Origin of the sequence: Paraburkholderia kirstenboschensis, assembly GCF_032806925.1 — a bacterium.
Lineage (GTDB): Bacteria > Pseudomonadota > Gammaproteobacteria > Burkholderiales > Burkholderiaceae > Paraburkholderia > Paraburkholderia kirstenboschensis.
Genome location: NZ_CP136513.1, coordinates 1 through 57,671 on the forward strand (window position 1 = coordinate 1; position 57,671 = coordinate 57,671).

Annotated in this window: 49 protein-coding genes, 2 tRNA genes, 3 rRNA genes and 4 pseudogenes (1 of these 58 running past the window's edge); 30 read left to right on the forward strand and 28 right to left on the reverse strand. The window is 59.7% G+C overall.

What is annotated here, in order from left to right:
- The first annotated feature begins 313 nt into the window (after positions 1-313).
- The 5 genes from RW095_RS22600 to rrf all read left to right on the forward strand — a co-directional run bounded on the left by RW095_RS22600 (position 314) and on the right by rrf (position 5,730).
- Positions 314-1,848 (forward strand): 16S ribosomal RNA (locus RW095_RS22600).
- Positions 1,849-1,924: 76 nt separating this feature from the next.
- Positions 1,925-2,001: transfer RNA gene (locus RW095_RS22605), tRNA-Ile, on the forward strand.
- Between the two features lie 54 nt (positions 2,002-2,055).
- Positions 2,056-2,131: transfer RNA gene (locus RW095_RS22610), tRNA-Ala, on the forward strand.
- A gap of 380 nt (positions 2,132-2,511) precedes the next feature.
- Positions 2,512-5,392: ribosomal RNA gene (locus RW095_RS22615) — 23S ribosomal RNA — on the forward strand.
- A gap of 224 nt (positions 5,393-5,616) precedes the next feature.
- Positions 5,617-5,730, forward strand: a 5S ribosomal RNA gene (gene rrf / locus RW095_RS22620).
- The 16S, 23S and 5S rRNA genes sit together here with 2 tRNA genes alongside, the layout of an rRNA operon.
- Positions 5,731-5,868: 138 nt before the next feature.
- On the opposite strand, the pseudogene RW095_RS22625 reads toward rrf, so the two are convergent.
- Positions 5,869-6,102, reverse strand: a pseudogene (locus RW095_RS22625) (lipocalin family protein); the annotation flags it as partial.
- A 368-nt stretch (positions 6,103-6,470) separates the two neighbouring features.
- Entirely contained in the window at positions 6,471-7,370 is a 900-nt protein-coding gene (locus RW095_RS22630; protein WP_317021237.1) for a LysR family transcriptional regulator, read from the reverse strand.
- Between the two features lie 110 nt (positions 7,371-7,480).
- On the opposite strand from RW095_RS22630, the gene RW095_RS22635 reads away from it, so the two are divergent.
- From RW095_RS22635 to RW095_RS22655, 5 genes are all read left to right on the forward strand, one after another.
- Entirely contained in the window at positions 7,481-8,899 is a 1,419-nt protein-coding gene (locus RW095_RS22635; RefSeq protein ID WP_317021238.1) for an aldehyde dehydrogenase family protein, read from the forward strand.
- A 375-nt stretch (positions 8,900-9,274) separates the two neighbouring features.
- Positions 9,275-10,321: a sensor histidine kinase gene (locus tag RW095_RS22640; protein WP_317021239.1), complete on the forward strand. Its 1,047-nt coding sequence runs from the start codon at positions 9,275-9,277 to the stop codon at positions 10,319-10,321.
- Between the two features lie 338 nt (positions 10,322-10,659).
- Positions 10,660-11,043, forward strand: a complete 384-nt coding sequence (locus tag RW095_RS22645) for a BON domain-containing protein (RefSeq protein WP_317021240.1) — start codon at positions 10,660-10,662, stop codon at positions 11,041-11,043.
- Between the two features lie 117 nt (positions 11,044-11,160).
- Complete coding sequence (locus RW095_RS22650; RefSeq protein ID WP_317021241.1) at positions 11,161-11,604, forward strand: DUF3331 domain-containing protein; 444 nt, start codon at positions 11,161-11,163, stop codon at positions 11,602-11,604.
- Positions 11,605-11,691: 87 nt separating this feature from the next.
- Positions 11,692-12,870, forward strand: a complete 1,179-nt coding sequence (locus RW095_RS22655) for an MFS transporter (RefSeq protein ID WP_317021242.1) — start codon at positions 11,692-11,694, stop codon at positions 12,868-12,870.
- 27 nt (positions 12,871-12,897) lie between these two features.
- Here RW095_RS22655 and RW095_RS22660 read toward each other — a convergent pair whose 3' ends face one another.
- Entirely contained in the window at positions 12,898-14,286 is a 1,389-nt protein-coding gene (locus RW095_RS22660; protein WP_317021243.1) for an aminotransferase-like domain-containing protein, read from the reverse strand.
- Positions 14,287-14,446: 160 nt separating this feature from the next.
- Here RW095_RS22660 and RW095_RS22665 point away from each other — a divergent pair.
- A pseudogene (locus RW095_RS22665) lies at positions 14,447-15,157 on the forward strand (sensor histidine kinase); the annotation flags it as partial.
- Positions 15,158-15,429: 272 nt separating this feature from the next.
- Positions 15,430-16,830 (forward strand): amidase family protein, encoded by a 1,401-nt coding sequence (locus RW095_RS22670; RefSeq protein ID WP_317021244.1) that lies wholly within the window; start codon positions 15,430-15,432, stop codon positions 16,828-16,830.
- A gap of 116 nt (positions 16,831-16,946) precedes the next feature.
- Here the strand turns inward: RW095_RS22670 and RW095_RS22675 are convergent, their stop codons facing one another.
- The 11 genes and pseudogenes from RW095_RS22675 to RW095_RS22725 all read right to left on the reverse strand — a co-directional run bounded on the left by RW095_RS22675 (position 16,947) and on the right by RW095_RS22725 (position 25,242).
- Positions 16,947-17,117 (reverse strand): hypothetical protein, encoded by a 171-nt coding sequence (locus RW095_RS22675; RefSeq protein ID WP_317021245.1) that lies wholly within the window; start codon positions 17,115-17,117, stop codon positions 16,947-16,949.
- An 18-nt stretch (positions 17,118-17,135) separates the two neighbouring features.
- Positions 17,136-17,396, reverse strand: coding sequence for a universal stress protein (locus RW095_RS22680; protein ID WP_317021246.1), 261 nt, complete (start codon positions 17,394-17,396; stop codon positions 17,136-17,138).
- Between the two features lie 90 nt (positions 17,397-17,486).
- Positions 17,487-17,612: pseudogene (locus tag RW095_RS22685) on the reverse strand (RNA polymerase sigma factor); the annotation flags it as partial.
- Positions 17,613-17,695: 83 nt separating this feature from the next.
- Positions 17,696-18,718 carry a zf-HC2 domain-containing protein gene (locus RW095_RS22690; RefSeq protein ID WP_317021247.1) on the reverse strand — a complete coding sequence of 341 codons (1,023 nt, stop codon included), beginning with the start codon at positions 18,716-18,718 and terminating at the stop codon, positions 17,696-17,698.
- Positions 18,715-19,263 (reverse strand): RNA polymerase sigma factor, encoded by a 549-nt coding sequence (locus tag RW095_RS22695; RefSeq protein ID WP_317021248.1) that lies wholly within the window; start codon positions 19,261-19,263, stop codon positions 18,715-18,717. The genes RW095_RS22690 and RW095_RS22695 overlap by 4 nt, the downstream gene beginning before the upstream one ends.
- Positions 19,264-19,557: 294 nt before the next feature.
- Positions 19,558-20,403, reverse strand: coding sequence for a CPBP family intramembrane glutamic endopeptidase (locus RW095_RS22700; RefSeq protein WP_317021249.1), 846 nt, complete (start codon positions 20,401-20,403; stop codon positions 19,558-19,560).
- Between the two features lie 98 nt (positions 20,404-20,501).
- Complete coding sequence (locus RW095_RS41555) at positions 20,502-20,840, reverse strand: hypothetical protein (RefSeq protein ID WP_394365212.1); 339 nt, start codon at positions 20,838-20,840, stop codon at positions 20,502-20,504.
- 712 nt (positions 20,841-21,552) lie between these two features.
- Positions 21,553-22,825: pseudogene (locus RW095_RS22710) on the reverse strand (epoxide hydrolase family protein).
- A 208-nt stretch (positions 22,826-23,033) separates the two neighbouring features.
- Positions 23,034-23,321 (reverse strand): hypothetical protein, encoded by a 288-nt coding sequence (locus RW095_RS22715; RefSeq protein WP_317021251.1) that lies wholly within the window; start codon positions 23,319-23,321, stop codon positions 23,034-23,036.
- Positions 23,322-23,385: 64 nt separating this feature from the next.
- Positions 23,386-23,655 (reverse strand): DUF4148 domain-containing protein, encoded by a 270-nt coding sequence (locus RW095_RS22720; protein WP_317021252.1) that lies wholly within the window; start codon positions 23,653-23,655, stop codon positions 23,386-23,388.
- Positions 23,656-24,042: 387 nt separating this feature from the next.
- Positions 24,043-25,242, reverse strand: coding sequence for a cytochrome P450 (locus RW095_RS22725; protein ID WP_317021253.1), 1,200 nt, complete (start codon positions 25,240-25,242; stop codon positions 24,043-24,045).
- 318 nt (positions 25,243-25,560) lie between these two features.
- Between RW095_RS22725 and RW095_RS22730 the strand changes: the two genes are divergently transcribed.
- The 4 genes from RW095_RS22730 to RW095_RS22745 all read left to right on the forward strand — a co-directional run bounded on the left by RW095_RS22730 (position 25,561) and on the right by RW095_RS22745 (position 28,477).
- Complete coding sequence (locus tag RW095_RS22730; RefSeq protein WP_317021254.1) at positions 25,561-25,890, forward strand: DUF4148 domain-containing protein; 330 nt, start codon at positions 25,561-25,563, stop codon at positions 25,888-25,890.
- A 151-nt stretch (positions 25,891-26,041) separates the two neighbouring features.
- Entirely contained in the window at positions 26,042-27,055 is a 1,014-nt protein-coding gene (locus RW095_RS22735; RefSeq protein ID WP_317021255.1) for an alpha/beta fold hydrolase, read from the forward strand.
- 42 nt (positions 27,056-27,097) lie between these two features.
- On the forward strand, positions 27,098-27,649 hold the full coding sequence (locus RW095_RS22740) for a hypothetical protein (RefSeq protein ID WP_317021256.1): 552 nt from the start codon (positions 27,098-27,100) through the stop codon (positions 27,647-27,649).
- Between the two features lie 297 nt (positions 27,650-27,946).
- Positions 27,947-28,477 (forward strand): LysR substrate-binding domain-containing protein, encoded by a 531-nt coding sequence (locus RW095_RS22745; protein ID WP_317021257.1) that lies wholly within the window; start codon positions 27,947-27,949, stop codon positions 28,475-28,477.
- Positions 28,478-28,806: 329 nt separating this feature from the next.
- On the opposite strand, the gene RW095_RS22750 is transcribed toward RW095_RS22745, so the two are convergent.
- A complete protein-coding gene (locus RW095_RS22750; protein WP_317021258.1) occupies positions 28,807-29,568 on the reverse strand; it encodes an IclR family transcriptional regulator domain-containing protein in 762 nt (253 codons plus the stop codon).
- 127 nt (positions 29,569-29,695) lie between these two features.
- Here RW095_RS22750 and RW095_RS22755 point away from each other — a divergent pair, with 127 nt between their 5' ends.
- From RW095_RS22755 to RW095_RS22805, 11 genes are all read left to right on the forward strand, one after another.
- Positions 29,696-30,169, forward strand: a complete 474-nt coding sequence (locus RW095_RS22755) for a MaoC family dehydratase (RefSeq protein ID WP_317021259.1) — start codon at positions 29,696-29,698, stop codon at positions 30,167-30,169.
- A 29-nt stretch (positions 30,170-30,198) separates the two neighbouring features.
- Complete coding sequence (locus RW095_RS22760) at positions 30,199-30,618, forward strand: MaoC family dehydratase (RefSeq protein ID WP_317021260.1); 420 nt, start codon at positions 30,199-30,201, stop codon at positions 30,616-30,618.
- Positions 30,619-30,682: 64 nt separating this feature from the next.
- On the forward strand, positions 30,683-31,939 hold the full coding sequence (locus tag RW095_RS22765) for a CaiB/BaiF CoA transferase family protein (protein ID WP_317021261.1): 1,257 nt from the start codon (positions 30,683-30,685) through the stop codon (positions 31,937-31,939).
- Positions 31,940-31,952: 13 nt separating this feature from the next.
- Complete coding sequence (locus RW095_RS22770; RefSeq protein WP_317021262.1) at positions 31,953-32,354, forward strand: Zn-ribbon domain-containing OB-fold protein; 402 nt, start codon at positions 31,953-31,955, stop codon at positions 32,352-32,354.
- Positions 32,351-33,514, forward strand: coding sequence for a thiolase (locus RW095_RS22775; RefSeq protein ID WP_317021263.1), 1,164 nt, complete (start codon positions 32,351-32,353; stop codon positions 33,512-33,514). The genes RW095_RS22770 and RW095_RS22775 overlap by 4 nt, the downstream gene beginning before the upstream one ends.
- Before the next feature lie 116 nt (positions 33,515-33,630).
- Positions 33,631-34,890 carry an MFS transporter gene (locus RW095_RS22780; protein ID WP_317021264.1) on the forward strand — a complete coding sequence of 420 codons (1,260 nt, stop codon included), beginning with the start codon at positions 33,631-33,633 and terminating at the stop codon, positions 34,888-34,890.
- Between the two features lie 894 nt (positions 34,891-35,784).
- The gene (locus RW095_RS22785) at positions 35,785-37,407 is read left to right on the forward strand and encodes a methyl-accepting chemotaxis protein (protein ID WP_317021265.1); all 1,623 of its coding nucleotides are present in this window, start codon (positions 35,785-35,787) and stop codon (positions 37,405-37,407) included.
- 164 nt (positions 37,408-37,571) lie between these two features.
- A complete protein-coding gene (locus RW095_RS22790; protein ID WP_317021266.1) occupies positions 37,572-37,955 on the forward strand; it encodes a hypothetical protein in 384 nt (127 codons plus the stop codon).
- Positions 37,952-38,335, forward strand: a complete 384-nt coding sequence (locus RW095_RS22795; protein WP_317021267.1) for a hypothetical protein — start codon at positions 37,952-37,954, stop codon at positions 38,333-38,335. The genes RW095_RS22790 and RW095_RS22795 overlap by 4 nt, the downstream gene beginning before the upstream one ends.
- Positions 38,336-38,435: 100 nt before the next feature.
- The gene (gene fliG / locus RW095_RS22800; RefSeq protein ID WP_317021268.1) at positions 38,436-39,431 is read left to right on the forward strand and encodes a flagellar motor switch protein FliG; all 996 of its coding nucleotides are present in this window, start codon (positions 38,436-38,438) and stop codon (positions 39,429-39,431) included.
- Positions 39,432-39,791: 360 nt separating this feature from the next.
- Entirely contained in the window at positions 39,792-41,351 is a 1,560-nt protein-coding gene (locus tag RW095_RS22805) for an EAL domain-containing protein (protein WP_317021269.1), read from the forward strand.
- 740 nt (positions 41,352-42,091) lie between these two features.
- Here the strand turns inward: RW095_RS22805 and RW095_RS22810 are convergent.
- The 3 genes from RW095_RS22810 to RW095_RS22820 all read right to left on the reverse strand — a co-directional run bounded on the left by RW095_RS22810 (position 42,092) and on the right by RW095_RS22820 (position 43,435).
- The gene (locus RW095_RS22810) at positions 42,092-42,322 is read right to left on the reverse strand and encodes a hypothetical protein (RefSeq protein WP_317021270.1); all 231 of its coding nucleotides are present in this window, start codon (positions 42,320-42,322) and stop codon (positions 42,092-42,094) included.
- Positions 42,323-42,375: 53 nt separating this feature from the next.
- Complete coding sequence (locus RW095_RS22815) at positions 42,376-42,564, reverse strand: rubredoxin (RefSeq protein WP_372342518.1); 189 nt, start codon at positions 42,562-42,564, stop codon at positions 42,376-42,378.
- Positions 42,565-42,625: 61 nt separating this feature from the next.
- Positions 42,626-43,435, reverse strand: coding sequence for an MOSC domain-containing protein (locus RW095_RS22820; protein ID WP_317021271.1), 810 nt, complete (start codon positions 43,433-43,435; stop codon positions 42,626-42,628).
- Between the two features lie 945 nt (positions 43,436-44,380).
- On the opposite strand from RW095_RS22820, the gene RW095_RS41560 reads away from it, so the two are divergent.
- Complete coding sequence (locus RW095_RS41560; protein ID WP_394365213.1) at positions 44,381-44,956, forward strand: chemotaxis protein CheB; 576 nt, start codon at positions 44,381-44,383, stop codon at positions 44,954-44,956.
- Between the two features lie 298 nt (positions 44,957-45,254).
- Here RW095_RS41560 and RW095_RS22825 read toward each other — a convergent pair whose 3' ends face one another.
- The 9 genes from RW095_RS22825 to RW095_RS22865 form a co-directional block, all read right to left on the reverse strand.
- Positions 45,255-46,208 carry a tyrosine-type recombinase/integrase gene (locus RW095_RS22825; RefSeq protein WP_317021272.1) on the reverse strand — a complete coding sequence of 318 codons (954 nt, stop codon included), beginning with the start codon at positions 46,206-46,208 and terminating at the stop codon, positions 45,255-45,257.
- Between the two features lie 167 nt (positions 46,209-46,375).
- Entirely contained in the window at positions 46,376-47,692 is a 1,317-nt protein-coding gene (locus RW095_RS22830) for an IS5 family transposase (RefSeq protein WP_317021273.1), read from the reverse strand.
- A 188-nt stretch (positions 47,693-47,880) separates the two neighbouring features.
- Complete coding sequence (locus RW095_RS22835) at positions 47,881-48,873, reverse strand: DUF6602 domain-containing protein (RefSeq protein ID WP_317021274.1); 993 nt, start codon at positions 48,871-48,873, stop codon at positions 47,881-47,883.
- Positions 48,874-49,779: 906 nt separating this feature from the next.
- Positions 49,780-50,025, reverse strand: a complete 246-nt coding sequence (locus tag RW095_RS22840) for a hypothetical protein (RefSeq protein ID WP_317021275.1) — start codon at positions 50,023-50,025, stop codon at positions 49,780-49,782.
- 204 nt (positions 50,026-50,229) lie between these two features.
- On the reverse strand, positions 50,230-50,421 hold the full coding sequence (locus RW095_RS22845) for a hypothetical protein (RefSeq protein ID WP_317021276.1): 192 nt from the start codon (positions 50,419-50,421) through the stop codon (positions 50,230-50,232).
- A gap of 322 nt (positions 50,422-50,743) precedes the next feature.
- Positions 50,744-51,379 (reverse strand): riboflavin synthase, encoded by a 636-nt coding sequence (locus tag RW095_RS22850; RefSeq protein ID WP_317021277.1) that lies wholly within the window; start codon positions 51,377-51,379, stop codon positions 50,744-50,746.
- A 15-nt stretch (positions 51,380-51,394) separates the two neighbouring features.
- Complete coding sequence (ribD, locus tag RW095_RS22855) at positions 51,395-52,552, reverse strand: bifunctional diaminohydroxyphosphoribosylaminopyrimidine deaminase/5-amino-6-(5-phosphoribosylamino)uracil reductase RibD (protein WP_317021278.1); 1,158 nt, start codon at positions 52,550-52,552, stop codon at positions 51,395-51,397.
- 59 nt (positions 52,553-52,611) lie between these two features.
- On the reverse strand, positions 52,612-53,895 hold the full coding sequence (gene hemL / locus RW095_RS22860) for a glutamate-1-semialdehyde 2,1-aminomutase (protein ID WP_317021279.1): 1,284 nt from the start codon (positions 53,893-53,895) through the stop codon (positions 52,612-52,614).
- A gap of 139 nt (positions 53,896-54,034) precedes the next feature.
- Positions 54,035-54,613, reverse strand: coding sequence for a hypothetical protein (locus RW095_RS22865; RefSeq protein ID WP_317021280.1), 579 nt, complete (start codon positions 54,611-54,613; stop codon positions 54,035-54,037).
- Positions 54,614-54,877: 264 nt separating this feature from the next.
- Between RW095_RS22865 and RW095_RS22870 the strand changes: the two genes are divergently transcribed.
- Both RW095_RS22870 and RW095_RS22875 read left to right on the forward strand, forming a co-directional pair.
- A complete protein-coding gene (locus tag RW095_RS22870; RefSeq protein WP_317021281.1) occupies positions 54,878-56,098 on the forward strand; it encodes a Bcr/CflA family multidrug efflux MFS transporter in 1,221 nt (406 codons plus the stop codon).
- 317 nt (positions 56,099-56,415) lie between these two features.
- Positions 56,416-56,646, forward strand: a complete 231-nt coding sequence (locus RW095_RS22875) for a hypothetical protein (protein WP_020069058.1) — start codon at positions 56,416-56,418, stop codon at positions 56,644-56,646.
- 487 nt (positions 56,647-57,133) lie between these two features.
- Here RW095_RS22875 and RW095_RS22880 read toward each other — a convergent pair whose 3' ends face one another.
- Positions 57,134-57,671, reverse strand: partial view of a T6SS effector amidase Tae4 family protein gene (locus RW095_RS22880; protein ID WP_317021282.1) — the 3' portion only. It continues 74 nt past the right edge of the window; 538 of the gene's 612 nt are visible here — the last part of the coding sequence; its start codon lies beyond the right edge, outside the window; its stop codon occupies positions 57,134-57,136.

Consider the following 57,671-nt stretch of genomic DNA (forward strand, 5'->3'; position numbering starts at 1 on the left):
TCTTCATAATCTCGTTTCTCTGCTGCTGATGCAGCGACGCAGAACGAAGCGGTGCCGGGTGGTGGTGGTAAGGGCAGCGCAGCGTGAAGCGTACCGATCTTTAAAAACTAACAGCCGATAAGTGTGGGCGCTTGATGCGCGACGCGAGTCCTGCCTTTGCGGAGTATTGCGTGGGGTGGGGCGTTAAAGCGAAAGTATCAAGTCTCACACAGTAATGAAAGGAAGGTTTGGCCGTTGAAAGATGGTTGAACACTTCGTCAGTACGTTGAGTGAGCGACCGGTTGGTAAAACAACCGAAAACAGTAACAGGTTTGAACTGAAGAGTTTGATCCTGGCTCAGATTGAACGCTGGCGGCATGCCTTACACATGCAAGTCGAACGGCAGCACGGGAGCAATCCTGGTGGCGAGTGGCGAACGGGTGAGTAATACATCGGAACGTGTCCTGTAGTGGGGGATAGCCCGGCGAAAGCCGGATTAATACCGCATACGCTCTGCGGAGGAAAGCGGGGGATCCTTCGGGACCTCGCGCTACAGGGGCGGCCGATGGCAGATTAGCTAGTTGGTGGGGTAAAGGCCTACCAAGGCGACGATCTGTAGCTGGTCTGAGAGGACGACCAGCCACACTGGGACTGAGACACGGCCCAGACTCCTACGGGAGGCAGCAGTGGGGAATTTTGGACAATGGGCGCAAGCCTGATCCAGCAATGCCGCGTGTGTGAAGAAGGCCTTCGGGTTGTAAAGCACTTTTGTCCGGAAAGAAAACTTCTGGGTTAATACCCTGGGAGGATGACGGTACCGGAAGAATAAGCACCGGCTAACTACGTGCCAGCAGCCGCGGTAATACGTAGGGTGCAAGCGTTAATCGGAATTACTGGGCGTAAAGCGTGCGCAGGCGGTTCGCTAAGACAGATGTGAAATCCCCGGGCTTAACCTGGGAACTGCATTTGTGACTGGCGGGCTAGAGTATGGCAGAGGGGGGTAGAATTCCACGTGTAGCAGTGAAATGCGTAGAGATGTGGAGGAATACCGATGGCGAAGGCAGCCCCCTGGGCCAATACTGACGCTCATGCACGAAAGCGTGGGGAGCAAACAGGATTAGATACCCTGGTAGTCCACGCCCTAAACGATGTCAACTAGTTGTCGGGTCTTCATTGACTTGGTAACGTAGCTAACGCGTGAAGTTGACCGCCTGGGGAGTACGGTCGCAAGATTAAAACTCAAAGGAATTGACGGGGACCCGCACAAGCGGTGGATGATGTGGATTAATTCGATGCAACGCGAAAAACCTTACCTACCCTTGACATGTATGGAATCCTGCTGAGAGGTGGGAGTGCCCGAAAGGGAGCCATAACACAGGTGCTGCATGGCTGTCGTCAGCTCGTGTCGTGAGATGTTGGGTTAAGTCCCGCAACGAGCGCAACCCTTGTCCCTAGTTGCTACGCAAGAGCACTCCAGGGAGACTGCCGGTGACAAACCGGAGGAAGGTGGGGATGACGTCAAGTCCTCATGGCCCTTATGGGTAGGGCTTCACACGTCATACAATGGTCGGAACAGAGGGTCGCCAACCCGCGAGGGGGAGCCAATCCCAGAAAACCGATCGTAGTCCGGATCGCACTCTGCAACTCGAGTGCGTGAAGCTGGAATCGCTAGTAATCGCGGATCAGCATGCCGCGGTGAATACGTTCCCGGGTCTTGTACACACCGCCCGTCACACCATGGGAGTGGGTTTCACCAGAAGTAGGTAGCCTAACCTGCGAAGGAGGGCGCTTACCACGGTGGGATTCATGACTGGGGTGAAGTCGTAACAAGGTAGCCGTATCGGAAGGTGCGGCTGGATCACCTCCTTTCTCGAGCTAGACGCGTCAAGGTGTTGAGCGCTCACGCTTATCGGCTGTAGTAGTGAAGAAACGCAGACAGACTCAGGGGTCTGTAGCTCAGTCGGTTAGAGCACCGTCTTGATAAGGCGGGGGTCGATGGTTCGAATCCATCCAGACCCACCACTGTCTTGTCTGGTGAGCTGACCGTCTAAAAACCTCTGGGATATCTGTATGACTGGGGGATTAGCTCAGCTGGGAGAGCACCTGCTTTGCAAGCAGGGGGTCGTCGGTTCGATCCCGTCATCCTCCACCAATCCTCAATGCGTAGCGTTCTGTGTGAAAGACCCAGAGCGTTGTGCATTGGCGATTGAGCCAGTCAGAAAGATGCATGGTTATAGCAACCGTGCGATCGGCTGAACGTTCTTTAACAATCAGGAAGAAGTAGTAAAGAGATTCACGAAAGTGTACCTGGAGATGGGTACATGAGTAGGTGAATCAGGGTTGTGATTGTATCAATGTATTTTTTAAGTGATCGAAAGATTGCTTTGGAATACGGCGCAACACGAATACTCAACCTGTAACGGTTGTGCAAGCTGCCCGGCCTTCCCAGTGAAGGTTCCATCCCCTGCGGGGATCGGATGGGAGTAGGCGCTAAAGCGCCAACTCGCATCGGGAGAGACACACCCGTTATAGGGTCAAGCGAACAAGTGCATGTGGTGGATGCCTTGGCGATCACAGGCGATGAAGGACGCGGTAGCCTGCGAAAAGCTTCGGGGAGCTGGCAAACGAGCTTTGATCCGAAGATGTCCGAATGGGGAAACCCACCTCTTTTGAGGTATCCGTAGCTGAATACATAGGCTACGTGAAGCGAACGCGGTGAACTGAAACATCTAAGTAACCGCAGGAAAAGAAATCAACCGAGATTCCCAGAGTAGTGGCGAGCGAAATGGGACCAGCCTGTACTCTTTATTCTTGCTGTTAGTCGAAGGCTCTGGAAAGTGCCGCCATAGCAGGTGATAGCCCTGTAGACGAAAACAGCTGGAAAGAACTAGGTGTACGACAAGTAGGGCGGGACACGTGAAATCCTGTCTGAAGATGGGGGGACCATCCTCCAAGGCTAAATACTCGTGATCGACCGATAGTGAACCAGTACCGTGAGGGAAAGGCGAAAAGAACCCCGGGAGGGGAGTGAAACAGATCCTGAAACCGCATGCATACAAACAGTCGGAGCCTTCGCAAGGGGGTGACGGCGTACCTTTTGTATAATGGGTCAGCGACTTACATTCAGTGGCAAGCTTAACCGATTAGGGCAGGCGTAGCGAAAGCGAGTCCGAACAGGGCGTTCAGTCGCTGGGTGTAGACCCGAAACCAGGTGATCTATCCATGGCCAGGATGAAGGTGCGGTAACACGTACTGGAGGTCCGAACCCACTAACGTTGAAAAGTTAGGGGATGAGCTGTGGATAGGGGTGAAAGGCTAAACAAACCTGGAAATAGCTGGTTCTCTCCGAAAACTATTTAGGTAGTGCCTCGTGTATCACCTTCGGGGGTAGAGCACTGTCATGGTTGTGGGGTCCATTGCGGATTACTACGCCATAGCAAACTCCGAATACCGAAGAGTGCAATCACGGGAGACAGACATCGGGTGCTAACGTCCGGTGTCAAGAGGGAAACAACCCAGACCGCCAGCTAAGGTCCCCAAATATGGCTAAGTGGGAAACGAAGTGGGAAGGCTAAAACAGTCAGGAGGTTGGCTTAGAAGCAGCCATCCTTTAAAGAAAGCGTAATAGCTCACTGATCGAGTCGTCCTGCGCGGAAGATGTAACGGGGCTAAGCCATATACCGAAGCTGCGGATGCACATTTATGTGCATGGTAGGAGAGCGTTCCGTAAGCCTGCGAAGGTGCACTGGAAAGTGTGCTGGAGGTATCGGAAGTGCGAATGCTGACATGAGTAGCGATAAAGGGGGTGAAAGGCCCCCTCGCCGTAAGCCCAAGGTTTCCTACGCAACGTTCATCGGCGTAGGGTGAGTCGGCCCCTAAGGCGAGGCAGAAATGCGTAGCTGATGGGAAGCAGGTTAATATTCCTGCACCATTGTTAAATGCGATGGGGGGACGGATCGCGGAAGGTTGTCCGGGTGTTGGAAGTCCCGGTCCTTGCATTGGAGAAGGCGCTCAGGCAAATCCGGGCGCGGAATTCAAGGGTGCGAGGCCATTCACTTCGGTGAAGAAGCAATCGGAAGTGGTTCCAAGAAAAGCCTCTAAGCTTCAGTTTAACAGGACCGTACCGCAAACCGACACAGGTGGGCGAGATGAGTATTCTAAGGCGCTTGAGAGAACTCGGGAGAAGGAACTCGGCAAATTGGTACCGTAACTTCGGGATAAGGTACGCCCCTGTAGCTTGACGCCCCTGCGGGCGAAGGGTGAAGGGGTTGCAATAAACTGGTGGCTGCGACTGTTTAATAAAAACACAGCACTCTGCAAACACGAAAGTGGACGTATAGGGTGTGACGCCTGCCCGGTGCCGGAAGATTAAATGATGGGGTGCAAGCTCCTGATTGAAGTCCCGGTAAACGGCGGCCGTAACTATAACGGTCCTAAGGTAGCGAAATTCCTTGTCGGGTAAGTTCCGACCTGCACGAATGGCGTAACGATGGCCACACTGTCTCCTCCCGAGACTCAGCGAAGTTGAAGTGTTTGTGATGATGCAATCTCCCCGCGGCTAGACGGAAAGACCCCATGAACCTTTACTGTAGCTTTGCATTGGACTTTGAACCGGTCTGTGTAGGATAGGTGGGAGGCTGTGAAGCGTGAACGCCAGTTTGCGTGGAGCCATCCTTGAAATACCACCCTGATCTGTTTGAGGTTCTAACCTTGGTCCGTAATCCGGATCGGGGACAGTGCATGGTAGGCAGTTTGACTGGGGCGGTCTCCTCCCAAAGTGTAACGGAGGAGTACGAAGGTACGCTAGGTACGGTCGGAAATCGTGCTGATAGTGCAATGGCATAAGCGTGCTTAACTGCGAGACCGACAAGTCGAGCAGGTGCGAAAGCAGGTCATAGTGATCCGGTGGTTCTGTATGGAAGGGCCATCGCTCAACGGATAAAAGGTACTCTGGGGATAACAGGCTGATACCGCCCAAGAGTTCATATCGACGGCGGTGTTTGGCACCTCGATGTCGGCTCATCTCATCCTGGGGCTGTAGCCGGTCCCAAGGGTATGGCTGTTCGCCATTTAAAGAGGTACGTGAGCTGGGTTTAAAACGTCGTGAGACAGTTTGGTCCCTATCTGCCGTGGGCGCTGGATATTTGAAGGGGGCTGCTCCTAGTACGAGAGGACCGGAGTGGACGAACCTCTGGTGTACCGGTTGTCACGCCAGTGGCATCGCCGGGTAGCTATGTTCGGAAGAGATAACCGCTGAAAGCATCTAAGCGGGAAACTCGCCTTAAGATGAGATATCCCCGGGGCTTCGAGCCCCTTGAAGGGTCGTTCAAGACCAGGACGTTGATAGGTCAGGTGTGTAAGCGCAGTAATGTGCTCAGCTAACTGATACTAATTGCCCGTAAGGCTTGATCCTATAACAGGTGTGTCTCGACCCACGTTAGCGCCTTGAGCGCTTACGCGGGTCCGATCCCCGAAGGGGATGCGCTGAACCTCCCCAGGAGGTCGCAGCACACACGGTTGGGATTCAGTGTTGTGCCTGAAACAACACAACCCGCCTCACCTGAGGTTGACTCATCAGACACTACTTCTTCCCCGATTGGCTGTACTGCCCCACCGGCAGTACGGCAACCCGTCATGCCTGATGACCATAGCGAGTCGGTACCACCCCTTCCCATCCCGAACAGGACCGTGAAACGACTCCACGCCGATGATAGTGCGGATTGCCCGTGTGAAAGTAGGTAATCGTCAGGCTCCCCAGCAGCATCAGAAACCCCACCCCTAAAAGGGTGGGGTTTCTGCGTTTACGCGCCGACAAAACCCCGGCACACCGGCGGCCGGAACAGGCCGGGTTCAGCCCGGGTCCAGCCCGGGTCCAGGCCATATCGCCCGTCACTGCCTGCCGGTCCGCAGCGCGTTCACGTACCCCGTCAGCTCCAGATAAGCTCGCCCGAGATCAGCGCCATCGCGGCTCACCCGCGCCGCGCCTTCCCAGTACACTGCGCCGGTAGACTGCCGCGAGTCCAGTTCCTGGTCGTCCATCAGCGGATCCAACTGCCATGTCAGTGCGCCGGTTCGCACCGTCATCGACACAGGGTACGACGCGTTCGTGCGCGGCGAGCGCCATGTGTCCATCTGCGGCTCGGCGTCAATCAATGCCAACTGCTGCTATCAGGCGACGCGCAGTGGCGACGGAAAAAAGCGAGCGGCAAGCAACCTAACCAATTCAAATACCGTTGCCGCCCATAGTGGCAAAACGCTCGCGGGGAAGCTTGGAACCCGTCATCGGCTCAGACAACGGACCACCTCTCATAGCATATCGGGATCGACGCTCCGAACCTTCATTCCACCAATGGTTGTATCGCGCGTCCACTACGGCACATTGGTCCCGTTGGATTGCTAGCGGGGTTCCCTTAGACATCCAAAGAGAAGCGATGTCATTCCATCGAGACCATAAATGCCACACACATCATCCCGAACCACCCGTTCCAAACCTATTTGAAATCGCTAACCTCGTGGATAAAGTCAATAAGCGCACGCAGCGCCGGCGGCAAATGCCGGTGACCGGAATAGTAGAGGCATAAACCCGGCACCGGTCTCACCCAATCGTCCAGAACGCGCTCAAGACGGCCTTCGGCCAGGTCGTTTGTCACGTACCACTCGGCAAGTTGCACCAGCCCCACGCCTCGTCGTACCGCCTCGCGCATCAGAATGGGCGCATCGAGTACCAATCTGCCCGGCACGTCCATGTTGAATCTCTCGGTGCCCCGATCGAATTCCCGAGGCGACGGCACTCCGCTCGGGAGCCGAGCACGAATGCACGAATGCTCCAGGAGATCAGCCGGTGTCATAGGCTTAGGATGCCTGACGAAATATTCTGCCGATCCCACAATGGCCACAGGTGTATCGGCCGTTATAGGCACACGGATCATGTCGCCCGGAACACGCGAACTCGAGCGCAGCCCGGCGTCGAAGCCTTCCGCAATGATGTCCACCATCCGTCCTTCGGTAACGAGGTCGATGGTGATGCCTGGGTAGCGTTGCAGAAACCCGATCATAACGGGCTGAAATGTCATGAGCGCCGCGCCAAGAGAGCTGTTGATCCGAAGAGTGCCCGTCAGCTTGTCCTCGCGCTCGCTCACCGCTGCCATTGCATCCTGGATATGCGCCACCGCAGGTCTGATCTGATCGACGAATTGCCGACCGGCCTCTGTCAGGGAGACACTGCGGGTAGTACGGTGAAACAGGCGGACGCCGAGCCTTGCCTCAAGACCCGCCACGGCGTTACTCACAGCCGAGGTGGACATGTCCAGATCCACCGCAGCCGACCGAAAGCCTCGCCGTCTCGCCACCGCCAGCACAACCTCGAGTTCGGTCAAGCCGCTTTTGTTCATTGTTCTGGTTTCCGCGATAAGTCGTCGCTGACTCCCCATATTATCAAATCAATGCGCCACCCCCAGACTATCCCTATTCCGGCAACCGCCGGTGCTTTTAGGGAAAGAATATGTGGAACATCGACAAGGCGTACATAGACGGGACGTTCGTCCCCGTGCAAGGGAGCGAAGTTGTCGAGACGACCAATCCATCGACGGAGCAGGTCATCGGCACCGCGACGTTGGCTAGTCGTGACGACGCCAGGCGCGCGATTGCAGCCGCCCAACGCGCTCAGCAGACACTCGCGCGCACCAGCAAGGCCGAGCGCATCGACATGCTTATGCGACTCGAGACGGCTGTTCTGGCAAGTACCGAGCGCATCCGTGACGCCACGATCGACGAATACGGCGGTCCTGTCGCGCGTGCTCAATGGGTTAGTGAATATGCATCGCAGTGCTTCGCGAATGCGGCAAAGGTGCTCGACGGTTACCCGCTGACCCGGCGCGTAGGAGACGCGACCGTGTTCATGACGCCGGTCGGCGTGGCTGGGCTGATCGCTCCCTGGAACAGCACGGCAGGCACGATTTGCAGCAAGCTGGCGTCGGCGATCGCGGCCGGCTGCGCCTCGGTCATCAAGCCTAGTGAATTGAGTCCCATCCAGACTATGGTGGTCGCCGAAGCACTGCACAGCGCGGGCTTGCCCCCGGGTGTGTTCAATATTCTCCTTGGACGAGGCGCGGACGTCGGCGACGAAATCAGCACCAATCCCGGCGTGGCGAAGATTTCGTTTACCGGCTCGACGCCCACCGGCAAACTCATCGCCAGTGTCGGGATCGAAACTATGAAGCGGGTCAGTCTGTCGCTAACCGGCAAATCCGCCTCCGTCTTACTGGACGACGCGGACCTTAGCAGTGCAATTCCGCTCGCGCTGAACGCCGCCTTCATGAACAACGGCCAGGCGTGCGTTGCCGGTACGCGGTTTCTGGTTCCGCGCTCGCGCGTCGACGAGGTGATCGAACAGGTGAAGGCCGCGGTCGCAACCATGCACGTGGGCGACCCGCGCGACCCATCCACCGTCGTGGGGCCGCTCGTCAACCGGGCCCAGCACGATCGCGTGCAGCATTTCATCCGCCGAGGGGTGGAGCAGGGCGCTTTGCTGGTGGCAGGAGGCGAAGGCCGGCCGGCAGGACTGGACAAGGGCTATTTCGTGAACCCGACGGTGTTCGCGGGCGTACGCAACGACATGGACATCGCGCGTGAAGAAATCTTCGGCCCGGTGTTGTCGATTCTGGCGTACGACAACGAGGACGACGCTATCCGGATCGCCAACGACTCGATCTACGGTCTTCAAGCCTACGTGTTCTCATCGCAGGCCGAGAGAGCGGAGCGCGTCGCCTCGCAACTGGAAGCAGGCACGGTGTTGATCAACCGCATCAGGCCCGAGCTTCTCGCGCCGTTCGGTGGGCTGAAGCAGTCCGGAATGGGCCGGGAGTTTGGCGTGCACGGCCTGGAAGCATTTCTGGAGCCGAAGGCCGTCGTCTCGGCCTAGTCGGGCAGAGCGGCTGCGCTAATGCATCATGCCCCCGCGGCGCCTCGATCAATTGGGTTTTGCGAGTCGCCGCTCTTCAAACACTTGCGCGCCGTCCCACAAACCTTTCTGGAACGCAGTGCAAAAAACCAGCAGGCAAAAGCCCTGCATCGGCACAAGACATTCACTTCACGCTTGTTCGCAATCACTGTCCGTGCCTCGCGGACAGTCGTTTTCCCAGCATCAAGGTGCATCTCTGCTGCATAGCAAACTTTCAAACTGTCGTAGGTACGGTTCGCTGTCTGTAGTTGTCAACTGTACCTTTTAAAAGGGTACAAAACACCTATCATTCGCGCATCCGCTTCCAAACAGAATGAGAGCAACAGGAGAACGAAGATGATTGCGTATCCCACCCATTCAGGTAACGCGCTGCTGGAACGGCCGACGGGGGATCGCACGCATTCGGCTCGACATCTGCGGCATTTGCCGGGCCCGGCACGGCGCGCGGGTGCGGTGCTCCTGTTGGCCAGCCTTAGCGTCTATTGCGCGCACCTCGGGGAAGAATCCGCGTGGCCCCCGCTGACAGGCGTCGGCTTGACGCTCGTCGCATTGGCCGCCGTCGCAATGAGCCTTGCCGCCGCGGCGACTCTTAAGGCGACCGCACTTTTGAGCGGACTGAAACTGCTCACCGCCGCGATCGAAGCAGACACCGGTGAAGGTACAGAAGCCGTGTTATTCGAGGACGGAACGCCGGCGATCGCGCGACTGGCTCGCGCGATCAACGCGGCCGCGCGCTATCGCGCCGGACGTCAGGCCGAGCTGCTGCAAGTGCTCGCCGCCTATGCGCACGATCAGCGCACGCCGTTGACACGCATGGGCATGCGCTGTGAACTGCTCGAAGACCCCGCGGTACGCGATGCATTGCAACGCGATCTCGCGGAGATGGCCGAACTGGTCGAAGCCAGCTTGTCTTGCGCGAAGATGCAGTGCAGCGCGGGCGAGCAGACACAGCGCGTCGATGCGGACAATCTGCTGGGCACACTGATCGGCGATTACCGGGACGCCGGGCGCACTGTGGCGTTGGAGGGAAGCGTGGGGTGTTCGCTCGTCACATGCCCGCATGCGCTGCGCCGCGTGCTGATGAACCTCATCGACAACGCGCTCCGATACGGCGGCGACGCGCGCCTGTGCGTCCGAGTCGAAGCGCGTCGGCTCGTCCTGGCCGTGGCGGACTCGGGGCCCGGCATTCTGCCCGCGCAAATGGACGCGGTGTTTGCGCCGTGGTACAGGTCTCCGGAGACGTCCGCGCGTGCGCCGGGTTCGGGACTGGGGCTCGCGATCGCGCGGCGTCTAACGCTCGCCATGCGCGGCGAACTGCAACTGGAAAACCGTCGCACCGGTGGTCTCGAAGCGCGGCTCACCTTGCCGCTGGCGACCGCCTGAATACCTTGGCGTTGAAACGCCGTTCATTTCTGCAGGCGGGGCTTGCATGTTCGATCGACACTCGAAACGGGTACATCACGAACACCAGCTCGCACGCGCACATCCCACCTTCTTCGGAGACGAGTTCCACCGATGTGTCGCGCGATACTTTCGGATACCTGGCCGACACATCCGGGATACATTCCGCGCTTCTAATGGATGCGTGGCGCGAGGTTAGCAACGTCGAGATAACACTCGACGCAATACGTGACCAGGCGCATCGTAGTTGCAGTGATGGTTCTTGCAGTGACAGTTTTATAACTCAAACGATTTTCTCTCATACTTGAAAGGATCAAATCATGAAACTTCGACAACTCGTTGTGAGCAGCGGCCTCGCGATCGCCGTCGCCGCATTCGCGTACACACCGGCCTTCGCGGCGGACACGGCGGCTGCTGCGTCGGACAGCACCGCGGCGACCAGCAAGCCGGCGCCGACGAAGAAGTCGGTTCGGGCAGCTAATCGTGCGTTCTCCAAGACGGTCCATAAGGCGATCTTCAAGACCAAGGGTCTCGAACAGTCTTCGATCGCCGTTTTCGGCGATGCCAAGACGGGGCATGTGACGCTGTCTGGACAGATCGCAAGCCAGGACCAGGAACGCATCGCGGTCGACGCCGCGAAGAAGGTGCAAGGCGTGACCTCGGTCAGCAGCAAGCTGACGCTGCGCGAGCAAGGCGGAAGCTAAGCAGACAAAGCGGCACACGGCGCGGCGCCTGATCGGGCAACTGCGCCGCACGTTTCGTCACCGTCAAGCCTCGGGCCGTTTCGCACTATGTCCACGCATGCTACTGGAGATGGATCGATGACCGTACCTTCCAAAGACCATATCGTGGTTCGCGCGCTACTGAACGTGCTCGATCCGTCCGCCGAGCAGCTCGACGCGTGCGCGAAAAAGCCGTTCGTGAAGCTCAAGAAGCGCGGCGTCAACGCATGTGCGCCCGCGGCCGACGACCATCGCCGCATGGTGGGACGGCCCGCTAACATCGTAGTCGTCGAGCGCCTGTCGGCATGCACGATCAGCGTCTCGTGGAGCGACGCGTGTTCCGGCCGCTACACCGAGCAGATCTGGTGCAGCGGTCTCGCTCACGTCGCCGCCGTCTGCGCGCTGACGGGCCGCGCGATCCATCGCGGCGACCAGGTGTTTCGTCCGCGCACACGCGAAGTGCGTGTGCCGCCGAACCGCCATCAGATGATTCTTGCCGCGACTATCGGTCATCGCGCCGACCTGGCAATCGCGGGAACGTGACACTACTGGTTGGCGACGCTCGCGGTTCGCGTTTTTGCGAGCGGAGCAGAGCGAGCTTCGGTTCAACCAGTCATGCGGATTCTCCCAATGCGCCCATTCAGCGCTTTCTTCGTGCTTATCGGCACCTTGCTCGCAGCGGGCGGGTACGGAGCGACGTTTTTCCTCTCGATGCATTTCCGCTCGATGGGAGGGAACGATCTCGATACCGGGCTGGCGCTTGCGGAAGCAACAGTTGGCACGCTCGTCGGCGTGCCGCTGGTGGGCTGGTTCGCGCAGCGCATCGGCGCCGCTCGCACGACCGCGCTCGCGGCGTTGTGCATCGGCGCGGGCGTGGCTGGGTTCGCGTTGATCGACCGCATGAGCGGTCTGAGCGTATTTCCTGGCTTTCTCGTGGGATTCGGCTGGGGCGCGTTCTGTCTTGCCGCGCCGATGGCGCTCGCGGAACGCACGAGCGATACGGACCGCGGCTTCTGGTTCATGCGTTTCGGCACGATCCAGATGGCGGGCATCGGCGGATGTCCTGCCGCGGCCGCGTTCGCCATTCGTTCATGGCATTGGCCGCTTACCAGCGTGCTCTACATCGTCGGCGGTCTGTGCGCGCTCGCCGCGCTGATGCTCGAAGTATTCGGCCGGATATCGCCGCATTCGTCGGCATCGCCCGTGCAGGAGCGCTGGCTGCGCCAGATCGGCGCCATTAGCCGAACGCGTGCGGCTTACCCGATCGTGATGATTTCGCTGTGCGCCTGCGTTTTCTCAGGCTTGATGACGTTCCAGATGTCTTTCGTGCAAGGCACGCATGCGCAGGCGGGCACCTTTTTCAGCCTGTATGCGGTGACCGTCGTGGTCGCCCGCTGGCTGCTTACTCGCGTCGTGATCCGGCTACATCGCGAGGTCGCGACGAAACTGCTGCTTGGCATCATGGTGCTCGGCATTGCGGCGATGTTCGCGGTGCCGTACTACACAGGGTTCCATTCCGCGAGCGCTGTGCTGCTCGGGACCGGTTACGGTCTCGTCTATCCGACCATTCAGGCGCAGGCGGTCAACGATTCCGCCGCGATGCACCGCCCGGCCGTGTTGACCTGGTTCGTGGTCGCGTACTTTCTCGGCACGTTCGGCTTTCCGGCGATCGGCGGCTGGGTGCTGGTTCATCTGGGCAAGATCGCTTTGATTGCGCTGATCGCGACATGCGGCCTTGCGGCGCTCATGCTTGCCATCATGCGTGACAGGCACGATAGGCCCAGAATCGGGCCGTTCGCGAAGGCTTGAATAGCCGCGCGTGGCGCTTGCGCCGGGTTACGGCGCAATCGCACGCAATGCATTGACGAAACGTTCGTCGGCGAGATAAGCGACGTTGAACCGGGAATACGCCGAGACGCGCTCCGACGCGGGCGAGAAAACGGCGCCCGGCGCGAGAATCACACCGCGATCCAGCATTGCCTTCGCGAGTTTCATCGAGTCGGTCCATTCTGGCAATGACGCCCACAAGTACATGCTTTGCTCGCTTTCCTTGAAGATCTCCGCGCCCAGTTTTTTGAGCGCGGTTTTTGCCGTCGCGGTTGCGCGTCTCAATTTTTCCTGAAGTTGATTCGTATGCCGAAGGAAATGGCCGTCGCTGACAATGGCCGCGAGCGTGCGCTCGCTGTATTCTGAACTGCTCACGTGGATCAGCATTTTCACATCGGCGAGATCGCTCGCGAGCGCCGCGTTGCACGCGAGAAAGCCGACTCGCAATGCCGCCGAGACGGACTTCGAAAAGCTGCCCACATAAATGGTGCGGCGCAGTTGATCGAGGGTGGCGATACGTGTCAATGATCGCGGCCGCAGGTCGGCGAAGGCGTCGTCTTCCACGATGACCGTGTCGTGCGTTTCGGCAAGTTGCAGAATGCGATACGCCTTGGCAGCGCTCGTATCCGTAGCCGTGGGATTATGTCCGACCGATTGCGTGAAGAACAGCTTCGGCCGGTGCTCGATCATGCAGCGTTCGAGTTCGGCGAGATTCGGTCCGTCTACTTCGCGCGGCACGCCGATGATATTCGCGCCGCTCAGTTTCAGTTTGCCGAACAGCGGATAGTAGCCGGGGTCGTCCACGAGTACGGTGTCGCCCGGCCGCACGAAATAACGCAAGACGAGGTCCATGGCCTGATTGGCGCCATGCGTGAGAACGATCTGTGAAGGCGCGGCCTCGATCTCATAGCCCGACAGTTTCTGCTGCAGCGACTGGCGCAGCGGCAGATAACCGTAGCGGCTGCCATAGCGGAATAGCGACGCGACGCCAGTGCGCACAACCCGCTGATGGTACTGATCGAGCCGGGTCGCTTCGAGCCATTCGATAGGCGGAAAGCCTTCGCCGAGATTGAGAACATCGGGCTTGACCTGCAATTGCTCGCGCATCAACCAGACGGTATCCATTGCACGATCGAGCACGCCGCTTTCTTCCGCTTCGGTCGCGGCTTTCGCTCTTTGCGCGACATAAAAACCGGAGCCTCGCCGAGGCTCGATCAGTCCGCTCGCGGTAAGCATTTCGAATGCGCTGATGACCGTGTTCTTCGAACAACCGGAGGCATCAGCATATTCCCTGATTGAAGGAAGTTTGGAGCCTGCGGGAATCACGCCTTCTTCAATCTGTTTGGCGAGATTGTCTGCCATGGAACTCGACAGACTCGCACTTGTACGCAGGCTCATTGACGCGACTCCGCAGAATATAAAAGTGTTACTGGTACAGCGGTGCAACTGTAAGCGCCAACTGTACCTTTTAAAGGGGTACGGTCTGCCTATTATTGATCCTTTTCACTTCCTCGCCGGAATATTCCTTGGTAGCGAGTGTGTCCGCCGTATAGCGCCGCTACCCGAGCGCGGTCCGTCTGCCGTGTCGCGGTTGACGCGCGTAATCAATCTCACGCGCCGTCGTCATGCGGCCCGCCTCGCGGAACTGCTCGATAGTCAGGCCGCTTACGCACACGACCCGCAGGTACCGCTCAAGCGCATGGGCGTTCGCTGCGAGACGCTCGACGATCTCGCGTTGCGGCGTTCGCTGACGCGCGACCTCGCCGAAATGAAGCAGCTAGTCGAGGCGAGCATGGCTTGCGCGAGACTGCAGTGCAACGTCGAAGAGCCGCCAACGCGTGTGCATGTCGACGGACTGCTCACCGGCCTGATCGACGACTATCGCGATGCGGGGCATTGCATCGAGCTCGGAGGCGAGGTGGGTTATTCGATCGAGACTTGCCCGCATGCGCTTCGCCGCGTACTCGTCAATCTGATCGACAACGCATTGCGTTACGGCAGCGACGTGCATTTGCGCTTGCGAGTTGAAGCGCAGGCCGTGGTATTTGTCGTGCTGGATAACGGACCGGGTATCGAACCGTCGAAGATGGAAGCGGTATTCGCGCCGTGGTATCGCGCGCCGCACACTGCCGCACGCGCGCACGGTTCGGGCCTCGGTCTCGCGATCGCGCGCCGCCTCACACTGGCGATGCGCGGCGAGCTTTGTTTAGAAAACCGCCTTACGGGCGGGCTCGAAGCGCGGCTCACGTTGCCGTTGATCGTCGCATGAACGACGCGACGGCGAGCGCGATGTCGGTCAACTGTCGAATGCGATGCGCTCAATGCGTTAAGGGCCATCGCGTTCCCCCGCGAGTCTATGCAACGATCGATGCGTTTCCTTCTTGCCGTTTTTGCATCACCGTTCACTGCATGGCACGTGTGGACTTTCGTAGCGCAATGTATCTGCGGCGCCTCTGGAAAAACTGGCTTGCAAAGCGGCATCAGCTGGAAATACAGCGGATACGTTGAGCCTGTCAAATAAGAATTCTTATTGGAGGCAACATGAGTGAACTATGGCGTTTGTCCGCGGCCGAGTTGGCCGGACTGGTCAAGACCCGCAACGTATCTGCTCGCGAGGCGGCGCAATCCGCGCTCGAACGGCTCGATGCGGTGAATCCGAAAGTCAACGCAGTGGTTGCGCATCAGCCCGAGCTGGTACTCGAGCAAGCGGATAACGTCGACCGCGCAATAGCGCGCGGCGAAGATCCGGGGCCGCTCGCCGGCGTGCCGGTCACGACGAAGATCGATACTGACCATGCCGGTTTCGCGACCACTAACGGTACGCGATTACAGGAAAACCTCGTGGCGCACGCCAATAGTCCCGCTGTCGACAATCTCGCGAAGGCCGGTGCGGTCTTGCTTGGCCGGAGCAATTCGCCGACCTTCGCGCTGCGCTGGTTCACTTCGAACCAGGTGCATGGCCGCACACTGAATCCGCGCAACCCGAAACTGACGCCGGGCGGCTCGACCGGCGGTGGCGCAGCAGCCGTCACGGCGGGCATCGGCCAGCTTGCGCTCGGCACCGACATCGGCGGCTCGTTGCGCTATCCCGCCTACGCATGCGGTGTACACGGGCTCCGGCCGACCTTCGGTCGCGTGCCGGCCTTCAACGCTTCGTCGCCGGAGCGCGCGATCGGTGCGCAGCTAATGTCCGCTACCGGGCCGATCGCGCGCACTGTGCAGGACCTGCGCCTCGGTCTCGCCGCGCTCGCCGCGGCTGACTTGCGCGATCCCTGGTATGTGCCGATGCCACTCGAAGGACGCGCGGTGCCGTTGCACGCGGCCATCTGCCTGCGGCCGGGCGGCTTACAGATCGCGAAGGAAGTGGAGGACGCCTTGCTCGACGCCGCGCGCCGTTTGGTCGACGCTGGTTGGACCGTCGAGGAAATCGACGACGTGCCGGCGATTCGTGAAGCGGCGCAATTGCAGGAGCGGTTGTGGCTCGGCGACGGCTTCGAGGCGCTCGCCGACATGGTGGCGAGCGACGGCGATCCTGGCGCGCACGCGGTGGTCGCGGCCGCGCGTCTCAAAGTGAAAGACCTGCCCGCCGATGTGATCAGCCGTTCGCTCGTGCGGCGCACTACGTCGTTGCGTCAATGGCGGCTGTTTCTTGATCAGTACGCGGTCGTGCTGATGCCGGTTTCGTCGGAGCTCCCTTTCCCCGACGACCTCGACATGCAGGGCGCAGCGGGCTTCGACCGCGTGTGGGAAGCACAACTGACAATGCGCGCTTTGCCCGCGATGGGTTTGCCGGGGCTGGCGGTGACGACGCAACTCGTCGACGGCGTGCCGGTCGGCGTTCAGATCGTCGCGGCGCACTTTCGTGAAGACCTGTGCCTGCTCGCGGGCGAAGCGACCGAAGCGCGCGGTGCACCGGTGTCTCCCGTCGATCCGGACTTCTGAGTGTGTAGAGGCCTGCACTGTGAGGCACACGTCGTCGCGAACAACCTGTTGTGCGTGTTCGCGGCGAGTGCAAAGGCATGCGCGTAACGCAACTTCACAGTGCGGACCATTCGACGCTATGCCGATGGCAGCGTCACGGTGACGATAGTCGATCCGCACAGGCGTTCGGCCAGATCGAGATGAACCGGCCGCTCGCCCAACCAGCGCAAGAGTCCTTTTTGCGTTCGGTGGCCGACCACCACGATATCCGAATTGAAGTGGGCCGCGTGTCGCGAGACGGCGTCCACGGTGCGTCCGAAAGTAAGCTAGCCGTGAGCGGTGACGCCGTTGTCCACGAGTTTGCCAATGGCGGTTTGCAACGTATGGCGCGCGAGTTCTTCGAGGCGGCTGTAGGCGAGATCGCTCAGCATGCCCGCGGAATTCACATTCGCGCAGACCGGGTCGACGACCGACACCACATCGACCTCGGCCGACAATGCCAGCGAGAGTTGCGAACAACGCGACAACGCGGCTTGGGACTCGTCTGTGCCGTCGTACACGAGCAGCACTCTGAAAAGAGATGACATGTGTCTATCGCAAGTTAGGGCCTGAGGGGCGGTGCTGACACAAAAACACGCCACCCCGCGCGTTTATTCCCGCTTGACGCGGGCGCGGCACTATCTCGCCGTTTTGCAGTCGTCGTCGAACACGGCGCCGATGGTCCGGCGCGCGCGCGACAGCCGGCTCATCACGGTGCCTGCTGGTATCTGCAGCGCGTGGGGAGCCTCCTGATAAGCGACGCCTATCCCTTCTGTGTGAGGCGCATTTGCAACTCGAATAACGAAGCCGTGCAGTGATTCTTGCCGGTATTTCACCTCCGAATCTCTCAACTCGCGAACGCGCGATCGGCTTTCGACAACTGGCCGAGGAGTTCTTCGACATTGCTTTCGGAAATGCGTTTGCCGATCGCACCGAGATCGGTATCGCCGGGCGTGGCGATCAGCGCGTAGCTCAGCTTGGCGCGCCGCCACGTGACGACGTCCATGCTGTCTACCTGTTGTTGCGCGAGCGCCGAGTCTGCCTTTTCGTCCTTCATCACGCACAGCGCAACTGGCAGGCCTTTTTCGGGCAGATAGACGATTTGCACCAGCGGCTTGTTGTTATAACGCAGACGCTGTATGCGCTTGAACGTCAGCCCGGCCGAACGGAGATCGGGCACGCGGATCGGCAGTCCGTCGTCGTGGCGGATGTTATCGACAATGTGCGCAGCAGCGGCCATATTGGACGAATCCGACGCGACGGTATCACGCGTGTAAAGGCGCTGATAACTGACTGCCGCCATGACCCACGACGACGCGCTGGCATGTGCGCCGGCTTGTGTCCTGGCTTGTGTCCTGGCTTGTGTCCCGGCTTGTGTCCCGTTCTGCTCGGCCACCTGATCGGTCACTTGCTCAGCCACTTGAGCGGCTGGTCGCGCGAAGCCGCCTTGAGCCGCCCCGGGCGCGAAGCGCAGTACCGCCCCGCAGCAGAACGCGCCGGCGATGAACGCCACCGCGAGCCATGGTGCGGCGGTGCGTAACCGCGAGCGTACCGGCAGGGACTGGCCTGCGAGAGCATCGGGCTGCGAGTCGGGGGCGGCCGCGCGATGGTTGCCGCCCACTGACGCGGCCTCGGCGGGTGTCGCGTACGCGTGCGCGAGTTCGGCGATCTTGCGAGTGAGGCTTTCCGGGACCGGCGGCAATGCCTGTTGCTGGAACGCGCGCCGATAGGGCAGCACCGACGCTTCGAGTAACGCAACGCGTTCGGCGACATCGGCCGAGGTGCGAATCGCCTTCTCGACTTCCTCGCGCTCGCGCGGCGTTAGTTCGCCATCCACATATGCCATGAGCAGGATGTCGTCCATTTTCATGCCCCTTGGTCCTTACTAATCGCCGCGCTGTTTACGCGTTCTTCTTTGAGGTCATTGAAGAGGGCACCGATGGCCTGGCGAGCCCGCGAAAGCCTGCTCATTATCGTGCCGATCGGCACGCCGAGCGCCTCGGCCGCTTCCTTGTAGGAAAGGCCCTCCACGCCTACCAGCAGCATAACCACGCGCTGTGATTCGGGCAACCGCTGCACCGCCTCGACGATCTGGCCATCCATGACGTTCTCTTCCGGCGTGCGCACGGCCGGGTCGGCGACGGTTTCCAGGAAGTCGTCGTCCCAATCCATGCCCGAGCGGCCGCGCACGCTGCGCGCGCGCAGTTCGTTGATCCACGTGGATTGCACGATCGAGAACATCCAGCTGAGCGGTGCGGTGCCCGGTTGCAATTGATGCGCGCGTTCGAGCGCGCGCACGCAAGCGCGCTGCACGAGATCTTCCGCATCGTGCTGATCTCCCGAAATACGCAGCGCGAATGCCCACAGACGCGGCAGCAGCGGCGGAAGCATGGCGGACAGGTCGGCGGCGGTCATTGGCACGAGTCCTCGTCCGATGCGGCACTGCCGGCGTGCACCGGCTCGGCGAATAAGTGCTCTCTGATATGGCAGGAGCACCGCTGTCGGGTTGATTCGTGCGGCAAGGTCCGCGTCCGACTCGAACGTCGACGCTTGAGGACGGGTTGCGGTATCTGACGAGTATCCATGGGTTCAGGCGAAATTGGGCAGGCAATCCATCAACACGTAAACAAGCCGATCGAACTGTTATTCCGTCAGGGCCGCAACATGACGCAAATTGCCGTATCGCACTTGCCCGGCACATCCGCGCTTTTATGACCGGGCGATGAATGGATAGGTAAACAAGCCGAATTGCATCAGATTGAGTCCGAAGTGCGTAAGCATCGCGGCTTGCAGTCCGCCGGCACGATACGCGATGCCGTAGCCCAGGCCCGATAGTCCCGCCAGCACAACCAGCGCAGCGCCACCCTGATAGTGCGCGAAACCGAAGAGAACGGCCGCGACGATAAGCCCGAACCACCAGGCTTGTGGCCGCGCTTTCATCAGGCGCGCTATTCCTGCTTGAATATAGCCGCGGAAAAATGCTTCTTCGGCGAACGCAACCAGCAGGAAATTGTTGAGCATCCAGAGCCATGTGAGACGCGGCCACTTCGGCGCCCAGGCAATCGAACCGGCTTCGAACGCGATAAAAAGGCAGACCGCCGACGTGAGCGCATAAGCGCCGAGCGCGGAAACCGCCACGACGGGGAATGTTTTCTTCGGCTGAACCCACGGATAGGTGAGCAGCAGCCAGAAGCCGATTAACGGCTTATCGAAGTTCAGGTACATCGTATAAGGCGTGGCGTCGGGAGTGAAACGCGCGGCATCGATCACCTTCAGATTATGAAAGCCCGGTAGCCAATGCTGAAAGAGGCCGAGCGCCACGATCACGAAAACGACATTGCAGAGCAGTTTGCCGAGCGGCGAAGGATTCCATTGCAACAGAATGCCGGTGCAGAGCAGGAGGACGACTGGAACTATCGCGAGTACATGCAATTGTCCGAGCGCGAAGGCGAGCCCGTAGCCGATAGCGAGAAGAACTAATGTCAGTCGGCGGGGCGCTCGAAAAATCGCCGTGGAAGCGGCGATAAAAATGGCAATCCATGGCAATGCGGCCATTAGAACTTCCGGAAATTTTTAGAGGCTGTTGCTCGATTAGCACCGCGAGTTAGCAGCGCAACTAGCAGCGCGGATTTGTACCGCGTCAGTTCGCGGCTTCAGGCCGGCCGATAGGTCTTGAAGACTGTCGTGCGATGGTAGCCGACTCTCAGATAAACGGGCAGGCCCGCGTCGGTAGCGTGAAGGATGGTCCGCCTGATTCCGGTTGCATGGTACGCCGCACTGAGCGCACAGCGGACCGTGGCCTCGCCGAACCCATTGCGTTGCGCGTCGGGCCGCGTCGCCACGAGCGCGAGATAGACCGCGCCGTCGTTGACGATCGCCGCCGCGGTCGAGACGGCTGACCGTTCAGATAACCGATGTAAGCAAAGGCCACTTTCTTCCAGAACGTCGATCCGGCAAGGCCCGCGCGTCCCGCTTCGAGCGGAAAACCGTATCCTTCGCTATTGATGTCGGCATAGGCCTGCAATGCCGTTTCGCTGTCGACGCGCGCAAAGTCCAGCACCGGATGCGGCAAGCCCGCTTGGAGCGGCAGAATATCGCCGGCCATGCCTGTGATATCGAGCGCGAAAGTCAGATTCTCGCTCGCGGCGATTGCGCCGAGTTCTTCGCGCGCCGCACCGCTCAGCAGATCTTCGCATACATATACGAGGCCGCTGTGCTGTTTCGCCAGCATATAAGTACGCGACATTCTCAGGCGAACCCGCAGCAGATCGCTATCCGAAATGTTCTCGTTGATGAATAGCGCGTTCAAGAACGGAAATGGGCTGTCCGCCCAGCATACCGAGAGTCCCGCTTTATCGCGCAGATCGGCGCCCTTGCGTTCGCCGGCCAGTACTTTCCACATCGACACATACTGGTCGTTGGATTCGAGAATTTCTGATCTTTTCATGACTATCGGGCTGGTGGCTGAAGACGCGATGCACGGCAAAGCAATGGCGTTGAGATGCCCAATGACACGTATCGCGCGTTGTATCAGTCCAGAACACCTAAGCAGGGGGCTTTATTCCAATGGCGAGGTGTTTTTGGCAAGATGGGTTGTTACGAGGCGAAATAGCCTTCCGTGTAATCTCGCAGAAAGCCGCATTGCAAGCTTGAAATGAACTGACGGCGACCGCGCGATGCGCTCGCCGTGACTCACGGCTCGCCTTAACGCAGCGTGCGGAACGCGGCGCGAACTTCGGTTGCGAACAGTTGCGGCTGCTCCCACGCGGCGAAGTGACCGCCTTTGTCGACTTCGTTGAAATAGATCAGATTGTGATAAGCGCGCTCGGTCCAGCTACGCGGCGCCTGATAGATCTCTCCGGGGAAGACCGTCACCGCAGCGGGCAACGAGATATCCACGGCATTGAAGTTGTTGGAATGATCTTCCCAGTAGATCTGCGCGGCGGAGGTGGCGCTGTCCGTCAACCAGTAGAGCGAGATGTCGTCGAGAATCTCGTCGCGCGTGAGCGAGCGTTCCGGCACGCCGCCGCTATACGTCCATTGCGAAATCTTGTCGTACATCCACGCGGCCTGGCCCACCGGCGAATCCGCGAGTGCATAGCCGACGGTCTGCGGCCGGGTCACCATCATCGTTGCATAGCCGCAATTGTCGCGATAGAAAACGTTCAGCGAGTTATAGGCCGCTTTCTCTCTCGGCGACAGATCGGCTGGCGCCGGTTCTCCGAGCGAGAGCAAAGTAGCGATATCCGGCGGGACGGTTGCGGGCATGTTGACGTGAATGCCGATTAAGCCTTTCACCTTTTGCATCGCCATGCGGTGCGAGATGACCGATCCGCAATCGCCGCCTTGCGAAACGAAGCGCGTATAGCGCGAGACGCGCCATCAACTCGCCCCAAGCGCGAGCGATGTGGTCCGAGCCCCAGCCGGTCGACTTCGGTTGTTCGGAAAAGCCGAAGCCTGGCAGCGACGGCACGACGATGTGAAACGCGTCGTCGGCGCTGCCGCCGTATGCGGTCGGGTCGGTGAGCGGCCCGATGACCTTGATGAGTTCGAAGATCGAGCCCGGCCAACCATGCGTCATGATGAGCGGCAATGCATTCTTGTGGCGCGAACGCACATGGATGAACTGTATGTCGAGTCCGTCTATTTCGGTCATGAACATCGGCAGCGCGTTCAGTTTCGCCTCGCCTTTACGCCAGTCGTAATCAGTGCCCCAATACTTCGCCAGCGCCTGCATTCTGACGAGCCGCACGCCTTGCGATTCATCCGCGACGGTCTCTTTGCCTGGCCGGCGCGTGGCAGCGATGCGTCGGCGCAGATCGGCCATATCTTCTTCGGGCACGCTGACCTTGAACGGACGGACCTTGCTGTCGCCGGCGGCGGCGAACACGGAGCCGGGAATCAGCCCCATGGCGCCGACTGCGACCGAGGCGGCGAGAACGTGACGTCGAGCGGGAAAAAACGGTATTGAAGACATGTTTGATTTCCTGGCGCTATAAGAAGCCGGCGGGCCGATCGCGGCGAACCGGAATGTTCACGAAGAGAGCGCTCCACGGCCGAACTTGTCGATGAGCAAGCGGTATGGAGCGCGACTCAGACGGCAAGCAGATCCAGACGACGGTGATAACGACGTTGCCGGGTATCCGGTCGAATAGCGACACGTCGTACCGATGAACGATGCGCGCTCAGTGATGCCCATAAGCCGCGATGGATACGCCGGACGCGGCGCGCGAGCCTGCTTGCGAAGTCGTGTCGCGCGTGCCGCCGTAAGACTGCGCGGCGTCGTCCGCGCTGGCCATCAATTCGGTCTGTTCGGCACGCACGGTCTGCTCGCTCTGGCCACGTTGCGACGACGGGGCGTCGACGAGCGGGTTGTAGTGTGGCGCGGGACCGTAGCCGCTGCTGGCGAAAACCGGCGCGGCGACTGCGGCGCTCGCGGAGAGAACCGCGGCAATGACAAGACGCTTGATCATGATGAAATCTCCAATGATTGAATTGGCAGCAAATGTTCTGTATGGCTGAAATAGGGCGACTGACTTAGCTGCCCTGATAGAGCTTGCTGAGTGCCGCGAGCTGTCCGTCTTTCTCGGCGCGCACCAGTTCCTGACGAACCTCGGCACGCGTCTTCGCTTTTAAGGCTGTCTGGGCCGGTGCCCAATGAGCCGCTTGCTGAGCGTCATAGGTACCGGCGTTGGTACCGGACGAAGTCGCCGCTGAATCGGCGGTCGAGCTGGCTGCAAAAGCGGAAACAGTGGTTACGGAAGCGGCGAAAGCGGCAAAAGCCAAACCGATGAGCGAAACTTTCATGTCGTTCTCCTGAAACAGATCAAAGTGGAAAGCATCCGTACGGCCACCTGAAAGGCGACTGCGAACAGTGAGGTCCGCCTCGTCGCGTTGATCAGATTCCGTCGTTGGGATGCATTAAAGCCAGACGAGGTATCTGGCTTGTGTCACGGGAGCGGGCCATTGCAATGCTCTGTATCAGCTCGAATCTCATACACATTGAGAAACAAAACTGTCAGTTCACTTGCAATGGCGCTTTAATTGAATCGCTGAATGTCGGCGCGGAAAGACGTTGCAGGAAAGTAGCGGTTGGCTATACCACGCTCTATTATCTGCAACGCCTGCAGCGCGAATAAGTAGCGCGACAAACGCGCAATTGAAAGACGTCGACGCACCGCGTCCTGCAATCGCTCAGATATGTATCCGCAGCGATTGCACGCCGCGCAGATTGTTGCGGCGGTGCCAGTTCAACTGGTCGAGATTCTCGGGCTGCACCTGCGGAAAGCGCGCGAGAAGATCTCGCAGCGCCACTTCCATTTCGAGCAACGCGAGCCTTGCGCCGAGGCAATAGTGAATGCCGCCGCCGAATGTGAGCGAAGGAACATTCGCGCCACGGTCGAAGTCGAGTTGGTCGGGATGCGAGAACACCGCGGGATCGCGATTCGCTGCGCCGGTCAGCATGAAGACGATCGTGCCGGGCTTGAGCGTCACGTCTTGAATTACCACTTCCTCTAGCGCGGTGCGTACCACCATTTGCACAGAACTGTCGAAGCGCATGCACTCAGCAACCGCCTTTGCAATCGCTGCAGGCTCGCGCCTGAGCGCTTCGAGTCGCGCCGGCTGGCGAAACAGCGCGACCATTGCATTGCCGATCATGTTCGACGTCGTTTCATGGCCCGCAATGAACAACAGTATGACGTTCGAGACGATTTCGTCGTCGCTTAAGGTCGTGCCCTCGTCCTCGACATGGACCAGTGAAGAGACGATGTCGTCGCCCGGCTGCACACGGCGCTGCGCGATGACCGTGCGGAAATAGCTCTCGAGTGTGAGCGCGGCTTCATTTGCATCGGCGAGCGCGGCCTCGTCGAGCGGCGCGAGATCGAATGCGGCGACCAGACGGCTCGCGGCCGCGCCCAGTTCAGTGCCATGAGAAGAAGGGATATCGAGCAGGCGGCAGATGATCTCTACCGGCAGTGGCAACGCGTACTCGCTCACCAGATCGAATTGCGCCGCGGAGCCGATGCGATCCAGAAGTTCACGACTCGTCGCTTCGACTATCTCTCTCTGCTTTTCGATTTGCCGCGCGTTGAACGCTTTCATCAGCAGCGTTCGCAGTTTCGTGTGCGCTGGCGGGTTCATCATCAGAAACGTGCGGCTGAGTGCCTGAAATACCGGTTGTTCAGTGGCTGCGTCGCCGTAACGTGCCCGCACGCTTTGCAGATAGGTCTTGCCCATGCGCCGGTCGCGCAGCAGCGTGTCGATGATTTCGAAGCGGCCCGTGACGAGCGCATTGGGCCCGACGGGCAGCAGCGGACCGGCTTCCCGCAGCTTTTCGTACATCGGATAGGGATTGGTAAAGAAGGCGGGAGACGAGAAGGTCGCGAAATTCATCGTGCGGAGTGTTCCAGTAAGTCGGTGGACGGACGGCTACGCCGGTTGCAACCGATAACACCCGGCAGGCCCGTCTTATCCCACCGGCGAGCGCGAATTCTTTCCACGCGGAGGAGTTGATTGTGAGCCGTCTCCGTTTTGTATCCCAATGTGTCTGCATGCCGGGGCGTTACATAACGTTGCACCGGCGCGGATTGCCGACATACGCCAGATACCTGGAGGGCGTCTAATTCTTTCATGCCAGCCGTGTTGGTGCATGCAGAACCCGAAACGCAAACGGGCGTTTGCGTCGAAAGACATTCTCTTGAGGTGGATATCATGAAAGTCATTCAATCGCTGATTGTCGTCGCTTCCGTCGCCGCTGCCGTTGCATTGCCGGCTGTATCGTTCGCGCAGTCGAACCAGCCGCTGACCCGCGCGGAAGTTCGCGCGCAACTGGTGGAATTGCAGAACGCCGGCTACAACCCCGCGAGCGATCAAACGCAGTATCCGAAGAATATTCAGGCCGCACAGGCGCGTGTCGACGCGCAGAAGAATTTGCTCGCGTCATCGTATGGATCGTCTACTGACGGTAGCTCGGCTTCCGGCTCGCCGCATTCGTCCGAGTCGAATGTCGTCGGCCTCGGCCCGATCTACGCCAAGCCGTAACGGAACGCATCGCTCATTTATCCAGCTGCCTGTACTCATTTCGACCATCGGCCTGTTCGTATGCCGATGATGGCGTGCGGATTTGTTAGAAGTTTTTGTCCGCGAGTGCATGCAGTTCCTACCAAGCTTTCGTACAAAAGAGGAAATAGCCATGTCTGAACAGGTCAATACCCGGCGGCGCCGTCTGCTCGGCACGACGGTCGCGGGCATCAGCCTGATGGAACTGGGTTTGAGCGGACTCGCTCACGCGCAGTCCAACGGCACGAAATCCGGAACGGGCGCCACGTCGTTCGAGAACCTACGGCAGATCAACGCCGGCACGCTGAACGTCGGTTACGCGGAAGCGGGGCCGCAAAACGGCCCCGTCGTAATTCTGCTGCACGGTTGGCCGTACGACATTTACAGTTACGTGGAAGTCGCGCCGCTGCTGGCCGCCGCCGGCTACCGCGTGATCGTGCCGTACCTGCGCGGCTACGGCTCCACGCGGATTCTCTCGGCGGATACGCCGCGCAACGGCCAGCAAGCGGTTATCGCGGTCGACGTCATCAATCTGATGGACGCGTTGAAGATCGACAAGGCCATTTTCGGCGGCTTCGACTGGGGCGCGCGGACGGTGAACATCATTGCGGCGCTGTGGCCGGAGCGCTGCAAGGCGATGGTGTCGGTGAGCGGTTATCTGATTGGCAGCCAGGAAGCCAATAAGGCGCCGTTGCCGCCGAAAGCGGAACTTGCCTGGTGGTATCAGTTCTACTTCGCGACCGAGCGCGGTGTAGCCGGCTACGACGCGAACCGTCACGACTTCAACAAGCTGATCTGGCATACGGCCTCGCCGAAATGGAATTTCGACGACGCGACCTACGAACGCTCGGCGGCATCGTTCGTCAATCCCGACCACGTCGCGATCGTGATTCACAACTACCGCTGGCGTCTCGGCCTCGTGTCGGGCGAAGCGAAATACGACGACCTGGAGAAGCGCCTCGCGATGGGCCCGACCATCTCCGTGCCGACCATCACGATGGAAGGCGACGCCAACGGCGCGCCGCATCCGGAGCCGTCTGCCTATGCGAAGAAGTTCACAGGGAAGTACGCGCATCGCAACATCGGCGGCGGCGTTGGACATAACCTGCCGCAAGAAGCGCCGAAAGCCTTCGCCGACGCCGTGTGAAAAATAGGCAAGCCTTAAGCAGACTTCTAGATACGAAATAGAATGAAAAGATTCCTCCTCCTTCTGAGTCTGATCTCAGCACACTATTGTCAAGCTGCACAAGTCAACAGTCTGGCCACAGCGGAAGCAAAATGTGCAATGAATGGCGCCTTTTCAGAGGCGACGGACAGACGGATTTTCATTTGCTCAAACGGATTCTGGCAGGACGGCGCAACACTGGATCAGACAAACATCGAATTCAGCACCGCGGCGACCTATCACGGCGAGAAGCTATTCAAACCCGGTTTTTCCTCGGTGCAGTGGGTAGGCGTACCGTTTTTCTTCAGCTCAAGCAATACCACACACCCCGCCAAAAATTCCAAGACATCCAATGCAACACCGTCTGACCGTCAGCATCACCTGATGGTGGACGGGAAAGTCTCCCGGATCACCAAAAACACAGCGCACGTCATCCTTAACCTGACTGTCGCGGACTTTGCTCACACTTGGCGAACGCATATTGATACAACCGTACGACTCGGCACGCGCGCGGCTGTGGCGAAAGACGACGCGGGAATCGAGTATTTAATTGCCGTAAACATGGCGCCACAGTAATCCGCTATACAACCGAAAACAGTCACCAACCCACGCGTGAACGCGAGAGTCGGATAGCCATATCCATACGAAAAGCAGAAAACGACCTGAACAGTCCGGCGAATGTGTAACCCACCGCGGTCGTCACGCCCGCATGTGCGCCACCTCGACCTGCATCTCGCAAGCACCGCTACCCATGCCCGATTTACACCGCCTGTCTAACGTCGTCCGTTCCGCCCGTTCATCAACGGGTCGCATGATTTCGTCGAGAGCGGGTTCCGCGATCGCGCCCCTAGCGGACCTATCGAGGGCATGCTGATGACGCACGCGCAACCGAGCAGCGACGGTTGCGTCGAGCCGCCAGAGGTCATCACTGCGCTCAAAGACCTCTACATTGTGTCGAGCGCTCTCGCGCAGCGCGGCGCTTACGCTCAGAACATCCTCGAGGCGCAATGGCGGACCATGGCTCAACGGGCTCAGGAGGCGAAGATCCGCCCGGAGGATCTCGTGGGCGAGACGTTCATCATTGCGTCGAACAAGGCGAGGGTGCTGCACGACGTGATCGAGCGGTATCTGCAACAGAGCGGGGTCGATATCACGCCCGACCACGGCGTCGACAATCTTGCGATGGCGATGTCGCTCGTGGCGTCCACGCGTGGTCTGGCGTTGATGCCGGAGTACGCGAACAATCTGCTGCCGTGGTCGGTCGTCAGCCGGCCCCTTGAAGGCGATGCACCGACGGTTGATCTCGTCATTGGCTACAGCAGGTCGAACACCTCTCCAGTCCTGAAGCTCTTTCTTTCCAGAGCGGAAGAACTCTCGGCACCGTTCACTACACGATCCTCATGAGGAAAAGCCCGACGTAGCGCCCTCGTGCCTGGCGAATACGTGTCCTGCCCTCGCCGGGACGCCGGACGTTGTCCGATTGTCATTCTTTAGCGGACATAGCAGCGCTGGTATCGATCGACTCTTGCGGCTCGAACAGAGCCGCCCGCGTCAGACAGCGATCGGGCCAGGTGCGGGCGTTCGCCTGCGCTTTCACATGGACGTTCGAACGTCCCCTCCGCGCGGACAACGGAGTTTTTTGTGAGCCGATCACGCCCGTCGCGTCATTGGCGATCGCGCCAAGCAGGACGGTCAGGGACGCCTCCTCCCTCTCAGGATAAACGTCGACGAAGCTAGCTCGCGGCTCTCAACTGGGACGCCGCGAGGCGCAACTCACCGAGATACCGCTGAACCGCGGTTTTCTGGTCGAATTGCCCCGTGGGAAGGCTGACATTTACCGCCGCTATGGTCAGGCCGTCCTTATCGCGTACCGGGACTGCAAGCCCGCAAATGGAATCATCGAGTTCTCCATCAATCCATGAGTATCCGTCGCTTCGTGCGGCAAGAATTCGTTCCCGCAAGACTGTTTTGTCCATCACGGTGGCACCGGTCAGATGCTTGAGCGTCGCCATTTCGAGGTAATGGTTCAACTCGTCGTCAGGGAGGCCGGCAAGCATCACCCGCCCCATCGACACGGCATGTGCGGGTAACCGGCTTCCTAGGGTCGGACTCATGGGCAGGATCCGTTTCGAATGCTGACGCTGGATGTAAACGATGTCCTCGCCATCGAGCACGGAGAGGGCGCATGACTGCTTGATGCGCGTGCAAAGTTCCTCAAGCGCCACCTGCGCCTCCCGCCAGTAGGGAAGTGTGCCCAGATAGGAAAGCCCTAGCCGTAGCACGCGCGGCGTGAGCCAGTATTGCTTTCCGTCGGACTTCACGAAAGACAGCTCCATCAGAGTCATCAGAAATCGCCGCACGGCGGTGCGCGGCAGACCGACACTGTCGGCAATCTCTCCCAGCGTCTGGTGCGTTGCGCCGCGTCCCATCGTTTCGATTACCGCGATGCCACGTGCGAATGTGCGAACGAACGATTCACTCTCAGGCGTTGCCATGCTTTCTCCGTGAGTCTTGACATCGCAGATTTTAGTTGCGATTATGACCATTAAGCGGACTGATATATCCGCTTAGCGGACATTATAGCAAGGTGATACCAATTCATCAACTCGATATGGAAACCTCATGAAAGCCGAAACGTTCGAGACAGATTTCTGGAAGGACGCCGAACTGCGCAAGACCTGGGACGACATCATCCCTGGCGAGCCGCGCAAGACATTGCCTTACACGCTCACGCTGGAAGCAATCCAGAAGCTGTGCCGGGTGTTGGGCGACACGCATCCACTGTACTTCGATGAGGAGTACGCGAACCAGAGCTCCTACAAAGGGCTGATCGCACCGCCTTCTATTCACATCCTGCTGATGTTCTCCTGCACGCCTGCCGACGACTGGATGCGCAGTCCCGGCACCATCAACGCCGGTCAGTCGTGGAGCTACAACGTTCCCGCACGCCCGGGCGACACTATCCGCCTTGAAGCGCGCGCACTCGACAAATTCATCAAGAAAGATCGTTTGTTCGTCGTTCACGACAACGTTTTTTTCAACCAGCACAACCAGGTGATCTGCTCCGGCCGCGGCTGGACGATTCGCGCCTTCTGAGGATGACCATGACAAACGCATTTGACACCTTGCAGGCGGGGCAGCAGATCGACGGCACCCCGTTTTCGCCCACCCGCGAAACCATCCGGGAATTTTGCGAAGCATCGCTGGATTTCAATCCCCTGCACCTTGACGACGAGTACATGAAGGGCAGTTTCGGCCGGACAAGTTTCGGTGGAATCATCATGCACGGCATGAACAACTTTGGCGTTATCACGAAGATGCTGACCGACTGGCTCTATCCGCGCGGCGGCGTCCAGCGCCGGCTGGAAACCCGCTGGAAGGCGCCGGTCAAACCGGGCGACACGATCACGCCGACCGCCACGATCACGGCGGTGCAGGTGACTAAAAAAGGACACTGGGCGACGCTCGACGTCCAGGTGTCCAATCAGCGCGGCGAAACCATTGCGGTTGGCGAGGCGATGGTGGAGTTTCCGGCCGCGCTTTGATCGATGCCTCCCAGGCCGGGACGCCCACGTTCATTCCCGATAACAACATTGAGACAGCCTGACCATGTCATTGGAAGAAACGCCAGTAGCCGAGGGGCGCCCACAGGCCCTGTCGCACATCCGTGTGCTTGATCTTTCCCGCATTCTTGCCGGACCCTGGTGCAGCCAGAACCTGGCCGATATGGGTGCGGAAGTCATCAAGGTCGAGCGGCCGCGCATCGGCGACGACACTCGCGCCTGGGGGCCGCCCTGGATCCGGGACGCAAGCGGAGCTGACACTCGCAACTCGACGTACTATGCCGCCGCTAACCGCGGCAAGAAGTCGATCACGGTCGATATCGCCACGCCGCAAGGCCAGGCGCTAGTACGCCAGCTCGCTGCGAGAAGCGACGTGGTGATTGAAAATTACAAGGTCGGGGATCTGAAGCGCTATCGCCTTGACTACGAGTGCCTGCGCGAGGTCAACCCCCGGCTCGTCTACTGTTCGATCACCGGCTACGGTCAGGACGGTCCCAGCGCGAACAAGCCCGGCTACGACTTCGTATTCCAGGCAAAGGGCGGCCTGATGAGCGTCACCGGAGAACAGGACGCGTTGCCCGGCGGTGGACCGCAAAAGGCCGGCATCGCGATTGCCGACGTCATTACGGGCATGTATGCCACGATCGCGATCCTTTCAGCGCTTCAGTACCGGACAGTGTCGGGCACGGGGCAGTACATCGACATGGCGTTACTTGACTGCATCGTGGCATTGGGTGGCAACCAGGTGACCGGCTTCTTCGCCAACGGCAAGGTACCGCATCGCTATGGCAATGCCCACGCGAGCCTCGTTCCTTACCAGGTGTTCACCGTCAGTGACGGAGAGATGGTGGTCGCCGTCGGCAACGACACCCAATGGCAACAGTATTGCGATGCAATTGAGCGTCCGGATCTGGCCGGCGATCCGCGCTGGCGTTATGTGACTGGGCGCATCACCGGACGCAATGAACTCGTGCCCGAACTGGCGCGCGCGATGCTGAGCCGCTCCAAGGCGGAATGGATCGAACGCTTCGATGCACGCGGCGTGCCGTGCGGTCCTATCAATGACTACCGGGAAGTGTTCGAGGACGAGCAGGTCCAGCATCGTGCGCTGCGAATCGATATGCGCCAGGCCGACGGGGGCACTGTCTCCACCATCGCCAGCCCACTACGGCTCTGCGATACCCCGCCGTCCTATCGTCGACCGCCACCGACTCTCGGCGACTCAACCGATGCGGTGCTTCAGGAACTGCTCGGATGTACGCAGCAGGAAATCGCCGACTACCGTGCGAACCGCGTCATCTGAAGGACACGTTTTCATGACCAACACCGTCAATATTTCCCCTTCCGCTTCGGGTTCGCCATTGGCGGTCTTCCGTGACTATCTGGGTAAAGGACAACTGGCCTACCAGCGCGACGCCGCAACGGGCGAGGCTGTGTTCTACCCGCGCGTCATCGGGCCCGGTTCGGGCAACCCGGATCTGACATGGCGTATCAGCACCGGCCTCGGGACCGTCTATGCCGTCACCGTCATCAGCCCACGTGGGGAACCGCCTTACAACGTCGTGCTTATCGACATGGACGAGGGCTTTCGCCTGATGAGCCGGGTCGAGGGCCTGCCCGCTGAGTCGGTCCGCATTGGCATGCGGGTGCGGGCTCGTGTACATCATCCCGCTGACGGACAACCACCGCACCCCGTCTTCGATGCGGAGATAGCATGACCGGATCCATACTCAAACGCGGCGCTTGCGCCATTGTGGGTGTAGCAGAATCGGATCTCGGCGAAGTTGGCGCGGGCCTTTCGGCCATCGATCTGATGGCGCAGGCAACACACCGTGCCCTGCAGGACTGCGGCCTGTCATTGCGCGATGTGGACGGCGTCTTTGCGACCACGTCGCAAAGTCGAATGCCCACGCTCGCGCTTTGCGAATACCTCGGTGTCAAGCCGCGCTATCACGATGGCACGAATATCGGGGGGGGCAGCTTCATGTCGATGGTCGCGCATGCGCAGGCCGCCATCCAGTCCGGCTTGTGTGAGGTCGCATTGATCGCCTACGGCAGTACGCAACGTAGTGTCGGCCGAGCGAACGTTGCCGCTCCCGACGCCAATCCGTACGAGTCACCGTACCGGCCGATCTACACAGCGAGTTCTTACGCACTGGCGACAGCCCGCCACATGCATCAGTACGGCACCACGCGCGAGCATCTGGCACACATTGCCGTGGCGGCAAGGCAGTGGGCTCTCCTCAACCCGTCTGCATGGGAAAAGCAGCCTCTCACGATCGACGAGGTGTTAGGCGCCCGCATGGTCAGCAGTCCCCTGACCGTGCGTGACTGTTGTCTCGTCACCGATGGCGGCGGAGCACTCATCATGACATCGGCCGAACGCGCTGCGAACCTCGCCTCGCGTCCCGCATATGTGCTCGGCGTCGGGGAAGATCTGAGCCACTACAGCATCAGCAGCATGCCGGATCTGACCGTCACCGGCGCGGCGCGCTCGGGCGCCGCCGCGTACACGATGTCCGGGCTCACGTCGCGGGATATCGATGTGGTTGAAGTCTACGACGCCTTCACGATCACTACACTGCTGTTCTTGGAAGACCTCGGGTTTTGCCCGAAGGGCGAGGGTGGTCGCTTCGTTGCCGACGGTGCCATCGCACCGGGTGGGGCGCTTCCCGTGAACACAAATGGCGGCGGTCTCTCCTACTGCCATCCGGGCATGTACGGCGTATTCGTTCTCATTGAAGCCGTGCGTCAGATACGTGGCGAAGCAGGCCGCCGCCAGGTCCGTAGCTGCGAGACCGCGATCGTGCATGGCAACGGCGGCACATTGTCGAGCCAGAGCACCGTGATCCTTGGCAGTGCAGCCACGGTGTCCTGAGATCGAAGGCCGTCGGCGACATGAATAGTACGAGCGACAAAACGCTCAAATAACTACCACTCTGGAGACCAGGTATGTCATCTATACCAGCTGTTGTCGTACCCGCGGAGCATGCCGTGTACAGAAAGATTGCATGGCGGCTAATACCGTTCCTGTTGCTGTGCTACATGCTGGCAACGATAGACAGGTTCAACATCGGCTTTGCGAAGCTCCAGTTCTTGCACGACCTGAAGCTTGACGACGCTGTCTATGGTATAGCTGCGGGTGTCTTTTCGATCGGCTATGTTGCTTTCGAGGTGCCAAGCAACCTTCTGCTCCAGCGCGTGGGTGTACGGCGCACGCTGCTACGGATCATGGTGCTCTGGGGCATGGTGACGTGTCTGCTCATGTTTGCACAGAGCGCACTGCACCTGTACATCCTGCGTTTTCTGCTGGGCGTTGCAGAGGCCGGTTTTTTCCCGGGAATCCTGCTGTACCTGACCTACTGGTTTCCGGATCGTCTGCGGGGCCGGATGACCAGTCTCTTTGTCATGGCGGTTCCCGTCGGCGGCATCATCTCCGGGCCACTATCGGGATGGGTGATGGCGCAGTTCCAGGGCGTCGGCGGCTTTCATGGCTGGCAATGGCTGTTCCTGACGGAAGGCGCGCCGGCTGTGGTATGCGGAGTCGTTGCGTACTTCTATCTGTCGGACAACGCGGCGAAGGCGCGGTGGTTGAGCGATGAAGAGAAGAACTGGGTCCTGACGGACCTGGCGACAGACCGTCAGTCGCGACCCGCAGCGGGGGGCACTTTTCGCGATGCGTTGCGTGATCCGAAAGTGTATTTGCTGGCTTTCATCTACTTCGCCTATTTCTGCTCGCTGAACACAATCCTGTTGTGGGGCCCCACCGTGCTGAAGGCCATTGCCGGACAGACCGTGAGTTCGATCGGATGGATCAGCGGAGCAATTTCCCTTGTTTCGACAATCGGGATGGTGGTCGTTGGCTATAGTTCAGATAAGTACCTGGAACGCCGCTGGCATGTCGCGCTGTGCGGGTTCGCGGCCGCGGCATGCTTTTTTTTGCTGCCGCTGGCAGTCGGTAGTCTGGCACTGACTGTCACGTTATTGACGATCGCGTCCGTCGGCATTTTAAGCGTGCTTAGCCTGTTCTGGACCATTCCGAGCGCCTATTTGAGTCAATCGGCAGCAGCGGGCGGCCTCGCGCTGATCAGTTCGATCGGTTCATTTGGCGGTGCGGTCAGCCCCGCGATGATCGGAGCGGTCAAGGTGCACACAGGTAGTTTGTACGTTGGCCTCGATGTTATCGCGGTCCTGTTGGCAATTGGGATGGTGACGTTGCTGGTGTGTATCCCCGCTGCTAAGGGAAGACAGTAGATTTTCCTCGTAGCTTAGAGATCGTAACCTCAATCAAACGATGCAGAGCGTGAGACCTAGCTCACTTTCATGCAGTCCCAGCTCTGACACGATAGTGGGCTCACTCGCTGCGACGGATGATGTCTGCAAACTCTGCCGGAAACATTCCATGGGCGCCGACATGGCCGAATTCGTCAAACGATTTTGAATCACCGAAGGTGGTAAACGTGACCAGCCGTCGGCTAGCGAATCCAAGGAACGAATGGCCGTTGTACCCTGATACTGTTGAAAAAGTCGCCGAGGAGGTTTTATCAGTTGTTCTGCGCGAATATTGACCTCTCAGATCGGCCTATAAGCCGCTCGCACATGCCGCCCAAGGGTAAGAGGACCCCTGAAAACCTCATGAAATAGACGACCAGCGACTTTTTCAACAGTATCCCCTGGAAGCTGCCGTAGAGGTCACCCCGGGTCGAAGGGCAGTTCAGGGTCGACCGGCGCCGGATGTGGATCGTTGAGAGGCAGGTCGCACTACCGGTTTGGCATTCGCCCCCGTCTGGCCACTGGCTGCCCGTCGTGAACGTTTTCTTTCGGATACGCTGGAATCCCTATGATTTCAAGCCTTACAGAGGCGCTCGTCATCGGCTTGTCAAGCTGCGATACGAATCATCGAAATCGGCCGCAACGCGTCGATTCGACAGCCCCTCGTTCGTCGTGGTCCTGAAGCACCATTCAACTCAGGAGAACGACGATGCGATTCATCATCACAGCCCAAGCAAACGCAGACAATGAGAAGCCGCACGGAAACTCCACCCGGCGAGTGAAGTATGTAGTTAAGGGTTAACCTTTATGGAAGTATTACGAGATATTGCCGTAATTGATGGGGACTCTCTTTCCGCCCGACGGCAAATCCCATCGATGAAAAAGCTAACGTTTGCGCAGAAACTCTGGCTCCCGCTGTACCTTAGCCTCGTCTGCCTGATCGCCATCACTGGCTTCGACGCGTGGTCGCTGCGCGACGTACGCATTCAGGAGCGCAGGAACGACCTGGCGAACAACGCTGACAACGTCGTCAGCCTGGTGAGCCAGTATGCGGACCTTGAACGGCGCGGGGCGCTTACGCGCGACGCCGCGCAGCGAGAGGCGCTTGAGCGGATCAAGGGCATGCGGTTTGGCAAGGACGGTTACTACACTGTCATGACCGACGAACCGAAGATGCTGATGCACCCCTTCAGGCAGGACCTGGTTGGGAGAGTACTCGGCGATTTCAGGGATGCGAATGGCACGGCGTTATACCGGGACGCGGTCAGCGTGGCCCGGGCGAATGGCAGTGGTTTTATCCGGTACGTGTGGCCACGTCCCGGTGAAGAGCGGCCGGCACCGAAACTCACGCGTGTAGCGACGTTCAAACCGTGGGGATGGATTTTCCTCAATGGGTTGTATACCGACGACATCGACCGGGCGTTCTACGGTTCACTTGTGCGCTCTGGCTGCATCTTGGTCATCGCCGCGCTGCTGCTCTCGGCTGTGATCGTCCTGCTCAATCAGGCGCTGCGACGCTCGCTGGGCGGCGACCCGGAGCTTGCATCGGAGGTTGCGCGTCGCATCGCGGGCGGCGATCTGAGCATGCCAGTGGACACGCGTAACGCCAGCAGGCGCAGTGTGTTGTACGCGATCGAAGACATGCGTAAGCAGCTTGCGCAGGTGGTCGCGGCGATAAAAGGCTCAACAGAACTGATCAGGTCCGCCACGCAAGAGATTGCTATCGGCAACGGTGACCTTTCGCAACGCACGGAGGAGCAGGCCGCGTCGCTACAGCAGACTGCCTCCAGCATGGAGCAGGTCACCTCGATGGTGACGAACAATGCGGAGAACGCAACGCGTGCCAACGAGCTCGCGAGCAGCGCTTCCGTGATCGCCGATCGGGGCGGCGAAGTGGTCGGAAAGGTCGTCGAAACGATGCACGATATCTCGAACTCGTCGGCGAAGATCGCGGAGATCGTCGGCGTCATCGAGGGCATCGCGTTCCAGACCAACATACTCGCCCTCAACGCGGCTGTAGAGGCGGCTCGTGCCGGCGAACAGGGCAGGGCCTTTGCCGTCGTCGCGAGTGAGGTGCGCAGCCTGGCGCTTCGCGCCGCAGGCGCCGCTAGGGACGTCAAGGTGCTGGTTCACGAGTCAGTTAGCCGGGTGGATGGGGGCTCCGCGCTGGTGTCTGACGCTGGCACGGCGATTCGCGAGATGGTCGGTGCTGTCAAGCGCGTTGACGCGATCATCCATGAGATGGCTGCGGCGTCGAATGAGCAAAGCACTGGCATCCAGGAAGTCGGCGACGCCATTTCACAGATGGACGCGATGACCCAGCAGAACGCGGCGCTTGTCGAACAGGCCGCTGCCGCAGCGCAATCGCTCAATGAGCAGGCCAACGGACTGGCGGAGGTCGTCGCGACGTTCCGCCTGCCAGACACCGCTCGCAGCGCGGAAACCGGTACGTCGTCTTCTGTCGCGTCGTTGCAGACCGCCGATGTCGCGGTCGGCTGAGCGGCTGCTGGGATGGCTTGCCGTGCTAGCCGGCTGCTCCCTGTTCATTTGGCTTGTTGTGACGCATTGGTAGGTCCTGCTGTATAGCGTTGGCGCCAGCCATCGCGATGTCTCGAGGCGATCCCGGGGCGCTTGTCGAGATTGCGGATATTGGAGGAAAGCAGATGAGCATCGTGGAAAGCGAGATCGGGCAACTTGAAAAGGCGGTGAACACACTGGTCCGCCGCCCGCGATTGATTCTCCAGGATTACTGGGCATCCGAAATCGAAAATGTGCTTGCGCGTCCAGGCATCACCGCACGGGATCGGCAGCGCTTGCTGGCGCTTGTCGATTTGCTGGGGGCGGTTGCCAGTGATCACCCGGTCCAGGCCACGGCTTTGGCAGACGGGCCGGGAACGCTCCCCTCTCGCCCCGTCGACATCCCACGAGGACCTGCACTCATGAACAGGAAGCACAGCACCGCCCGCGTCGTCGCTGCGGCTTTGACGGAGGGCGCCACTGCGGCTCCAAGTGAGCTCCTGACATCCTCGCGGGAGGAACGGCGGTGAGGCAGGTACACACGGGCGGCGAACCGATAAATGTACTGAAGGCGCCCGAGACCGTAAAAGTGCTTCGAGACCTGTACATTGTCTCAAGCGCCGCTGCCCAGCGGGGCGGCTATGGGCTTGAGGTTTCGCCGCTGCAGTGGAACGCGCTGGCTGAGCGCACAGAAGCGGCCAGGACAGTCCTGGATCGCGAGTTCGTTCGCGACGCGGACACGGCAGGGGCACTTCGTCACCTTCTGGAAATCTGCGCGTACATCATCGAGTTTTATATCGCACCACGGGAATGCCCTTCAGCCGTCTGGCGTGAAGCAGGCAGGCTGGGGCGCGAAGCCTACGGTTGGATCGATCCGGATGTCAACCCGGAACACGGACCAGGCGTATGAATGCTCTGCGGGCAAGAAGACGCGGGCTGCGCTGCATGAAGGCGGACCCCTCGGATGGCCTGGAAAGACCTGCGGGGCTTCCTGGTCAACGGTGTATCCGATGAGCGCCGACAGCGTCGTCAGGGCTGCGCTGCTGCTGGTCGCGCTCGGCGAGGAACCGGCGGCCGAGGCCTTCCGTTACCTGAGCCCGCAGGAAGTGCAGAAGCTCAGCGCTGCCATGGCCGCGCTGAAAAACGTCGAGCGCAGCACCCTGGATGATGCAGTGTGCGGCTTTATCGAGCAGGCACAAAGCCATACCACGCTGTCAATTGAGCCGGACCAGTACATCCGGTCCGTTCTCAACCGGGCGCTCGGGGAGGGCAAGGCCGGTGCGGTTCTTGATCGGATTCTGGTTGGCGGCGATATCAGCGGTATCGAAGGTCTGAAGTGGATGGAGGCACCGATCGTTGCCGAGCTGATCAGGAATGAACATCCACAGATCATCGCTACAGTGCTGGTGCATCTCGATGCCCACCAGGCGTCGGGTGTGCTCTCATGTTTCACCGAGCGCACGCGCAACGACGTGCTGTTGAGAATCTCGACGCTGGACGGCATCCAGCCGGCTGCACTGCGCGAACTCGATGATGCGCTAACCGAAGTGCTGGCGGGAGGCGCCAACAGGAAAGGTCGCGCGATGGGTGGTGCCCGCGTCGCGGCGGAGATCATCTCCAACCTGTCTAACCAGCATGAAGACTCGGTGATCGGCAATGTGCGCGATTACAGCGACGACCTCGCGCAGGCGATCGTCGATGAGATGTTCACATTCGAAAAGCTGCTTGCGCTGGATGATCGGGCGATCCGGCTGCTGCTAAGGGAGATTGACTCACAGACGCTTATCGTCGCGCTGAAGGTGGGCCCCGCCGAACTGCGTGAGAAGTTCATGAGCAACATGTCGCAACGTGCCGCGGAGCTTTTTATTGAAGACATGGAAGCGCGCGGTCCTGTGCGTCTTTCGGAGGTGGAACTGCAACAGCGCGCCGTCATGCAGATCGCGCGCCGTCTTGCCGACAGCGGGGAGATCGCGCTGGACGACGGGCCTGGCGATGCCTATGTCTGAGCATGCCGCCCTTGCTGCTTCCGTGGCCCCGGCGGGCGGCCGCCAGGATGGCACGGACCCGGACCGCTCAAGGTTTGCGCGAGACTTTTACTCGCGAAAGATAAAGCGACTGACTGTCAAAGCCCATCCAGGGTCTGGCAGTTCTTCCCGAACAGCCGGATTCCGCTATCGTACTTCCGGTTCTGGTATCCGGGGAAATAGCCGTAGTTGTTTTCAGTCCATCACTGGTGGACAAGGGGGCCGTCTGGCGGGTCCCCAATGTGTCCGCCGTACACTGACCCCTGGTGTCTCTGCCGCGCAAGCCTTCGCGGTCCGCGATGCGGTGTTCTTCCACCGTCAGGCCTATCCAAAGTTACCAGCATGTCCCCACTCATTGAGCGCGCGCGCGCCTTTCGCGGATTCGCGCCCCGCGTGTCGTTTGCCTTCGCGGTCGGTTGTGGCGCGGTGGTGGTGCTGCTCGCGATCCTGCTCGGAGAACAACAGGCTGGCAGGGCAGTGAAGCGGCATGAGCAGCTGGTCGGTCAGGACCTCGCTGCATCGGTCGACCGCATTCTGGATACCGTTATTTCGCGTCGACGAAACGAGCTCGCCGCGCTTGCCGGGCAGCCATGCGCGCAGGTCGGGCGTCGTCTGGCCGAACTGGAAACAAAGGTTAGCTATGTGCGCGTCATAGCACTTGTTTCCAATGGGCGTCTCTATTGTTCATCGGCGCTGGGGCCGATTGACCGTCCCTTGGCGGCCTATCTCGCGCCATCTAAGTACCGGGAAACGATAGGCCTTCTCCGCGAGACGGCCTATCAACCCGGGGTGCCCGTGGTCACCCTGTATACGCCGGCTGGCAGCGGGGCTGGCGTGCTGTACGTCGTCGAAGGCGACTATCTCGCCGATGCGGTGGCCCATGCCGTCAGACTGGGCGCACAGACGGCGGAACTCTCCATGGCGGGCATGGGCGTTCTCGATGATCAGCGGCGGTTCCACCCGCTCTCATCGCAGAGCGCTGTTGCAACCCGCGTGGCATCGCAGGTATGGCCGTTCGCCGTGCTGGTTTCGTCGTCTGCCGGATCCGTATCGGCCACGTACTGGAAGTACCGGCTGGCCTGTGGCGCGGTCGGCGTCCTGTGTGCGGCGCTGATTGCCTGCGCATACCTGCTCGCGTTCGCGCCCCGCCGGCTGCTACTGAGTGCGGTCCGTCAGGGACTGCGGCGCGGAGAGTTCCATGTCGCCTACCAGCCGATCATCGCGGTTGAAAGCCGCAGCCTGGTGGGCGTTGAAGCGCTGCTACGCTGGCATCACCCTAAATGGGGTGCCGTCAGTCCCGCCGTGTTCATGGCTGACGTTGAATCCAGTGACGCGCTGGCAGGCATAACGGAGTTCGTGCTCCGCACGTCGGTGGCGGAAATGAGCCGCCGGCCACCGGCCAGTCCGCTGCGCATCGCAGTCAATGTTGGACCGCAAGACCTCGAACGCAAAGGATTCGTCGGCGAGGTTCTAGCTGTGAACAGGAGGTTGCCAGCCGGAGCCTGCCTCGTTCTGGAACTGACCGAGCGCTTCCTGCTGCAGGACAACGTTCGGACGACGGCAGTCTTCCGTGAACTCAAGCAGGAGGGCGTCAAGTTTGCGATCGACGATTTCGGCACGCAATACAGTAACCTGGATGCTGTTAGCCGCTTCCCTTTCGATTTCGTGAAAATCGACCGCCAGTTCACGAGCCAGATTGATACAGGCGGCGCCGAAATCATCAGGGCAATGGTCTCAGTGGCCCGCCACTTCGGTTTAGAGGTGATCGCTGAAGGCGTCGAGACAGAGGCACAGCATCAGGCGCTGCTTGAAGCTGGCGTGCCATTCGCACAAGGGTACCTATACCAAAGGCCTGTACGGGCTGGGGAGCTTTTGCGGGCAGCGCCCGCGGTGGGACTGTGAACTGCTGACAAGGTCAACGGCAGCTTTTGAGCCGTCGGGCAGCCCTTTCAGGACCCAACGAAGCGTGCTCTTGCGTGCCGCTTGCGCGCAGTGCGGAACTCGGCCCTTGGTCATCCGGATCTTCCCGCCACAAAGGCGTCAAATCCGAGGGGATTTGACGATAAAGTAGCTCTTTAAATCCTCCACGGACGGAAAGAATTCCTAAGCGAATCGCTGTAGGCCCTGGAGAATCGGAGAACCGATACACGGTGTGAACTGCCGAGGACGCGGATTGCTCATCTCGAACGGATCCTGTCGGCGCATGGTGCGGATTCATTGCTCGGTCTGACTTACTGGCGCGGGCGCGTTCAGCAGGTGAGCCCTACACCAGGACTGACTTCACAACAGCAAGCAAGGCTTTTGAGACTGCTTGAGTCTCTCCCTCCTCCGGTCCGGCACGAGGAGTTATGAGACGTGTACCTCTTTGTGCGCATCGGACCGGGCGCGGCCACAACCCGCCGTTCACATGCGTCGTCGGTCGGACGTTCAGGCGTCGGCTTCGCCTCGGAACCGGCCATCCGATTGTCGAAGATGAATGCTCCGTCATCGGCCAAACCGGACCTTCGCTCCTCGCAGTTGAGGCCGTTCGGCAATGTCCGCTTCCTGGCGGCGCGGATAGGAGTTTATCGACCACAAGCGGATCTCTGCCACACCTGGCCGCGATGTTTTTCAATTGAGCTTCCTGCGCGAAAAGTGGCGCACTAGATGTCTCGTCTAGCCGGGCATGGAGGCAAGCGACTGCCCTTTCCTTCAGATAACCGATTGATCGCCAGTTCCATATCTTCTTCGTGAACGGTGTCGCCGCCAACGCCGGCGAACCGACAGTGTTTCGCAGCAGCATCAAGGACCTTGTCCGGCAGACTCGTCGCCAGAAGGTAAGTGGAATAAGCGCCGAATCCTATCGCGACAAGGCCAAACATAAGCAGATCCATCAAAGCCTCTCACATGTTTCAAGCGAGCTCGACCATTACGAACTCGGCTTTGCTCACAGCACACTCTGGACAGGCCCAGTCGGGGGGACATCCTCCCACGGCGTGCCGGATGCTATGCCATCCTCAGGGATACCCTCGGCTTGTTTACAAATGAATCCGCAAACGACGCACTGCCAGGTCTTCATTGTGTGGACCTCGTGAATTACCGCGGCATCGATATCCTTCGATGTAGTCCGCGGCATAGGGACAACAGACGTTACGACTGACGTGGCGGTACAGCGCGTCAAGCTTGTGCACAGTTATTCAATTCAACTCGACCGCGTCGTTGACTCGCACCGTGCCGATCTGCACCGGCTCCGCGTACACGCCGATGGTGCCCGCGTTATGCCGATAGATCGCCTTCAGGACAGACATGTCCTTGGGCAAGTCTCCCTGGGCAAGCGTCGTCATCACACATCGTTGCGTCGGCTGTTTCACCTGCAGCACCACCTGGCCTATGCGCAACGTTCGACCCACCCATGTGTTCTCGACGAAACCTTCCGCGCCATCGGTACGGATGACGAGGTTAGGGCGAAAGCGACGGCTTTCGATGCGGCTGTGCGGCACCGTTTTTCGCAAGGCGTCGATGGTCGACGTCGTCAGGATATGGATTAGCCCGATGTCGAAAAACGTTCCTGGCGGGGAGATCTTGTCGAAAACGAAGTCGCGATCGGACACGCCCTCGACAGTAGGCACAAAGCCTTCGAACCCCTTGTTCGATTCATCGGGACGCACAAGACGCACGCGTTTGCGCAGCGCTGCGGACAACGTTTGCTCCGCATCGCCGGATGTGGATTCGATCACATCGCCATTGGGCAACGCGATGTACACCGGCGGCACATGCTCCGGCGAAACCGGGGGCGACGTGTAGCAGGCACGGTAGGCAAACATCTCCGGCCACTTTTGGGGATGCTTCGCATTGACGAGCTTATTGGTCTCGACATCGATGAGCGAGTAGGCGCGATCGCCCGCCACTCCGCGCGTGGTAATCGCGACTGAGTTGAGTTCCTCACCCATCATTGACTTGACGGGATATCGGTGAATCGATGCAACAATGGCTTGCGATGGTGACATGGCAAACGCTTCCTGTTCTTGCGCGGCCGAGGCGCCACGCTGAACTACAGGCTACTGCCTTAACACCTTTGCGACGCGCAAAAGCTTGCAGTGGATTCTGCCAACCCGGCGTTGAATTCTGCCATGTGTGGTCGTGTGCGCTGCATTTGACGCTGGCCGCCCACAATCGTGAAACGACAAACCGGTCGCCCAGGCAAAGTTCGACGAAGCAAGCTGTATCGAGCTTGTGTGATCGCCTGAGTCGCATGAGCCGTACTCCGGATTTCGTAGGCCGGAAACTCAGTTGGCTGTCAAATCGGCTGACCATTCAGCGTCCTGTGCCGAACCGGACGCCCGATGCGCGGACGAACGAGGCGCCGGTTCAGAAATTCCGGAGTTGAGACGCGCACATCGACCCGGGTCACCGGCAACCCCGATCGTATCCCTGCGTTGCGTCGGATTTGCGCTTAGAAAAAGCTGCGTCGCGCCGGCGCCCTTATCGAAGCAACGGATCGATAAGGGCTATTCGCGAGGCTCCATGTCCCCACGTTCCGGAATAGGCTCGAGAAGTGCGAATGTCCGGATTGGCCGAACCGCTGCCCCCGGCGAGCTGGCTTGGATGACCGGACCACTCAGTTAACCGCCGTTGAACCCCAGACAGCGCGACCGGCAGTTGTGGGTCGACTGCTGCCCGACGCGGCCGATCAATGGCCGACCACGCCGGCCGTTCTAATGTCGGACCGGGTTCGGCCGGCCATCTACGGCCCTTCGTATTTGGATCGCGAACGACTGTTGACGAGCGACGAGTCGCCATTTGTCGAAGGAAACAGCGACCCACGGTGCGTCGGACGGGCCAGCTTCGCTTTCAAGCACTGTCTGCAGGGATCAGATTCGATTGCCGCTCTGACCGACGGCGTGCATCAGGCCTGTAAGTTGCGGCGCCGTAGCCGCCTACACAAGCGGAGCATGACTGTGCGTGCCATCGTGACAATCGGAGGTTCACTCGGCGGTCTGGAAGCGTTGTGCAAGCTAGTTCAACCACTGCCGCGAGATTTTCCCGCGGTCCTGCTGGCAGTTTTGCATACCGCGCCTTCTAGCCCCCGGCTGCTGGCAGAACTCGTCGGCCGGTCTACAGCCCTTGTGGTGGCGTACGGCGGCGATGGCGATGTCCTGCAAAGTGGACGCCTCCTTATTGCTCCGCCCGACCGCCACATGACAGTGCGCCTGTCTGGCCACATAGGACTGGATTGCGGTCCTGAGGTGCTCTTCGTACGGCCCTCGGTGGACAAGCTCTTTGAGTCTGTCGCACGGAACTTCGGACCGCGTGCGATCGGGATCGTCCTTTCGGGGGGCCTTCACGACGGTACGGCAGGACTCCGCGCGATCAAAGCTGCTGGAGGACTAGGCATCGTACAGGACCCCCGCGACGCCCGGAGTCGTGAGATGCCAGTCAATGCAATCAAAGGTGGCCACCCGGACTACGTAACGCGGCTAAACGAAATAGCGCCCTTGCTTGTGAAACTTCTTCGCGGTGAGACGTAAGTCTGGCGATCGGCTTTCCTAACACCTCGTGTGCGCCAACAAGCCGCCAGAAGTCGCGGACGCATCGACAACCGGCTGGTCCAATGCCTACAGATAGTCCTGGGCGACCATGGACGGGAGCGAATACGAACCGGCGCCCTGCCGTTACGTCCGACGCCCGGCGTGGGTAGAACGGCCGCTTTCGAGCGCGGCAGTGATTCACAGAAACGAACTGAGGGGCTGAAACGGGTCGACATGTGACAATGGCCATAAGGACGCTGCCGGGATCAAATACGTTGGCGAAGCTGTGATTTGCTCGCTAATAGGCCACCTTGAAGGTCGGCGAGTCCTGGGGACGGCTCTTGCGCCTGTCATAGAGGCGGGTGGTCGCAATGTTCGCGTGGCCGAGCCATTCCTGTACCTTGGCAATGTCGGCTTCGTGTTCGAGCGCGTTGGTGGCGGCGGTTGCGCGCAGGCCGTGCACGCCGAATCCGTCGACGGCGATCTTTGCCTGCTGCGCATAGGCGAGTACGCATTTATAGACGCCATCGGCCGTGATTGACGCGCCGGTCTTGCGCACCGGCTGGAATAGCGGCGCATCCGTCATAGTGCCGTGTCCGGCGACTTCGATGTAGGCGTGAATGCGTTCGGCGCTCGCCGGATGCAGCGGCAGGTAGCGCAACTTGTTGCCCTTGCCGCGCACGCGCAGGTGCGGCACGCCGCGCCGGTCGTGGATGTCCCGCACTTTCAGCAAACATAATTCTTCGCGACGCAGGCCGTGGTACAGCAGCACGGCGAGCATGGCGCGGTCGCGTTTGCCCTTCAGCGTGGCCGGGTCGGGCGCGTCGAGCAGCGCACGGGCCTGATGGTCGCCGAGTGCAGGTGTCTTGCCTTCGTTACTGTTGCCCCGGGGCCTTTTCACGCCGGCGACGGGATTCAGCAAAACCGTGTTGTGTTCGCACAGGTGGTCGAACAGCGACGACAGCGCGGCAAGCTTGCGCCGGATCGTCGCGCCGGACAGTTGACGGGTCTCCAGGCGTTTGCGCCAAGCGAGTACATGCGCGCGGGTGACGGTGCGGAATTCGTCCGGCTGCGCGATACCCACAAAGCCCATGAAGTCGCGTAGATCGGTCTGGTACGCGCGGCGCGTGCGGGGATTGTCGAGGTTGGCGAACCATTCGGCCTCGGGCGGCACGTTCGACAACTGATGGAACTCGGCGGCGGTGAGCGCGCGCGACGGCTGGTGATGTGCTGGAGTCATTCTCGTTGACACGGATTTTCCTTTTTCTTCCGTGCCGTGCGCAATTGAATGGATTAAAAATAATTCTATTCTATGAATGGTAATCGTCAAAGTTGATGGTATTAATAGCGGCGCACGGCGTATTGATAACGTATTTTATCAATAGTCGGCCCTGAACAATTCGTCTTGAGTTCCGGCGGTCACACCATCGCGTCGGTGGCCATTCTGAACAAAACAGCAAGAACGAAGGCATAAAGAAGCCGTAGCTTCCTGAGGATCATCCGCAGGTTGTGGCCAGCGCCGCACAGCACGGCGTGCAGTGCATCGCCCAGCGCACCCTTCAACCAGTTGCGCCCGAGCCTGCCATCGCTCTTCATGTGACCGATGGCAGGCTCGATCGCACTTCGCCGTTTGATCATCGCGCGTAGTCCGCATGTGATGCCGCGCCGCAGGCCGGGGTGATAGATCTTCACGCCATCAAGCGCAACGCCCTTGTAACCACGGTCCACGATGGCGACCTCTGGCGTAACGTCGCTGAGGATCGCGGCCTGCTCCAGCGCCTCAGCCAGCGTGTGGCCGTCGTATGGGTTGCCCGGCATTGAACGCATCCCCACCACGAGCCCTTCCTTGTGAGTCGTCGTGATCGACACTTTCACGCCGAATTCGTACGGTATGCGCGCCTTGCCCTTGGCCAGACACTCGACTTCCGGCGCGTGCAGCGCATACAGCTTGTTCTTGTCCTTCAGCTTCTGCGACAGAATCCGCTTCGTGCGGCCAATCAGTTCCTGCAATGCCGCGCGGCTGCAATCGGCCACCGCGTCGACTTGCCGCTCGACGTCGCGCATCATCCGACCCACACGCGAGCGCAACGTGCGCAGTGTCTTTCTCATCCGCTTGTATTGCTTCGCATGCGCGTAACGACTGATCTGGCTTGCCAGCCGTGGCGCCTCGCGATTGTAGTTCTGCCGCAGCTTCAGGCCGTGTCTCGCAGCGGCCTTCACCAGGTGTTCGCGACATCGTTCGAGCAGGCGTGAATCGGTCGGATACGCAATCGCCTTCTCCATGACCGTCGTGTCGACGATTACGCGTTTTACGCTCGAGGCCTTGATCACGCCGGCGCGCTTCGCTGCTTCAATCGTCTCTGCCAGCAACTCTTCAACGCCGGCTTCACCCAGCCGCTTGCGCCAGCGCGTCAGGCTCGATGGGTCGATTGGTGGCTGCGTCTGCAGGTAAGTCTCGCCCGTGAACACCTGCCAATACGGGTTCTCAACCCATTGCCACACAACCTCTTCGTCAGACAGGTCGAAGGCATGTTGCAGGTAGAGCAGACCCGCAATCAGGCGCGGTGATGTTGCCGGGCGGCCCTTGCCGGACACGAAGCTCTCGCTCATCGACGCGCCCAGCCGTTCCCAGTTGATCAGGTCCGTCAGGCGTACCAGCGGATGCTTCAGGTTGATCTGTTCACGCAGCGGTTGCCGGAAGAAATCTCCTTCCGTCACAGGTGTCTTGGGACCCATCCGCACCTCGTCAGAAATTGCAGGATTCCCGTACCAATATGCCAGGTCCCTGCAATTCCCACAACACCATTTCGGCCGTAAAGCCTCACCACACAAGGACTTCCGGATTGTTCAGGTTCGACTCAATAGTCATGCGAGCCGTGGCGCTTTGCTAACTTTGACACTACTTGATGCTCTCGACTAACCAACTAACAAAGAAAGTCAATGTCATTCCCGGAAATTAAATCAGTAATCCCGGAATGTTGGTTTGGTAGGACGCTTCTTGTCATGCTTTGATCAGGATACACAAAATCAGGATTGAAGGGCGTCTCTAGGTGGACATATATAGAGGCGAGGAGAGATGATATCGTTGCGTCACGATCCAGAAACGGCTGACGATCCTCGTCGTATCGAATGAAACGCCCTCTATCGGTAGAGTAACCATGTCCATGGACTGTTGGCGTTGAATACCCGCACTGATTTACGATGCAATCATCGTAAATGTAGGCGCCGCTCAAAAGTGGGAACGGGCGCTCTTTGCGCTCCTTTGTCGTTAGTCGCTTTCTATATGTGTCAACAATTGTTCTCCGCAGAGTCTCTCCATCGCATTGTGCAGCGCCCGCTTTATCTACGTAAACATCCCACCCCATCAGCTGCATGCACGGAGAGTGCAGCTTTTTTCTTCCCCAACGCTCGGTATATTCGCTGTATAGGTGCCATTTTCTTGCGAGGTCAAGAAAACCATCTACGGTTTCTATCACGACTTTTTTGGTCAGATACCCTTTTACCTCGACAACAGCCCTGACTGACTCGGGTCTTACAACAACGAATTCCGCATCACGAAAAATTGGAGGGAAATTGTGATCGTCAAAAATGACGATATCTAATTGTTGCGAGACATAGTGTTCCTTTAGGTTCCATAAATCAACGTTTTCACTGTTTTCGTCATTTAAATGGCTTTCTTGAGTGAAGGCGATGGATCCGGTTCCTACACTGTATCTCTTAGGGATAAACTGTTCGATACAGTGCCGCAGCAATGATTCCTTGTATCTGCCGACGCTCGGCTCGTGCGAATCACCGATAAGCTGCGCAAGCCGGTTCACTTTTGCTGAGAACTCATCTCCGACCATTCCGGCATAGCTGGTCAAGTCGCCCATTTTTGAGGCGAAATATCGGTTTCTCATCATATCGTCATTTTTCATTCTTCCCTCCGTAAATTTTCTCTATTGCGGCCGCCATATTCCGATAACTCTCTGGAGTTTTACTTTTGTTGATGCTTGCTGTGCAGCGCGGCGATCATCTCAGTTAGTGTCTCGCCCACCTCGGGAACATACCCATGATGAACTTTCTCTATCCGCAAAATATTGGATCCGGACCTCAGGGCGTTGTTTTTAATAAATAGAAAATTTGGGGGTGGAGGAATGGTGAATGTCACGCAATAACCACCAAAGACAAAGACGAAATCGAATGACTGGTCTTCAGTCACTTGTCGGAAAAATGGCGTTGCTAACAGGGGAAGATCGATTTCTCCGAAGTTCTTGAACTGAACTATTTTTAGACAAACGAGTTTTTGCCAGTTCGATGGTATCGAGTTTCGAAATATCCAAGTGCGCAGTTCAGATTCAATGTAGCCTGGGGCGAGGTTTTAGCAGTTGTTCTGCGCGAATATTGACCTCTCAGATCGGCGTATAAGCCGCTCGCACATGCCGCCCAAGGGTAAGAGGACCCCTGAAAACCTCATGAAATAGAACGACCAGCGACTTTTTCAACAGTATCGGCCGACTACCGTCTGACGCGATCGGTCGTATCAGACCCTTTGCGGCCACTCAGATGTCTACATAGCAGCCGTTCGAGCTGGCTTGTCACCGGCAATGGATAATCTCCATCCATGCACTCATGGCAAGCGACCATGAAAAACGCGACGGGCGAAACCCGGAACGGCTGCACTGGGAACCATGCTGGCATGCTCGCGACAGATTGGGAATCCCGGTCTGCTCACTTTCCTTTGTCGGGCCTTGGGCTGCTTGCTTATCCCGGGCACTCCGCGACTCAGGGCGTCAACAACAAAAAAGCCCGCACTAGGCGGGCTTTTGGGGAATTGAAGATCATCAGGCAGCGGCGCTGACCGCGATTGCGGGAATCAGTGCCTTGAGCAGCGGTGTCTTTTGCTTGCGAACTTTTTGCATATTTTGCTCCGTGTTGAGATTCAGCTTGATGTTGGCGTTGGCATTCAACGCTGCGTAGTCTTTGCTCTGAATCTGGCGGGGCGAATAGCTCTGAACGTGTTGCTTTCCGACGTTTTGGTTGCTGCTCTGGGCGTGTGTCACCACCCAGTCACTATGGAACTGCCTCATGATCCTCGAAGGTATAAACAACAACCTATAGGGGAACTTTTGAAGTATGAGCGCACTTGACGCCCTTTGTCAAGTGCGCTCATGACCAAATTACTACAGGAATTGTCGGCGAATTACGCGCGAGTGCCGAATGTCCCGAAGTGGCCGGCTTGAGTCAGACGTGCATTTCGCATTCACCAGCATTCCGCTGGAGGCGCGTGGCGTTCAGAGAACCCGAAGGTTTCGGATTTTTCCGATGGTCGGCGACCGGCTCAGGATAAGTTCTGCGATGTACTCGGGCAGGAGCGCGCGGGGAATGTTGCCAGGAATCCCTCCTACGAGCTGCGATGGAACCTGAACGATGAACACGTCGGGATCGTTTTTCAGGCTGTGCTCGTAACTGACTCGGTAATCCATATGGGTATGGTGCGGCCTGTGGCCTGGCGGGTAGCTGATGTGGTGCTTGACCTGCAGTTTTGAATGGGGAGCGGCATACGTAGAAAACCGGCAAAAAGTCGCGACTTTTCTCAGCTCTGCTTCCCCTCCGGGATCGCCGCCAATCCTAATGCTGGCGCGGCAGACAGCCGGTTTGGGTGTCTCGGGGAGGCGTTTTTGCAGAGGCGTGACGGTATACTTGGCGCGGAAAACGACGGTATACCGTCAAGTATACCGTCACGAAGCCGTAGATTTAGCTGGTTTTAGCGAGACGACCGTAGACGCTGATTTTCAAAAAATATAATTACTTCAACGACTTATAGCCGTCCTGAGACGCGCTGAGCATCCGCTCCACATATCGCGCAATCAGATCGATTTCCAGATTCACCGGCGTGCCTTCGCGCAGATGCTTGAGCGCGGTCACTTCCACCGTGTGCGGAATCAGATTGATCGAGAACTCGCAACCGTCGTCGCGATCTTTAACCGAGTTGACGGTCAGACTCACACCGTTGACAGTGATAGAGCCCTTGTACGCCAGATAGCGGCCAATCTCGCGCGGCGCCAGCACGCGTAGTTCGTGCGATTCGCCGACCGGCGCGAAATGGGTGACCGTGCCCAGGCCGTCCACGTGACCTGACACGATATGGCCGCCCAGCCGGTCGTGCGCGCGCAGTGCCTTTTCCAGGTTGACTTCGCCCACTTCGCCAAGGCCCGCTGTGCAATTCAGGCTTTCACGCGACACGTCCACTTCGAACGAATAGTCGGTCTTCGCGACCACGGTCATGCAGGCGCCCTGAATGGTGATGCTGTCGCCGAGTTGCACGTCGGCGAGATCGAGGCCGCCGGCTTGCACGTTCAGGCGCACGCCCGCGTCGCCGTTCGTGCCGAGAGCCTTGACTGACTCGATGCGGCCCACTGCCGCGACGATTCCTGTGAACATCGTACTAATCCTCGATCAAAACGAAACGGGTTGGGACGTGGCGTCGGTTCCAGCTGCGGTTAGGCCCGCTGGCACAAGGCGCGCGAGAATCCGCAAATCTTCGCCGATCCGCTCGACGTTATGGAATGCGAGCTTGACGCGTCCTTCAAGTGTTTCGGGCGCGCTCAGGTTGAACATGCTCATCGAGTCGATGCCGAGCAGGCTCGGCGCGAGATAGACGAGCAGTTCGTCCACGCAACCTTCGCGCAGCAGCGAGCCGTTCAGCTTGTAGCCGGCCTCCACATGCAGTTCGTTCACCTGGCGCTCGCCCAGCACTTTCAGCATCGCCGGAAGATCCACCTTGCCGGCCGCGTTGGCCAGCTGGACGATCTCGGCGCCGCGCTCGCGCAGCGCTTGCGCACGGTCGCTATGCCGTTGATCGAGATTGCCGCAGAAAATCAGCGTGGGTGCCCCGGCCAGAATCTGCGCCTGTGGCGAGACTTCCAACTGACTGTCGATCAACACGCGTTGCCGCTGGCGCGGCGTGTCGACAGAGCGCACCGTCATGCGCGGATCGTCTTCCCTGACGGTGCCGATGCCGGTCAGAACCGCCGACGCGCGGGCGCGCCACGCATGGCCGTCGGCGCGGGCGGCCTCGCCGGTGATCCACTGGCTGATGCCGGAAGGCAAGCCGGTGCGGCCATCGAGCGAGGCTGCAACTTTCATGCGCACCCACGGCCGGCCACGTGTCATGCGTGACACGAAACCGATGTTCAGTTCATGCGCCTCGTTGGCGAGCAGCCCGCAGCGTACTTCGATGCCGGCGTCGCGCAGCACCGCGAGACCGCGTCCGGACACCTGCGGATTGGGGTCTTCCATCGCGGCCACCACGCGCGCGACTTGCGCTTCGATCAGCGCGTTCGCGCACGGCGGCGTGCGGCCGAAGTGGCTGCACGGTTCGAGCGTCACATAAGCGGTGGCGCCGCGCAGATCGTGACCGCGCGAACGCGCGTCTTTCATCGCGCGGATTTCAGCATGGTCCTGGCCGGCCGGCTGCGTGAAGCCTTCGCCGATCACTTCGCCGTTTTTGACGAGCACGCAACCCACGCGCGGATTCGGGTCGGTCGTGTACATGCCGCGCTTGGCCAATGCAAGCGCGCGTTCCATATGGACGAAATCGGTTTGCGAGAACATCGGTGTCTGGATAGGGTCCGGTGGCAGGGTGACGGCGGTTTCGCTGGACGCTCAGGCGCTCAGGCGCTCAGCGACGCGAAGGCGCCACGCGCGGCATCGACAGTCGCGTCGACGATCGCGTCGTCGTGGGCAATCGAAACAAAGCCCGCTTCATACGCTGACGGCGCGAAGTAGACGCCCGCGTCGAGCATCTTGTGGAAGAACGCGTTAAAGCGCGGCACGTCGCTCCTGGTCACTTCGGCGAAGCTCGTAGGAGTCGACTCGGTAAAGTACAGGCCGAACATGCCGCCGAGCGAGTCGGCCGCGAACGGTACATCGGCTTCGCGAGCGACCTGGGCGAGACCTTTCACAAGACGTGCAGTGCGCGCGGCGAGTGTTTCGTAAAAGCCCGGCGCCTGGATTAATTGCAGCGTCTTCAGGCCTGCGGCGACCGCGATCGGATTGCCGGACAACGTGCCCGCCTGGTAGACGCCGCCGAGCGGCGCGAGGTGAGCCATGATGTCGCGCCGTCCGCCGAAGGCAGCCGCCGGCATGCCGCCGCCGATCACTTTGCCAAGACACGTCAGATCCGGCGAGATGCCGTAGACCTCTTGCGCGCCGCCAAGCGCCACGCGGAAACCGCACATTACTTCGTCGAAGATCAGCACGGAGCCGTATTCGGTGCACAGGCGTCGCAACGCCTGCAGAAACTCGGGCGTGGCGCGCACCAGATTCATGTTGCCCGCCACCGGCTCGACGATCACCGAGGCGATTTCGTTGCCGAAGGCCTTGAACGCCTCCTCGAGCGCGGCGACGTTGTTGTATTCCAGAACCGTGGTGTGCTTTGCGATGTCGACCGGCACGCCCGCCGATGTCGGATTGCCGAACGTCAGCAGGCCCGAGCCGGCCTTGACGAGCAGGCTGTCGGCATGGCCGTGGTAGCAGCCCTCGAACTTGACGATGTGGCTGCGGTTCGTGAAGCCGCGCGCGAGACGCAGCGCGCTCATGGTCGCTTCGGTGCCGCTCGACACCATGCGCACCTGTTCGATCGACGGCACGAGCTTGCAGATTTCCTCGGCGATTTCGATTTCCGACTCGGTGGGCGCGCCGAACGAGAAGCCGTTGGCCAGCACGCGCTGCACCGCTTCCAGAACTTCCGGGTGCACATGCCCGAGAATCATGGGCCCCCAGGAGCCGATGTAGTCGATATAGCGCTGGCCGTCGGCGTCCCAGAAATAAGGACCCTGTGCGCGTTCGATGAAACGCGGCGTGCCGCCGACCGAGCGGAATGCGCGGACCGGCGAATTAACGCCGCCAGGAATGGTGCGTTGCGCGCGGTCGAAGAGGGTTTGATTGTTGGACATGACGATGCCTGGAATTGGGTTGCGCAGCGGCGCGGCTTGCCTGCGGGCAGTTCGCGCGACGCCGGGATGGGTGAGAGAAATTGTACCGGAGTCGGTGTGAACAGGTTTTGCGGAGGGACGTGGCCTTTCAGGCGCATTCTCAGCGCCGGGGCGCGCGCTTCCTTGCGGGCCTGCTGATGGAGGACTCCACAGGCGCGGTGCCGGTGGGCGATTGTGCCGCGTGTGCAGCCGTTTTGGTGGAGCGTGCCGGGTCAACCGGCGCGTCCAGTTGGGGCGGCTTGCGTTTGCCCGTGAGTTCGGTCCAGCGTTTTTCAAGCGCGCCTTCCGCGATCGGTTTGATCACCGTGCCCGAGCTCTGCGCGTCCCAGGTCTGCACCGAAAATGGATGCACGCGCAACATGTCGCGAGGAATCACCACGTGTTCATGCGCATCGACGAGCCAGTCGTACACGAAGTCGATGCACAGGCGGTAACCGCGCTTCGTCGCCGGGTCCGGGACCTCATACGGCGCGCGCGTCACGTAGCCCGAGCCGAAGATGCCCTTCGGCTCCGTGGCGACACGATGCAAAAACACGCGGTCGCCGGGCAGAATGCCGCGCGCGAATCCGCAACCCCACACGTCGGCTACGGCGACGCCCGCCGCAACGCGTTTGGCCACGTCGGGCAGCTCGGGCCACGGCCATTTCTTGGGGCTCCAGATCAGCAGGAAGGCAGTCATCGCAACGTTGCACAGAAGGTATGAGGGAGGCGCGCCACTGGCTTCTTCGCGCGACGCCGAATGGCCTGAACGGTTCACGCGGCAGCTTAACCGATCAGCGGCGCGCTTGCCCTGCAAGCCTGCAACGGCCTCACGCTGCCGCTCGTGCCCGCCGCAGGAGAGGTCGATGCCTTAACCGTCGCGTACAATCGAAGCAGCCAACCGCAGTCTTTTCGTACCACCGCGCGCCGGTTTTCCGAGAACGCGCGCTTCACCTGGATTCCCATGTCTCACGTCACCGGACGCCGGCCAGATGGCCGGCTGATTCTGTTGCTCGGTGCGCTTGCCGCATGCGGGCCGATTTCCATCGACATGTATTTGCCGAGCCTGCCGACCATCGCGCAGGCGTTTGCGATCGGAACCGGCGCCGCTCAAACCACGCTGACCAGTTTCATGTTCGGCTTCTCGATCGGCATGTTGCTCTATGGGCCGCTGTCGGATACGTATGGCCGCCGGCCTGTGCTGCTGGGCGGCATCATGATGTATGCGCTGGCGAGCATTGCGTGCACGCTGTCGTTCTCGATCGGCACGCTGGTCACGTTCCGCTTCGTGCAGGCGCTCGGCGCGGGCGCGGCATCCGTGCTCGCTCGCGCCATTGCCCGCGACGCGCACGGTCCGACCGACGCTGCGCGCGTGCTGTCGATGCTCGCCATCGTCACGTCTATCGGACCATTGCTCGCGCCGCTGATCGGCGGACAGTTGCTGCTGCTTGGCGGCTGGCGTGTCGTCTTTGTTGCGTTGACGCTGTTCGGCATCGTGTGCGCGATAACCGCGTTTCTCAAAGTGCCTGAAACCTGGCCGCGCGAAAAGCGTGCACATTCGGCGCTACTCAAATCGTTCGCTGCATACGGCCGGCTGTTACGCGATCCAGTGGCCTGGGGGCATATGCTGTGCGGCGGCATGGCATTCGCGTCGATGTTCGCGTATATCACGGCGACGCCGTTCGTCTATATCCAGTACTTTCACGTGTCGGCGCAGCATTATGGTTTTCTGTTTGCGCTGAACATAGTCGGGATCATGCTGGGCAACTTCATCAATACGCGGCTTGTTGGCCGGCTTGGGTCGTTGCCGATCATTTCGTTCGCCGCGACCGTGAGCTGTATTGCGTCGTTGTTCGTCTGTCTTGTCTCGTTGACCGGTTGGGGCGGGCTGTGGTCGATCGTAGCCGGCCTGTTCTTTGTCGTTGGCGTGGTCGGTTTGCTGGCGGCCAATTGCACGACCGATCTGATGCATCGCTATCCGATGAATGCCGGCGCGGCGGCCGCGGTGTTCGGCGCGGTGCAACTGGCGCTCGGCGCGCTGTCGAGCCTCGCGGTCGGACTGTGGCAGGATGGCTCGCCGAAAGGCATGGGCATTGTGGTGGGCGTCGCGGGATCGCTGTGCTACGTCGGCCGCATTCTGGTCGTCAGATGGCACGGGACGAAGGCGCCGGTGGCTGTCGTCTAACGACGGCGCGATGGGGACTGCGCGATAAAGACGGCGCAACGAAGGCAGCACAACAATGACGGCGCAACAAAGGCGGCACAACAAAGACGGCACAACAAAGACGGCACAACAAAGACGCCGCAAAGTGAGCGCCGCAAAGCGAGCGGCGCAACAAAGACGGCGCAAAGAGCGCACTCCCGGTTCCCGCGTCCGGTGCGTATACCCATTCACGGTGCACGAAGCGCTTCTACCGGAAAACACCAGGTGTTGCGCGCACGCGACCTCGCCTTTGAATTTGCATTGCTATGATGGGATCACTGTTCCTCGGAGCGGCAATCATGGCGATAAGAGATTTGATGAACGGCGAGCGGCAACATGCGGCTTTCGCCGAAGCGCGGAAGCTGGCCGACAGCGGCGCCTATCACGATTACACGGACATCGAATACGTTTTGCGCTTTGATTACGGCTTGACCGATGTGTCTACGCTGCTCGACAGCCAGTTGATGCATCGCGATCTGAACCGGCGTTGCGCCGACGCACGCGAGAAGCTCGACGCGGTTAGTGTGTGACGCCGGGTGGAGGCGTTGTTTGTCGTCGTGCTGTCTTTATGGCGCGTACAGGCAATCGCACACCTGCTCCGCAAGTTCGTACGGCTTCAAGGTTGAAGCCAGGCGCCGGCGCGCGTGTAGTGTGCGGGGCGAGTACAAACAAAAACGGGCCTTGCGGCCCGTGGATGTGTACAGAGATCTGGCGGAGGCGTGACCGCCTTAATTAGCTCCGCAGCGATTGCACGGCATCGCTTATGCAGCTTATTCGGACCGGCAATTTACCACTGCCTGCCGGACTGCCTTGCACGGTACATCTTCGTTATTACACCGCCAACGACTGCAAGCAGAAGGCCGAAAACTAAGCCACAACGCAAGGCAAACACCAGCGCTCGCGTACCGCACTCGTCTCCGCATTCGAGGGTTTGTGACGGTAGGGCTATATAAAGCCCCGCAAGGCCGCCCCCTAGGGCGCCAATGACGAACAAGAGCGCGAAAACCAACGCCTTCTTCATTTGATTTCCCAGAATAGGATCGATTTCGAGTCAGCAAGATTGGAGTATAGGTTTTCCGGACCGACGCCTAAAACGGATAGCGGATTCCACACCTTGTTTATACCGAACGTGAACCGAAGAGTCGTTTCGGAACTCGGCGTAAGGCGATCTACGTTCCACAAGTCAATGTGATCGCCAGTCGGATCTTTGTCCTTCAAGTTGCGTCGCCAGTAACTCCCAAAGAAGATAACTCCCGTTTTCCCCTTCACCCTATCTTGCCAGCCTGTGCCTGTAATTGGTACTGGAACAGGGCAACCTGCGAAAGGGCGACGCTGAAGCCATTCCGCCACTTCCCTGGCCCGAAGCATGTGACTTGGTGGGTGACCGTGAAACCAGCACTTCTCGCCTTTGAACGACTTATTGGTGATTCCCACACTAGCGAGACATGTGCCGAAGCGAATGGCACACTCATCCTCAAAAGCTGGCTTTCCTGTGGACGGGTCCGTGCACGGATCGGAGTGGGGATATGCCAACCACAACGCGGCAAAAGTAACA

What these genes read in the sequence shown, in the direction of transcription:
- RW095_RS22630 (WP_317021237.1), bottom strand. Translation starts at nt 7,370, where the DNA reads ATGAACAAAAGCGGCTTGACCGAACTCGAGGTTGTGCTGGCGGTGGCG.
- RW095_RS22635 (WP_317021238.1), top strand. Translation starts at nt 7,481, where the DNA reads ATGTGGAACATCGACAAGGCGTACATAGACGGGACGTTCGTCCCCGTG.
- RW095_RS22640 (WP_317021239.1), top strand. Translation starts at nt 9,275, where the DNA reads ATGATTGCGTATCCCACCCATTCAGGTAACGCGCTGCTGGAACGGCCG.
- RW095_RS22645 (WP_317021240.1), top strand. Translation starts at nt 10,660, where the DNA reads ATGAAACTTCGACAACTCGTTGTGAGCAGCGGCCTCGCGATCGCCGTC.
- RW095_RS22650 (WP_317021241.1), top strand. Translation starts at nt 11,161, where the DNA reads ATGACCGTACCTTCCAAAGACCATATCGTGGTTCGCGCGCTACTGAAC.
- RW095_RS22655 (WP_317021242.1), top strand. Translation starts at nt 11,692, where the DNA reads ATGCGCCCATTCAGCGCTTTCTTCGTGCTTATCGGCACCTTGCTCGCA.
- RW095_RS22660 (WP_317021243.1), bottom strand. Translation starts at nt 14,286, where the DNA reads ATGAGCCTGCGTACAAGTGCGAGTCTGTCGAGTTCCATGGCAGACAAT.
- RW095_RS22670 (WP_317021244.1), top strand. Translation starts at nt 15,430, where the DNA reads ATGAGTGAACTATGGCGTTTGTCCGCGGCCGAGTTGGCCGGACTGGTC.
- RW095_RS22680 (WP_317021246.1), bottom strand. Translation starts at nt 17,396, where the DNA reads ATGTCATCTCTTTTCAGAGTGCTGCTCGTGTACGACGGCACAGACGAG.
- RW095_RS22690 (WP_317021247.1), bottom strand. Translation starts at nt 18,718, where the DNA reads ATGAAAATGGACGACATCCTGCTCATGGCATATGTGGATGGCGAACTA.
- RW095_RS22695 (WP_317021248.1), bottom strand. Translation starts at nt 19,263, where the DNA reads ATGACCGCCGCCGACCTGTCCGCCATGCTTCCGCCGCTGCTGCCGCGT.
- RW095_RS22700 (WP_317021249.1), bottom strand. Translation starts at nt 20,403, where the DNA reads ATGGCCGCATTGCCATGGATTGCCATTTTTATCGCCGCTTCCACGGCG.
- RW095_RS22715 (WP_317021251.1), bottom strand. Translation starts at nt 23,321, where the DNA reads ATGATCAAGCGTCTTGTCATTGCCGCGGTTCTCTCCGCGAGCGCCGCA.
- RW095_RS22720 (WP_317021252.1), bottom strand. Translation starts at nt 23,655, where the DNA reads ATGAAAGTTTCGCTCATCGGTTTGGCTTTTGCCGCTTTCGCCGCTTCC.
- RW095_RS22725 (WP_317021253.1), bottom strand. Translation starts at nt 25,242, where the DNA reads ATGAATTTCGCGACCTTCTCGTCTCCCGCCTTCTTTACCAATCCCTAT.
- RW095_RS22730 (WP_317021254.1), top strand. Translation starts at nt 25,561, where the DNA reads ATGAAAGTCATTCAATCGCTGATTGTCGTCGCTTCCGTCGCCGCTGCC.
- RW095_RS22735 (WP_317021255.1), top strand. Translation starts at nt 26,042, where the DNA reads ATGTCTGAACAGGTCAATACCCGGCGGCGCCGTCTGCTCGGCACGACG.
- RW095_RS22740 (WP_317021256.1), top strand. Translation starts at nt 27,098, where the DNA reads ATGAAAAGATTCCTCCTCCTTCTGAGTCTGATCTCAGCACACTATTGT.
- RW095_RS22745 (WP_317021257.1), top strand. Translation starts at nt 27,947, where the DNA reads ATGACGCACGCGCAACCGAGCAGCGACGGTTGCGTCGAGCCGCCAGAG.
- RW095_RS22750 (WP_317021258.1), bottom strand. Translation starts at nt 29,568, where the DNA reads ATGGCAACGCCTGAGAGTGAATCGTTCGTTCGCACATTCGCACGTGGC.
- RW095_RS22755 (WP_317021259.1), top strand. Translation starts at nt 29,696, where the DNA reads ATGAAAGCCGAAACGTTCGAGACAGATTTCTGGAAGGACGCCGAACTG.
- RW095_RS22765 (WP_317021261.1), top strand. Translation starts at nt 30,683, where the DNA reads ATGTCATTGGAAGAAACGCCAGTAGCCGAGGGGCGCCCACAGGCCCTG.
- RW095_RS22770 (WP_317021262.1), top strand. Translation starts at nt 31,953, where the DNA reads ATGACCAACACCGTCAATATTTCCCCTTCCGCTTCGGGTTCGCCATTG.
- RW095_RS22775 (WP_317021263.1), top strand. Translation starts at nt 32,351, where the DNA reads ATGACCGGATCCATACTCAAACGCGGCGCTTGCGCCATTGTGGGTGTA.
- RW095_RS22785 (WP_317021265.1), top strand. Translation starts at nt 35,785, where the DNA reads ATGAAAAAGCTAACGTTTGCGCAGAAACTCTGGCTCCCGCTGTACCTT.
- RW095_RS22790 (WP_317021266.1), top strand. Translation starts at nt 37,572, where the DNA reads ATGAGCATCGTGGAAAGCGAGATCGGGCAACTTGAAAAGGCGGTGAAC.
- fliG (WP_317021268.1), top strand. Translation starts at nt 38,436, where the DNA reads ATGAGCGCCGACAGCGTCGTCAGGGCTGCGCTGCTGCTGGTCGCGCTC.
- RW095_RS22805 (WP_317021269.1), top strand. Translation starts at nt 39,792, where the DNA reads ATGTCCCCACTCATTGAGCGCGCGCGCGCCTTTCGCGGATTCGCGCCC.
- RW095_RS22810 (WP_317021270.1), bottom strand. Translation starts at nt 42,322, where the DNA reads ATGGATCTGCTTATGTTTGGCCTTGTCGCGATAGGATTCGGCGCTTAT.
- RW095_RS22815 (WP_372342518.1), bottom strand. Translation starts at nt 42,564, where the DNA reads ATGCCGCGGACTACATCGAAGGATATCGATGCCGCGGTAATTCACGAG.
- RW095_RS22820 (WP_317021271.1), bottom strand. Translation starts at nt 43,435, where the DNA reads ATGTCACCATCGCAAGCCATTGTTGCATCGATTCACCGATATCCCGTC.
- RW095_RS41560 (WP_394365213.1), top strand. Translation starts at nt 44,381, where the DNA reads ATGACTGTGCGTGCCATCGTGACAATCGGAGGTTCACTCGGCGGTCTG.
- RW095_RS22830 (WP_317021273.1), bottom strand. Translation starts at nt 47,692, where the DNA reads ATGGGTCCCAAGACACCTGTGACGGAAGGAGATTTCTTCCGGCAACCG.
- RW095_RS22835 (WP_317021274.1), bottom strand. Translation starts at nt 48,873, where the DNA reads ATGAAAAATGACGATATGATGAGAAACCGATATTTCGCCTCAAAAATG.
- RW095_RS22840 (WP_317021275.1), bottom strand. Translation starts at nt 50,025, where the DNA reads ATGAGGCAGTTCCATAGTGACTGGGTGGTGACACACGCCCAGAGCAGC.
- RW095_RS22845 (WP_317021276.1), bottom strand. Translation starts at nt 50,421, where the DNA reads ATGGATTACCGAGTCAGTTACGAGCACAGCCTGAAAAACGATCCCGAC.
- RW095_RS22850 (WP_317021277.1), bottom strand. Translation starts at nt 51,379, where the DNA reads ATGTTCACAGGAATCGTCGCGGCAGTGGGCCGCATCGAGTCAGTCAAG.
- ribD (WP_317021278.1), bottom strand. Translation starts at nt 52,552, where the DNA reads ATGTTCTCGCAAACCGATTTCGTCCATATGGAACGCGCGCTTGCATTG.
- hemL (WP_317021279.1), bottom strand. Translation starts at nt 53,895, where the DNA reads ATGTCCAACAATCAAACCCTCTTCGACCGCGCGCAACGCACCATTCCT.
- RW095_RS22865 (WP_317021280.1), bottom strand. Translation starts at nt 54,613, where the DNA reads ATGACTGCCTTCCTGCTGATCTGGAGCCCCAAGAAATGGCCGTGGCCC.
- RW095_RS22870 (WP_317021281.1), top strand. Translation starts at nt 54,878, where the DNA reads ATGTCTCACGTCACCGGACGCCGGCCAGATGGCCGGCTGATTCTGTTG.
- RW095_RS22875 (WP_020069058.1), top strand. Translation starts at nt 56,416, where the DNA reads ATGGCGATAAGAGATTTGATGAACGGCGAGCGGCAACATGCGGCTTTC.